Source organism: Cytobacillus firmus DS1 (assembly GCF_000565285.1).
Lineage (GTDB): Bacteria > Bacillota > Bacilli > Bacillales > Cytobacillaceae > Cytobacillus > Cytobacillus firmus_A.
Window position 1 is genome coordinate 401,793 of record NZ_APVL01000001.1, and the last position, 57,671, is coordinate 459,463.

Genomic DNA, 57,671 nt, shown 5'->3' on the forward strand with positions numbered 1-57,671 from the left:
CATAGCGCGGATCGTAATAGTGTTCTAATAAAAGCTTGATAAATAGCCCGTAGTTCTCAGCTTCAACTGATTCATCCAGCTGCTCGCGGATTTCAGTATCCTTCAGACGTTTTTTAATAAACATGAGACTTTCATCCACTTTCGGCTTGAACCATTCTTCTTTTTGATATGGTTCCACATAGTCCCTCAGAATACGCTGTACACGGGATTCTATGCTGGCAAACATATCAATGTGGATTGCGGTTTTCTTAGTATCAAGCAGCTCGTCCGGCTGAACCACCTTGCCTATTCGTTTGCTTTCGGCTTCCATAATAATATAAGGGGAACCTTTAACCTCAGAAAGGGCTTGATACAAAAGTGCATCAAATGTTTTCTGTGTGCTGCCATCCCCCATGCCAAATGAACCGAAAATCGAACCGCGATGGCCTGCCATTTCTTCCAGGTCAATAACAGGGTAGCCTTTTTCGCTTAACACCTTAAGCACATCCGTTTTCCCGACGCCGGTCATTCCATGCAGCACAACTGCTTTTTCAGGAATCAGGCTTGCTGTGTTTTCCAGAATATATTGACGGTACGCTCTATAGCCCCCAATTAAACGGGGGATTGAAACGCCCGCATATGTGATAAAAGTAGTAACCGCTTTGCTGCGCATTCCGCCCCGCCAGCAGTATATGACAGGCTGTAAGCCATCATTTTTCAGGTCTCTGATTTTCTGCATCATGGATGGAATTTTAGGTGAAACGATTTCCATCGCTCTCCACTTAGCCGCATCAGATCCTTCTTTCTTATATAGTGTTCCGATTTCCACACGTTCTTCATTAGTGAACAGCGGCACATTGACAGCACCGGGAATGCTGCACTCCTCAAATTCAATTGGAGACCTGACATCGACCGGAACTGCGTTTTCCATTTGGATATATTGTTCGACTGCTATTTCTCTCATTTTATTGCCTCCAAAAAATAAAAGTGAAACTCCAATCAGTGGGGGTTTTTCCGCTGATTGGTTAGTTGAACTAATCGGGCCTTACGGGCAGTTTCGGCCCCGGTTATTCAACTTTGAATTCTACTGCAGTTTTAAGTGGGGATCTTACTGCCCGTTAGACTGCGATATTGCTATATATCTCCCTATCAGGAACGGTAATTAATTTGACTCTCTCTATTATACAGGATTTTGAAATTATAGGTGTCTATCACAATCATACTCCTATTTTCAAAAGTTTGTTCTTATAATTTTTTCCAGACATTGTAATATCAGCATATCCATTGGTTTTGCTTTTTAAAAAGGAGGTTAAATAAAAGGCAAAGGTGGTGGAAACATGTCCTTGAATACAGAGGTTGCAATTGTGGGCGGAGGAATTGGCGGTTTGACGCTCGGGTTGAAGCTGGCTCAAGCCAATATTGAGGTCACCGTATTCGAGAAGCTGGATGCCCCCTCTTCCGTTTATAAGGGAGAGCTTCTGCAGCCGAAGAGCCTGAAAATTTTTAAACGGCTGGATGCTTTGGATGTAATCTGTGAGAATGGCTTTTCATTTTCCCGAATTGCGTTTGAGGAAGGGGAAAAAGAGTTTAGCATGGATTACAGCATCCTTCCGGGAGATTATAAATACGCGCTTATGATCGAGCATGAAAAGCTTAAAGGAATCCTTCTGAATCAGGCGCTTCAATATCCAAACTTCCATTATCTGTCAGGTTCCCTCGCGAAAGGTTATGACAATGGCGAATTAATGGTTGAGCGGAAGGATTTAAAGGAGCAGCTGACAGTGAAGGCTGACTTTTTTATAGGCGCTGAAGGAAGAAACTCCATTACCAGAAAAGAAATGAACAGCAAAATTAAAAAGATTGAGTACAATCATCAATTTTTAACTGTCACCTTCCCACGGCCACAATCATTGGAGGAAGGGAAAATCATCTCTAAGGATGAGCGGTTCCTCGGATTATTTCCGCTGCCGGATGCGAAAGTACGGTCTGTCTATTTAATTCCGGAGGGCACGTATAAGGAGCATCTCAAAAAAGGAATTCACTATTTCCATAAAAATTATTTAGAGCTTTTTCCTGAATTGGAAGGGTATGTGACCAGACTGAAAAACTGGAGGGATATTCAGCTGATGATTCCGACAGCCTTTTATGCAGATAAATATGTGGCTGGAAAGCTTGCTATCCTTGGCGATGCAGCCCATACGGTGCACCCGATGGCAGGGGAAGGCATGAATATGGCGATTCAGGATGCGGATGTGCTAGGGGAATTGCTTGCAGAGATGTATACGAGGGGAAGAATTTTGCCGGACAAGCTTAAATGGTATGAAAAAGTCAGGAAGCCACGCGCTGAAAATATGATCAGCCTAAGCCATTTATCCGCCATAGCCTATTCCTATTCCAATCGGGTTATTACAGGAATACGCCGCAAAGGGCTGAAGCAGATCGAAAGAGATAAAACCCTGCAATATAAGCAAATGCTTAATGTTTCAGGTCTTGGATATTGGTCAGAGAGCCTTTGGGACCGATTGATTCAGGCAGGAATGCTGCCGGCAAGAGAAACAGAACTATCAGCTGCCGATAAAAGCCATTATTTTTATACAGAAAAAGACGACTATCCCTGGAAGAAGGTTGAACAGCCATGATAAATGAATATGTGAGATTACTAAAAGCACGAAATTGGATGAAAAAGAACCAGCCGTTTTTATACAGCTGGCATGCATACGTGGGCTTTGAGCTGGACTTATTTTCACAATTCCGCAGCTGGAGAACGGTAAAAGAGGTGGCCTCAAGCAGAAATCTTCAGGAGGAGCTGCTTTTAAGGTGGGTGGAGGTGGGGCTTTCGATCCGCCATTTGAAAAAGAAGGGGAAGGATAAAATCAAGACAGCATCTAAATTCAGCCTTCCGTCCACGCCGAAAAACCCCCGTTCCACAGGAATCATCCTGAAGGAAATGATGGAATTGCATATCCCGACTTTACTCTCTTATCCAGAACTGCTCCGTTCCAATAAGAAGAACACTTTTGACCATGAAGAGCATGGACCGACTGTCGCGAGAACTTCATCACTGCTTGAATAGCTTGCACTTCCGCGGCTTATGAAAACCATTAAGAAAAACAAAATGGAAAGAATTATCGACATTGGCTGCGGGGAAGGCGGCTATTTAAGCAGAATCAGCCAGAAGTTCCCCCATGCAAAACTGGCGGGAATTGAAATTAATGAAGACGTCGCAGAATCAGCCCGAACCAATTGCAAAGACATTCCCAACATTAATATTGTGACAGCAGATGTTCATGAATACTCACCTGATCATCAGGCTGATTTAATTATGGTCAACAACCTGCTGCACTATATCCAGCCGGAGGATCGCAAGCAGCTCTTATCCCGATTGAAAAGCTGGCTTAGCCGGAAAGGATCCATTACCATTATCACACCCATTCTTCATTCAAAGAAAGGAGAGGAGTTTTCAAGTGTGTTTAACAGCTTCTTTTCTGCCTTTGAAAATCTATATCCAACGCCGACTGAGGAGGATATCCACCGTCTCGCTAAAGAGCTGAAGCTGAGAGTGAAAACCTTCAAGCCTGTCGTAACTGAAGGCGGCTGGTATTTTATCCAGCTGTCCAACCGATAATTCAAAGCAAGCCCGTTTAATGGTAGAATGGTGTTAACTTGACTGAAATGGTGATTGAAATGAGAAATAATAAATACTTAGTGATTTATGAGGAGCTTGCACAGCAAATACAGGAAGGTAAGTATCCCGCCAGATCCATTCTGCCATCTGAACATGAATTGACGGAGATGTATTCCACTTCCAGGGAAACCATCCGCAAGGCCTTGAATTTGCTTGCACAAAACGGCTTTATTCAGAAAATCCGCGGAAAAGGCTCGATGGTCCTTGATTTAAAAAAGCTGCAGTTTCCCATATCGGGTCTGGTCAGCTTTAAAGAGCTGGCCGGGAAGATGGGGCAGCGTGCTGAAACGATTGTGGACGAATTTTCGCTTATTCAGCCTGATGCAGAAAAGATGAAGCATCTCCATATTGATAAAGATGAAAAGGTCTGGAAAGTCTATCGGGTCCGGAAAATTGAAGATGAGCGGATTATTTTGGACAAGGACTTTTTAATTGAGAAATATGTCCCCGGCTTAACGAAGGACATATGCCAGAACTCTATTTTTGCCTACATTGAGGGCGATCTCGGCAAAAAAATAAGCTTTGCCAAAAAAGAATTTACAGTGGAAGAACCCACTGCTGAAGACCGCAGGCTTCTGGATATGGAAGGATTCCATGCCATTGTCGTGGTGAAAAATTATATTTATTTCGATGATGCCACCCTTTTTCAGTACACAGAATCCAGGCACAGGCCGGACAAGTTCAGGTTTGTTGATTTTGCGAGAAGAATGGACAGCGGAGTGTAACATGCTTTTTTACGTTTAAGATTGTTCATTCAGGGAAATCTCCTTATGTGAAGATTTTTAAAAGGAGATGGTATAGATGAGTAAAAAAATCGCATGCTTAATTACCGAGATGTTCGAGGATAGTGAATACACGGAACCTGCTAAAGGCTTCAAAGAAGCAGGACATGAAGTGGTTACAATTGAAAAGGAACAAGGCAAATCCGTTAAGGGCAAACAGGGTGAAGCCACTGTTCAAATAGATCAGAGCATTGATAACGTTAATCCACAGGACTTTGATGCACTGTTCCTGCCAGGAGGCTTCTCGCCGGATCAGCTACGTGCTGATGACCGATTCGTCCAATTTGCGAAATCATTCATGGACGAAAAGAAACCAGTCTTCGCGATTTGCCACGGACCGCAGCTGCTGCTGACAGCCAAGACTCTCGAAGGCCGCGACGCAACCGGCTACAAATCCATCCAGGTTGACATGGAATACGCAGGAGCCAAATTCCAGGACTCAGAAGTCGTCGTCTGCCAAAACCAGCTCGTCACAAGCCGCCAGCCGGACGATATTCCAGCATTCACACGTGAATCGCTTAAATTGTTAGGTTAATGAAATGGACAGCCCTCTGCCTGATTGGTAGAGGGCTTTTAATATTTGAATAATGGATTTTTGAAGGGAATATTATCCATTCGCGTTTTGATTTCCTAAATTCCTTATTAATACCGTGCTGATAGGAGCGGAAGGGCTCGACTCCTGCGGGAGCAGCGGGAAACGGGAGACCCCGCAGACGCAAAGCGTCGAGGAGGCTCCCGGGCCGCCCGCGGAAAGCGAGCCCCTGCAGCGGAAATCAGCACCCAAATCAACAGTTGCACATTAAGTTTATAAGGATACTCAAGTCCAATCAAAAAAGCAGCCCTCAAAAGGCTGCTTACATAATTACTTATTCTTCCTCAAATTCCCAAGCTCTTCAACCAAAGCCTGCATTTCATTCGGGCTGAACGAATCCTTTTTCATGACAAGATCATAAATATCCTTCAATTCCTCATACATTTCCTCATCAAAATGTGAAGGCTTAATAGCACCTAAATTCAAAACCTTCAGCTTCTCCTTAATAGCCTCAATCATGAACTCCACATTCTCAACCGATTTCTCCGATAAATTATTCATTACAGACACCCTCTCTTAGCTATGTATTAGGACGAACACACTTTTCTTATCATCTTTCCACGATATCAGCAAAATGTCAACTTAAATTAGGCTTGCATGTACCAAGGAAATTAGTAGAAAATAAAGGAGAAGTTTGTACAAATTACATATGATAATAAAGGAAAAGGACGAGTCAGGTTTCGTTAAACGGAAAAAAGGGAAAAATTGAATAAAATTTTCATATAATAATTTTACTAAAGGAGAATAAAATATGGGGAAATCATTGTTTTGGAAAGGTGTACTATATGGAGCACTTGCAGGCGGTGCACTGAGTCTTCTTGATAAATCCACAAGGGAAACCGTTTTTGACAATTGCCGGAAAACGTCCAGCAATGTCGGCTATTACTTAAAACACCCAAGTGAAGCGGTGAATCAGGTGAAGGATGTTTCCAACAAGGTCAAAACAGCGATTGACCAGGTTAGTGAAGACGTCGCTTTTATTACTGGAACAGTTGAAGAAATAAGAGAGATGGCACCGGAAGTAACACAGATTGTTCAGAATACAAAGCAGGCCTTTTCAGATATCAAGCTGAAGGGATCAGGTGAACTGCCGGAAAAACCGGCTGACGATTCGGTTCAGATTCCGCATTAATAACAAGTGAGGTGTTGGAATGGGACGAACTTTTTCGGCTCTGATTCCAAACTTATGGAGAAGAGTAGAAGAAGATGATGTTTTTGGACTTGCTGCCCAATTGGCGTATTTCTTTCTTCTCTCTCTTTTTCCGCTGCTGATTTTCCTGGTCACGCTTGTTCCTTATTTGCCGATCACACAGCAGGATATCTTAAATGTTGTCCGTGATTTTGCACCGGGAGAGACCATGAAGCTTATTGAAACCAATATCTATGAAATTACGCAGCGAAATGGAAAGTTGCTTTCCTTCGGGATCATCGCGACGCTCTGGTCCGCTTCAAATGGAATCAATGCCGTGGTGAAGGCCTTTAATAAGGCGTATGACGTAAAGGAAACCCGTCATTTTATTATTGCACGCGGGATGGCGATTCTGCTCACGTTTGCGATGATTTTTGTGTTTGTACTGGCCCTGCTTCTTCCTGTTTTCGGAAGACAGATCGGCTTGTTTATTTCTTCGGAATTTGGTTTGTCAGGCCAATTTCTGGCGATATGGAATATGATCCGCTGGTTAGTGAGTCCTTTCATCCTTTTTGTGGTGTTTACAGGGTTGTACTGGATTGCCCCCAATAAAAAATTAAAGTGTATTAGTGTTGTGCCTGGTGCCATTTTCGCAACTGTCGGCTGGGTGCTGTCCTCCCTTGCCTTTTCATACTATGTCAGCAGCTTCGGCAATTTCTCCGCGACATATGGAAGCATTGGAGCTATTATCGTCCTTATGATCTGGTTTTACATATCCGGTATTATCATCATTCTGGGCGGGGAAATCAATGCCATCAATTCGAAGATCAATAAAGAGGATTGCTGATAAAAGTTTCCTTCTTAAAAAGTCCCTCTCCGTTACACAATAGTAATGGGGGAAAATGAATTCATTGGAGGGAACCGATATGACAAAGCACACGAAAAAAGACGGCGGCACTAAGCAAAAAGGCAAAAACAAACCAAAACAAAAAACATCCGGTTCTGCTAACGGGCAGAACGGCTATCATTAAAAAGAAAAGCGGAAGCGCCTTCGGAACAAGCCAAAAACGCTTGTTCCTGCGAAGACATCCAAGGAAGCTTTCCCTTGGTGCTCACCCCCGACACCTCGAAGGGGTAGGTTGCTTGCGCCAGACATAAAAAAGCCTGGGAATCTGAATTCCCAGGCTTTCCTTATGATCTTAACAGCCTCAGGCTATTTAAAATAACCAAAATGGTTGAGCCCTCATGGCCGATTACTCCATAAGGCAGGTCAAGCAGCTGCAGGAAGTTGGAAGCAATCAAAAACATAATAACTGTGATGGAGAAGATGACATTTTGTTTGATGATGGTATTCATGCGCCGTGACAGTTCAATGGCTTCTGCGATTTTCGGCAAGTCATTTTTCATTAAAACCACATCAGCCGTTTCAAGCGCTACATCCGTTCCTCCACCCATGGCGATTCCGACATTGGCAGTGGCCAGGGCAGGGGCATCATTAATTCCGTCACCGACCATGGCGACATTGCTGTATGTTTCCTTCAGCTTTTTCAAATGCTCCACTTTGTTTTCAGGCAGGCATTCGGCAATATGCTCATTGACATGGCTTTCGCCTGCAATTGCTGCTGCTGTTGTCTGGCTGTCTCCCGTCAGCATGATCGTGTAGATTCCCTGTTTCTTTAAAAGGTCAATGGCCTGTTTGGTTTCCTCTCGGACAACATCCTTCAGGGAAATAAGGCCGATGATTTCATCGTTTTTCTGGACAAATACAACCGTCTTTCCTTCGCTTGCCATGCGGTCGGCAGCTCCGTCTGCAAATGCCATGGCCTCTGTTTTACCGACAAAAGAAGCTTTGCCGATTTTCCATTCATCATGATCAACCTTTGCTTTGACCCCAAATCCGGTAACATCTTCAATGCTCTCCGGATGGATGAGGGTCTCTGATAGTGTGCTCTTGGCATATTTGACAATGGCATTAGCCAGCGGGTGGTTCGAATGACTTTCGATGGATGCGACCTTTAGAAGCAGCTCCTCCCTGGAAATACTGTCCCCGGCTACTACATCGGTTACTTCTGGTTTTCCTTTTGTCAGTGTGCCGGTTTTGTCAAAGGCAATCGCCTTAAGATGACTCAGGTTTTCAAGGTGCACACCGCCTTTAAAAAGGATGCCGTGTCTCGCTCCATTCGAAATGGCTGACAAAGTCGCAGGCATGATGGATGCTACCAGGGCACAAGGTGATGCAACAACAAGAAGGATCATGGCCCGGTAAAAGGTTTCTGTCCAGCTCCATCCTAAAAGAAAGTGTGGAGCAAACATCATAAGAACAACAACAGCCAAAACAATTTTGACATAGGTCCCTTCAAACTTTTCAATGAAAAGCTGTGAAGGGGATTTCTCGCTTTGAGCTGATTGCACAAGCTCAATAATTTTTTGAAAAAGGGTTTCGTTATTCGGTTTTGTGATTTCAACTGTAATCGATCCGTTTAAATTCACCGTCCCGGCAAATACCTGGTCATCCGCCCCTTTGGAAACAGGCAGTGATTCACCCGTGATGGCAGCTTCGTCCAATGAGGAATGGCCTTTTACGATTGTTCCATCAGAAGGAACCCGCTCACCAGGCTTGACAAGGATTAAATCCCCGATTTCCAGCTCGGAAACATGGACACGCTTCTCGGAACCGTCTGTGATCCTCAGGGCTTCCTCAGGCTGCAGCTCCATAAGGGAAGAAATTTCTTTATGGCTTTTGTTCATGGTGTAGGTTTCCAAAGCACCGCTTACTGCGAAAATAAAGATCAGGATTGCACCTTCTGTCCAATAGCCGATAATCGCTGAGCCGATTGCAGCAAAAATCATCAGCATTTCAACATTCAATTCTTTATTCTCGATGGTTTCTTCGATGCCTTCTTTTGCTTTCGCAAAGCCGCCGATTATAAAAGCCAGCAGGTAAGCGGCAATCGATGCGGTTTCCATAGCGCTTCGGTCAAACAGCCAGCCTGCCAAAATCAATACACCGCTCAGAAGTGCGGCAATTAATTCAGCATGGGGTTTGATTTTTTCTAAAAGATTTTCTTCAGATCGCGTGCTATTTTTAAGCAGGGCCTTTGCCTCCATACTCATCATTTGTCCTCCTAAATTTGTTTTATTGTTCTTCAATTGTCTTATTGAGAAGAATAATCACATTCAATACCCCTAAAAAACAACGAAAGCTGCCACCAAATAGGTGACAGCGTTAAAATCAGTAATGCAGCTAGCATTATGCAATTATGGTATTCTATTACACTTATATTACTATATAGCCTATGAAAAGAAAAGCTAAACCGTTACGTAAAGTTAAAATGACTGGCTTTTCTCCAATACCTGCCCTTTGTGCCCAAAAAAGGTGACGGCACCAAAAATAATCAATAGCATCACACTGATAATGTTGAAGAAGCTGATCGTCTTGAATATTTCAATGAAAAGGCCGCCGAAGTAGGGGCCAATCAGGCTTCCGATGCTGAAGGCTACGCCGCACAGCAGGTTGCCTGTTGGAAGCAGGTTCTTTGGCATTAAGTCTGCCATATAGGTGATGCCGAGTGAAAAGGTTGATCCGACGGCCATGCCTGCAATGAATAGACAAATGGTCAGCGCAAGCACGATTTCCTCGAGCAGGCTTGCTGCGACAAAGCTGATAAACCCGATAAAAAGAACACTCATTAACACCTGGCGCCTTCCAAATTTATCACTCATGATGCCTAAAGGAAGCTGGAATAGGATGCCCCCGATCGCAAATGAAGTCAGCAGCAGGGAAACACTTGAAACTTCGAGCCCGATGCGCAGACCATAGATGGGAAAGCTGCCGTTCAATGAAGCTTCAAGAAACCCGTAGCCCATTGCCGGCAGGAAGGCAACCCAGCCATATTTTGTGGCTTTTGAAAAACGCTTCATTGTTTCTCTGAAAGAATTAATTTCTATGGACTGTTCAGGGAAGTCATTTTTCAATGTGAATAAAAACAGCCAGGCAATCAGACATAGAATAGAAGAAATGATAAACGGCATGGTTTCATTGATTTTGACAAGCGGTGCCATTAATGGACCCACTGCAAATCCAACTCCGAAGAAAAGTCCGTACAGGGAGATATTCCGGCCGCGTTTGTTTTCCGGAGAAAAGGATGTGATCCATGTTTGCGTTCCGAAATGCAGGGCATGGTCGCCGATTCCGATAAGAAGCCGCAGTATGAACCAGAACCAAAAAGATTTCCACAGCGGAAAAAGCATGAGAGATACAACAACTAATAATCCTCCAAGGATAATGACCGGCTTGTAGCCGTATTTTCGCAATGGATATTCCATAAAAGGCGAAATGAGAAGGATTCCGATATATAAACCTGTTGCATTTAAACCATTCAAGCTGGAGGAAATGCCGTCATTTTCAAAAATAATGGCAATTAACGGCAGCAGCATTCCCTGGCTGAAGCCTGAAATGGCCACAATGCTGATGAGTATCCAAAAGCGCATTGTTTCTTTATTCATAAAAAAACCTCTTTTTCTGACGTGAAATATAAATGTCTCCTAAATGATGGTATCGGGAATAAGTTATCTTGGCAAGAGTAAGTTTATGGTCATAATAGTTTTGTTTGAAAGCAAAATAGTGTAATCTCTACTAATAATAAGATAAAAAGGGGCGAATACCATGGAATTTAAAATGAAGGAAGAAGCAGGCTTCTATGCCGATTTGCCATTCGGACGCCTGGATGTGGCCGGGGATGAAGAGTATGGCTTCAGGCCGTACCAGCTGCTTGTCGCTTCACTGGCTGTTTGCAGCGGCGGTGTTCTGAGGAAAATCATGAAAAAAATGCGCATGGAATTTGAGGACATCCAAATAAAAACCAGTGTAGAAAGAAATCCTGATATTGCTGACCGTGTAGAGAAGGTACAAATTCATTTCATCATAAAAGGAACTGATTTGAATGAGGCGAAACTCCACAAAGCATTGGATTTGACCAGGAAGAATTGTTCAATGGTGCGCTCAGTGGAAGGAAGCATTGAAATAGAAGAGACATTTGAACTTATATAACACACAGACAGGGAAGGGGATGCCTCTTCCCTGTTTTTTAATACAGGCGTACTTTTGTGAAAGGCGGGAAAATAATAGTATAATAATTCCTATAAAAATAATAAGAATTTTACGTAGAAACGAGGTGCCCCAAATTGAAATTCCAGGACTTAAAAACCGCCGAAGAAAGAATCGGGCTTATGGAGGAACTTTCGCAAAAATTTTTAGCAAGAGCAGCTAAAAATGATGAAGAAGGCCTTTTTCCGTTTGAGAATATTAAAGAACTAAAAGAATCCGGCTACACTTCCCTGACCGTCCCTAAACAATACGGGGGAAAAGAAATCTCCCTTTCTGAATTTCTGCATCTCCAGGAAAAGATAGCTGAAGGAGATGGCTCCACCGCCCTGTCCATTGGCTGGCATATGGGGATTATCAAGAGCCTTGGCGAGAAAAACAACTGGGAAGAATATGTATTTAAAAACCTTTGTGAAGACGTAAAAAAGGGTGCCCTAATGAATAACTGTGCAACAGAACCGCAGACGGGCAGCCCGACAAGGGGAGGCAAGCCCGTTACCTCTGCACGAAAAGAGGGGAATTCCTGGATCATTAATGGCCGGAAAAGCTTCACAACCATGGCCCCCGTGCTGGATTACTTCAATGTGAGCGCAACGATTGAAGAAAGCGGGGAAATAGGAAACTTTTTAATTCCGGGAAAATCCGCAGGCCTGGAGATTGAGGAAACATGGGACAGCATAGCTATGAGAGGAACTGGAAGCCATGACCTTCTTTTAAATAATGTAAGGGTGAAGGAGGATGCGCTTGTTGAGATGTTTCAGCCCGGCAAAAAAGGCGCTGCCGGCTGGCTTCTCCACATTCCGGCCTGTTATTTGGGCATTGCACAGGCTGCACAGGATTATGCCATTACCTTTGCAAAAGATTACTCCCCAAACAGCATAAGCGGTGCCATCATTGATTTGCCCAATGTTCAGCAAAAAATTAGCGAAATGGAATTTGAACTGATGAGAGCACGCCATTTCCTTTATTCAGTTGCAAAAAAATGGGATGAAGCAAACGACGAAACGAGAAGCGGGATGCAGCCTGAATTGGGAGCGGTCAAGCTGGCTGTAACGAACGCGGCCATTACAGTAGTCGATTTGGCCATGCGGGTGGCAGGTGCCCGCAGTTTATCAGTAAAAAATCCGCTGCAGCGCTATTACAGGGATGTGCGTGCAGGCCTCCATAACCCGCCAATGGATGATATGACAATTCAGGCATTAGCAAAAAAGGTGATAAAGTAACGAGGAAAGGCTGCTGTTTTACACGGCAGCCTTTTTATATGCCATTCGCGGCAAGTTTGATTTTTTCCCAAAATGGCTAAAGAGTAAGTACGTTTTACATAAACTCTCTGCATATAATCACATAGGCAGGAATGTGCAGGCAATACTAAAAATATTAAAAACGTAAGGAGTTAAAGATATGACAAATAAAGTTTTCATGGTATTGGCGTTTGCAGGTGTGCCGCTGTCTGTCATCGGAACATTGATGCATTGGTCCAATATATTGCTGTTTGTGATATACTGCATCACAATTATCGCATTAGCCAGTTACATGGGAAGGGCGACAGAAAGCCTTGCCGTAGTAGCGGGTCCCCGAATTGGGGGATTACTGAATGCCACCTTTGGAAATGCGGTTGAACTTATCATTTCGATTTTCGCTTTAAAAGCTGGCCTGATCAGTGTTGTGCTTGCATCTCTTACAGGATCCGTATTGGGGAATTTACTTTTAGTGGCAGGACTGTCATTTTTCGTTGGAGGAGTAAAATACAAGACCCAGTCCTTTAATGTCTTTGATGCACGCCACAATTCAGGACTTCTGATGTTTGCGGTCATTGTGGCTTTTGTAATCCCTGAAGTTTTTTCGATGACCATGGATGAAGCTGAAACGATTACGTTCAGCATCGGCATTTCTGTCATTTTAATCGCTCTGTATTTAGCGGCTTTGTTCTTCAAATTGGTCACCCACCGGGGCGTCTATCAATCACAAGAGGAAGGCAGAAGTTCTCATGAGGAGGAAACCCCGGAATGGAGCAAAGGAAAAGCCATTGCGGTACTTGCCATTTCGACCATTGCGGTTGCCTATGTATCAGAGAATCTGGTGCATACCTTCGAAACTGTCGGAGAAGCGTTTGGCTGGACAGAGCTGTTTATTGGGGTAGTGATTGTGGCCATCGTCGGAAATGCGGCAGAGCATGCTTCTGCCATCATTATGGCTTATAAAAATAAAATGGACATTGCTGTTGAAATTGCCGTTGGTTCCACACTTCAGGTGGCGATGTTCGTAGCGCCAGTCCTTGTACTGCTGTCGCTGCTGTTCCCGACAGCCATGCCGCTTGTTTTTACGTTGCCTGAGCTGATTGCCATGGTGACGGCAGTTCTGCTGATGATTGTCATTGGCAATGACGGGGAAACCAACTGGTTTGAAGGAGCCACTCTGCTGGCAGCTTACGTGATCATGGGAATCGGATTTTATCTTTTATAGCAAATAGAAAACCGGCTCTGAAAATTCTCAGGGCCGGTTATTTATATGGGTATTTAAGTACTTTTCTTAAAGGATTATGTTTTTTCAGAGAATGGTTCTGTTCGCTTTCTGTCATTGATCACCAACCTTCATGCTGATTTTTGATCATTAACCTGACTTGCAGATGACTTAACAAAAAAACGATTCTCCTCCTTTTACATAGTAGTGGGGTTGATTTCCACTGCCCTCCTTTAATTTAGTAATTTCATTATAAACTTTTAATTGATATTTGTAAATATTCTGATTTTTACAATCTTGTTACAAAAAAATCGAAACAAAGCTTATTTCTCATGGGAGGGATAATATCCCCTATCTCCGAAAAAACTAATATCAACCTAAAGAGATTGTGACTTGAAAGGAGAAAGACATCATGAAAAAATACGTAAGCATTCTTTTTTTAGGTCTTATTCTATTGCTGTCATTCCACCCGGCTGCAGAAGCTCAGAAAGGGGCTGAGAAGCCGGCAAAACAGCCCCCGAAAGCTATCACTATCCCTAATTCGGTGCTGAATGTTACGAAGGAAAATACGTATCCGAACCCTGCGCAGGATATGCCGACACTGCAGCCGAGCGAATTAACTCAGCAGCTCATTGATTCATCCAAGGTTACGATCGAAAATCCGGATCTCATCCGGATGCTGAATGAAACCTCGGTCAGCAGCACTCCGTTCGCGCTTGGCTATAGAGCGATCGTCTATCTCGGTCAGTGGCCGTTAAATTATGAGTCTGCCGAAACCTCCCCAAATTGGGAATATCAAAGGATAAACACGAATTATTTCGATAACAGGGGCGGCAAGGCGCCTTACCAGATTCATTATGTGCAGGAATCCCAAAAGGTTGTCCGCGGGGGTCTGACTGCCAAGGTTCCTAATGCAGAGGATGTTAAAAAGATGATGCTCCTCAAAGCCATGGAGAAATCAGGTCTGCCGCTTGCTTTTGAAACGATTATAGGCGCGGGCACCAAAAAGGATCATATCTATAATATTCCGCCTAAAAGATTAGGCTATCTATACGGCTATGCTCCTGCCATCAACGAAAAGGGGAAAGTCACGTATGGAGAAGTGTATTTGATGCTGAAAGGCAGCAAAAAAATGATCGTCATTAAAAATGTCACTTCACAGGGAATAGGTGCCTGGATTCCGATTCAGGATCATGTGACATTCGGGTTTGTTGTTTCGGAAAGGCCAAGGTAAAAGGAAAAGCGGAAGCGCCTTCGGAACAAGCCAAAATCGCTTGTTCCTGTGAAGATCATCCAAGGAAGCTTTCCTTGGTGCCCACCCCCGACACCTCGAGGGGGCAGGCGTTCCTCCTAAAAGTTAACGCTTTTAGCCGTGCGATGATGATGCTGTCGAAGCGTTCCTTGTGGAGCTAGACAGTTATCGCCGTTTAAAATTGAGTTTTTTGTAATTAGTAAAGCCAGCCCGACATTCGGGCTGGCTGATTTTTTTAGATATTCGAGCGTCGCGTCTTAAAATTTGTTTCTTTATAGTAGCTGTTCTTCACAAGAACGTTAGGGCCCAGGCATTTAATACCGGCACAATGACAGTTCAGGGAATCGGCGAGTTCCGTTCTGCTCCACTTCTGATAAATATCCTCAAGCTGATCGGTCTGGATGTTCCCAAGCGGCGGGGTATCGCCAAAGTCAGTAACAATGACATCACCCGTGAAAATATTAACATTAAGACGTGATCTTCCGTCAGGATCATTACGGACCGTCACATTTTTGGATGAGTGCAGTCTTCTTAGAAGCTCCAGGTCTTCCTTCTCGCTGCTGCAGGCATAAAAGGGCAGGGTGCCAAACAGCATCCAGGTTTCCTCATTCCGGACATCGAGAAGATGGTGGATGGCTGATCTCATTTCTTCAAGAGTTAACGTTTCTAATGAAGAGGCGAAGTCTGAGGGGTACATAGGATGCACCTCATGGCGCTGACAGTTCATTTCTTCCGTAATCTGTTTATGGATTTTCTCAAGATAAGGCAATGTCCGTTTATTAAGCATAGTTTCAGCGGAAACCATTACCCCGGCTTTTACGAGCTCCCTGCTGTTTTCAATCATCCTGTAAAAAAGGCGCTGACGCTGCTCTATTGTCGGCTTTCGCTCCATCATCGCAAAGCCGCCTTCAATAAAGTCCTCCTCCGTTCCCCAGTTGTGAGAAATATGAAGGACATCCAGAAAAGGAATAATTTCTTCGTAACGGGCTAACTCCAGTGTCAGATTAGAATTAATCTGTGTTCTGACCCCTCTGTCGTGCGCATAGCGAAGCAGCGGCGCAACATAATTTTTAACCGATTTTTTGGAAAGCATCGGCTCCCCGCCTGTTATGCTCAGTGATCTTAAAAGGGGAATATCATCAAGCCTTTTCAGCAGCAGATCGATTGGCAGTGCATCAGGGTCTTTCGGCTGAAGGGTATAGCCGACAGCGCAGTGTTCGCAGCGCATATTGCATAATACCGTTGTGGTAAATTCAATATTTGAAAGCACCATTTTTCCGTGCTGATCAATGTCGGAATAAGCTTCCCATGGATCATATTCCGGTGTGATAGGTGATAGTTGTGTTTTCATATGTAGCTCCTTAAAAAATCTAAGTCCTTTGTCATTATTTAATCTTTGGAATCTCTTGTCAATCGATAGTTAGGACTAAAAATGACAATATAACGTTTAATTTCTCCTCCTGCGGGAATTAACTCAATATCAAACGTGAAACACTTTTAAAACAAAGAGGAGGATATTAACATGGAACAGAATAACACTTATAATACGACAAACACAACAACTGCTTTGAGGTCTGATTATGGTCAGAATATGGATATGAATTATGATAATGGACAAAACAGCAAGCTGATGAAAGGGATTGTGATTGGCGGTATTATTGGCGGAGCCTTAGCTATGCTTGATACCTCAACAAGAACGAAAGTGAAAACGAAAGCGATGGATCTTAAGGATTCTTCAGCAAATCTCATTTCAGAAGTAAGGGAAAATCCCGGTGATGTAAAGGAAAACATGATTAACCAATTCAAGAGTGCTTCCAATACCCTGAAAGATGCCATTAAAGACGCACAGAGTTTATATCAGCGCGTCAATGAAGATGTTTTCGGCAACATGGATATGGTAAAGGAAGTGTCAACCGACGCCATGTCAACAGCGAAGGATGCGAAAAGCGAGCTGGCTGATATCGGGTCAAAAGTGAAAGAGGCTGGCTCGGAGTTAATGGAAAGCCCTGTTGAAAACAGTGGAACTTCCACAGGCTCAAACTATCAAGGTACAGGCGCAGTGAGCAGTACAAATACTGCTTTTCCGGCAGAGCGCGGTGAAAGTGCAGTTACCTACAGCCCTGAGACTCAAAAAAACAGCAACAACCTGTAATAAATTTTAAAAATCCTCTGCTCTTATGAGTGGAGGTTTTTTATTGGTTTCTTTTCCTAATGATGGTTGTTTTATATTTTCAAGGAGGGGGTAACCCTTAATTATAGGTACAGGACAATTTTTGGAGGTTACATTATGGGTTATAGACGAGGGAAATCATTATCAAACGATATGGAAAAACAATCACACGAAAGAGAAACAGCTGTTGGTACTGCGGGGATGGTCGTCAGTCCTCATTCAGTTGCCACAGATATAGGTGAAAAAATATTGCGGGATGGCGGCAATGCAGTGGATGCTGCAGCAGCCATCCAATTTGCTTTAAATGTAGTAGAGCCGATGATGACAGGCATTGGCGGAAGCGGATTTTTGATGGTTTATGATAATAAGAAGAAAGATGTAAAAATATATGATGGCCATACTAGGGCGCCAAAAGGCGTGCATCCGGAGATGTTCCTCGATGACAAAGGGGAAGTAATTGATTTTCGCAGACGCTCTACACATGGAACAGCAGTGGGCATTCCGGGTATCTTAAAGGCTTTTGATACAGCTCTTGAGGAGCACGGATCCAAGCCGTTAGCCGATCTGATCCAGCCGGCAATCGAAGCTGCTGAGAGCGGTGTGGAAGTGAACTGGGTAATGGAGGAAGCTCTTCAGAACTTTCATTACAGACTTGGAGAAGAGGCTAAAGCTTTTTATTTCCCTGAAGGCAAAACCTTGAAGGAGGGCGACAGGGTAGTCAAGGATCATTTAGCCCAGACATTCCGGATCCTGCAAAAAGAGGGGATTTCATCTTTTTATGAAGGGGAAATTGCCGAAGCAATTGTAAAAAGTCTTGAAGAAGAAGGCGGCTTTATGACGCTTGAGGACCTGAAGAATTACCGTCTTACAATTGATGAACCGATATGGGGCGAATATAAAGGCTATAAGATTGCTTCGTCCGCTCCTCCGAGTGCAGGCGGTGTAACCGTGATTCAAATATTGAAGATCCTGGAGAAGTTTGACTTAAACCAATATGATCCAAAGTCCTGGGAGAAGTATTATCTGATTACGGAAGCCATGCGATTGGCGTTTGCTGACAAGGTTGCCTATTCAGGTGATCCGGAATTTTCAGATCTCCCGATTGAAGGGCTGCTGCATGATGATTATATTGCTGAAAGGGTCAAGGCCATTAATTTTAAAAGAAGAAATGATGCAATAGATTTTGGAAACCCTTGGAAATATCAAGAAGGCGAACCGAAGCAGATTATCCGCCAGCCGGATGATTTAGAGAAAAGTGAAACGACCCATTTCACAGTTGTCGACCAATGGGGCAATATTGCTGCATGTACATCAACCGTTGAGCACCCATTTGGGTCAGGTATTATGGTAAAGGGCTACGGATTTTTATTGAATAATGAGCTGACAGACTTTGATGCCAACCCTGGCGGCATCAATGAACCAAAACCGGATAAAAGGCCGGTCAGCTGCAAAAGCCCTACGATTCTGTTTAAAGATGATCAGCCTGTCCTGACACTCGGTTCTCCAGGCGGACCGACCATTATAGGCTCGGTTTTTCAGACGATCGTGAATGTTATTGACCATAATATGAATTTAAAGGAAGCGATTGAAGAGCCCCGGATTTTTGCCACAACAGGCCCGCTTATTGAGTGGGAGCCGGGCATCAGCATGGAATCCAAGGGAGAAATGGAGTCCATGGGATTTGAATTTGGAGATAAGCCAAGCCGGATCGGAAATGTGCAGGCCATCCAGATCGACCGGGAGAAAGGCCGTTTGTATGGAGCGGCTGACTCCAGCCGTGAAGGGAAGGCAGCCGGAATTACTGAGGAGCAAATAAAGAGCTGATGCCGTTTTGGCATCAGCTTTCCTTTTGGCCAATATCTGAAAGGGTGCTCACCGTGCTGTTTGAACTGCTCTTTTGAATGACTGACATACTGCCGTCCGTTTCAAACACAACCGCTTCAATTTCATCCATTGAGGAATGACCGCCGGAGCGCACTGCCTGCAGCACTTCTGATTGTAAAACCCTGTTCTCTTTTAAAGCCGATTCAACGAAATGGCCTTTATAATAGAGAAGTTCTGGACTGGCTTTTATGAGCTTATTGAATTTGGCTGAATGAAGAGATAGCCAGGAAACGATATACTGCAGGCTGATTAAAAGAACATAAGCAGTCAGTCCCTCGGCTAGTGATACCTGTTTATTAAGGAATATAGTGGCAAGGGTAGAGCCGATGGCAACTGTCACCACTAAATCAAATGCATTCATTTTGGTTAAGGTTCTTTTTCCTGCTATCCTTAGGAATATAACCAGGAATATATAACTCATTGCCCCAATCGAGAGAACTCTCCATATGTCCTGCCAGCTGGAAAAAAGCATGGTTTGCCTCCCTTCTATATAGTGTCTATTCCTTTTAAAGGAAGACAGTAAACGGACGATTTTTTATTCATTTTCATGTTGCAGGGTTGCATTGACGGGTATATTAAGTAAAAATACTTATTTGCTGAAATCACAGATTTCATGTAGGATGTAATCGAGACGAAAGGAGAGAACGTTTTTGGGCAGTCCGATTCAAGATAAAAATTCACAGGTTACTTTTCTAAAGCAGCGCTTAAATATGTTCCTGGACGTACTGGAAGCTATTGAGCCGGAAGACACTGAAATCGAAGACATCGACCGTCTGATTGAAATGATCGATGACCTCGAATCCAAATGCCGTGAATTTAATAACCGCGATTAACAACAGGAGCCTGAGGGCTCTTTTTTAGTTGCGGAAAATTCCTTTTCCATCCTGTAAACGATTGCAACCTTTGTCTTTAAATACAATCAAGATAGGAGTATAATGGTAGACGATTAATAATTATAATTTTCATAAAAGATATAGCGATATAGGGAGCAAAGGGAAGGGGACTAAAGCAATGAATATCGACAAATTTCAGGAAAGCATGTATCAGCTGATTGTTGAGACATCCACGAATCTTCCGCGTGACGTGCGCCGTGCGATTAAATCAGCGAAAGAAAGAGAAAATGCCGGCACGAGAGCGGCGATGAGCCTGGATACGATTACGAATAATATTAAAATGGCCGATGATAATGTGTCACCAATCTGCCAGGATACCGGCTTGCCGACATTCAAAATCAAAACGCCTGTCGGTGCGAACCAGCTGGTTATGAAAGAAGCGATCAAAAACGCAATTGCCCAGGCAACCAAGAACGGAAAGCTTCGCCCGAACTCTGTTGATTCCTTAACTGGCGCCAACAGCGGGGACAATCTTGGCTTTGGCACTCCCGTTATTAAATTTGAGCAATGGGAAAAAGACTATATTGACGCACGCCTGATTTTAAAAGGCGGCGGCTGTGAAAATAAAAATATCCAATACAGCCTTCCATGTGAACTAGACGGCCTTGGCCGTGCTGGACGCGACCTGGATGGAATCCGCAAGTGCATCATGCACTCTGTATACCAGGCCCAGGGACAGGGCTGCAGCGCCGGTTTCATCGGTGTGGGAATCGGGGGAGACCGCTCTTCAGGCTATGACCTTGCAAAAGAGCAGCTGTTCCGTTCTGTAGATGATGTGAATCCTAATGAAGATCTTCGCAAGCTTGAAGATTATGTGATGGAAAATGCCAATGAGCTTGGCATCGGCACAATGGGCTTCGGCGGGGAAACAACGCTTCTAGGCTGTAAAGTCGGTGTGATGAACCGCATTCCTGCCAGCTTCTTCGTATCTGTTGCCTATAATTGCTGGGCGTTCCGCCGTCTTGGCGTGGCAATCAGCATGGAAACAGGCGAAATTAATGAATGGATGTACCAGGAAGGCGAGCACATCGACTTTGGTGCAACTGAAGCAGAACTTGAGACAGCGGCAGCAGCAGAAACAGCTGAGCAAACAAACATCGTGACACTGCAGGCTCCGATCACGGAAGAACAGATCCGCGGTCTTAAGGTCGGTGATGTCGTCCAAATCAACGGCATGATGTACACTGGACGCGACGCCATCCACCACCACTTAATGGATCATGATGCACCAGTTGATCTTAATGGACAGGTTATTTACCACTGCGGCCCGGTCATGATGAAGGATGAAGACGGCAAGTGGCATGTAAAAGCAGCCGGTCCGACTACAAGTATTCGTGAGGAGCCTTATCAGGGCGATATCATGAAAAAGTTTGGCATCCGTGCTGTAATCGGAAAAGGCGGAATGGGGCCTAAGACATTAGCAGCGCTTCAGGAGCATGGCGGCGTTTACTTAAATGCAATCGGAGGGGCTGCACAATATTATGCAGACTGCATCAAGTCTGTTGAAGGTGTGGACCTAATGGAATTCGGGATTCCTGAAGCCATGTGGCACCTTAAGGTTGAAGGCTTTACCGCAGTCGTGACAATGGATTCCCACGGCAACAGCCTTCATCGTGATGTGGATAAATCTTCACTTGAGAAATTGGCTCAGTTTAAGGAGCGGGTATTTTAATATAGGAACGAGAGAGACTGTTAGCGGTCTCTCTTTTTTTGTGCATTTTTCCCAGCCGGCTCTGTGAATGTTTTTATTCCATTCACAAACACTAAGAAAAAATATTGGAGGAGCTCAGATGAAAAAATTAAGTATCTTCCTGAGTGTATTTATTTTGTTTTTTTCCGGAACAGCTTATGCAAACTACGGCAATTCGCCGGTTCATTGGGGATTTAAAAAGGCAAAAAATGAGGTGCCCGCCGAAGCAGGAAAGCCGCTTGATTCGCTGCTTGAACGGCATGGCTCTTATTATAAAGGCGATACAAGCAAGAAGGAGATCTATTTAACATTTGATAATGGATATGAAAACGGCTATACCGGACAGGTGCTGGACGTTTTGAAAAAGGAAAATGTCCCTGCTGCCTTTTTCGTGACAGGCCATTATTTAAAAAGCGCACCCGATCTCGTCAAGAGGATGGCAGCTGAAGGGCATATCGTTGGCAACCATTCCTGGCATCATCCTGATATGACAAGAGTGAGCGATGAGAAATTTATCAAAGAGCTCGAAATGGTCCGTGCTGAAACCGAAAAGCTGACTGGTGTTAAGCATATGGCTTATTTGCGGCCACCTCGCGGGATATTCAGTGAGCGTACATTGGCTCTTGCGAAAAAGGAAGGCTACACTCACGTATTCTGGTCACTCGCTTTTGTAGACTGGAACACTGATCGGCAGAAGGGCTGGCAGTATTCCTACGACAATATAATGCGCCAGATTCATCCGGGCTGCATTCTGCTTCTGCACACAGTCTCCAAGGACAATGCCGATGCTCTCGAAAAAGCCATTCAGGATCTGAAAAAACGCGGGTACACGTTTAAGAGCCTTGACGACTTGACATGGGAGCAGGCGATTGGGGAGCGGATGCTGTACTGATTAGGTTTGGCCGGTAAAACAGCTGAATATAAATATTTGCATAAAATAGACCCGTTCTTCAGGGTCTATTTTTACATAAGCGAACAATTTTAGAAAAATCACCGCAAAAAATGCTATAATCGGGGAAAATGATAAAGGACGGATTCTTCTTGGAAAAGATACAAGTAGAAGGACCTTATAATTTTGATCTCGTACTGGACAGGCTTTCGAACGATCCTCTTATTCAGGTTAATATAGAGGATAGGTCTGTGAAAGTGCCCATGATGCTTAAGCATCAGCCGGTTGTGGCAGAAGTAAAGGCTATCGGAACGACGGAGCAGCCGGAATTTTTAATTTCCGGAACGGATGGCCCCCTTAAAGAAAAAGCAGCCGAGCGTTTATCGGAAATATTTCAATGGCATCTGCCGCTTGAGACCATTCACAGGCATTTTCAAAACACTGAATTACAGCAGATATTTGAAGCGCATTATGGAACACCTATTGTGCTCGACTTTGATCCATACGGCTGTATCTTGAAATGCATTATACACCAGCAGCTGAACCTTGCTTTTGCTCACACATTAACAAAACGGTTTGTGAAAGCATTTGGCTTTGAAAAAGACGGAGTGTGGTTCTATCCGCTCCCTGAAAAAGTGGCAGAACTTAAGGTGGAGGACCTGAGGGAACTGCAGTTCAGCGGACGGAAGGCTGAATATGTGATTGGCATTGCCAAAGAAACAGCCGCGGGAAATATAAACTTTGATGAGCTTAAAAACCTTTCAGATGAAGAAATTTATGATAAACTGATCAAATTGCGCGGTGTCGGACCCTGGACAGTTCAGAACTTCTTAATGTTCGGGCTTGGCCGGCCAAATCTTTTTCCGGCTGCAGACATCGGCATCCAGAATGCATTGAAAAAATTATATAAATTAGAAGCGAAACCGACTCTGGAGGAGATGGAGACATTTTCAAAGAGCTGGAATCCTTATTTGAGCTATGCTTCGCTTTATTTGTGGAGAAGCATCGAGTAATTTGGAGTGATGAAGGATCATGAAACAAGAACAAACAGCTAAATTAAAACTAAAGCAGACGTTCCCGCTGACAATTAAAAGGCTTGGCATCAATGGCGAAGGCGTCGGTTATTTTAAAAGGCAGGTGGTATTTGTCCCTGGGGCACTGCCTGGCGAGGAAATTGTGGCAGAAGCTACAAAGGTAAATCCAAAGTTTTCCGAGGCCAAAATCAAGAAAATCCGCAAAAAATCAGAGTTCCGCGTCCAGCCGCCATGCCCGGTCTATCATGAGTGCGGCGGCTGCCAGCTGCAGCATCTCCGCTATGATCAGCAGCTGAAGGAGAAGCGGGATATCATTATTCAGGCTTTAGAACGACACACAAAGCTTAATCCTGAAAAGCTGGATATAAAAGAAACCATTGGAATGGAAGATCCATGGAGCTACAGAAATAAAAGCCAGTTCCAGGTTGGCCAAAAAGACGGGAAGGTGCTGGCCGGTTTATATGGCATGAATTCGCACCGCCTGATTAATATTGAGCACTGTGCGGTCCAGCATCCGCAGACAACAAAGGCAACAGAAGCAGTAAAGCGGATTCTTCAGGACCTGCGAATCCCTATTTATAATGAGAGAAACCGCAAAGGCATCGTGAGAACCATCGTTGCCAGGGTGGGAATACAGACAGGCGAGCTGCAGATCGTATTGATTACAGCTCAAAAAGAGCTTCCTAAAAAAGAGATTATTATCGAAAAAATAAAAAGTGAACTGCCTGAAGTAAAGTCCATCATTCAAAATGTGAACGGTGAAAAAACCTCCATTATTTTTGGACAGGAAACCACGAATCTGGATGGAAGCGACTTTATTCAGGAAACACTTGGAGATCTTCAGTTTGAGCTTTCGGCACGGACTTTCTTCCAGCTGAATCCTGAACAGACCGTCAAGCTTTATAATGAGGTCAAGAGAGCAGCGGCTTTAACCGGCAAGGAAAAAGTTGCTGATGCATACTGCGGCGTCGGAACGATCGGACTATGGGTAGCCGATCAGGCAGCCGAAATCCGCGGCATGGATATCATCAGGGAATCGGTTGAAGACGCAAAGAAAAATGCGGCCCGCCATGGAATTAAACATGCCCAATACGTTGTCGGAAAGGCAGAAGAATGGCTTCCGAAATGGACTAAAGAAGGATGGCGTCCGGATGTCATCATCGTCGACCCGCCAAGAACAGGACTGGACCAGCAGCTGTTAAAAACTATTTTAAAAGTCCAGCCGAAGAAGGTGGTTTATGTCTCGTGTAATCCATCCACATTGGCAAAGGATATCTCAGTTCTGAGCTCTAAATATAAGGTAAATGGCATACAGCCTGTGGATATGTTTCCGCAGACGGCGCACGTTGAGTGTGTCTCGCAACTCATTTTAAAAGAAGGCAAATGACCCTTAAGAATCAAGTTGTACATTAAAATGTGCTTCGTAATGGGGTTACCCACCGAGCAAAGAACCTAAAGCTGTGAAAGATGTATAGAAACCAGGCAAGCTACAGGCTGCTAATATGTAGGGATTGATTTTATATATTGACTCAAAAGTGAAAAAACACCTATTTTTTTAGGTGTTTTTTCACTTTTTTGAGAGAAGTCATAAAGTTTAAAGAAGAAGATGTTGACTATCTAATTTAGGTGTAAATTTAATAATCTATTATATACGTGGTATAATTTTACAGGGAGGTTGCGATAATGGCCTTCATTAATGTGAAAAATTTTAAAGACCAGGAGAAATAATAATGAAAAAGATTTAGTTTTAAATAATCTTAGCAAGTATGCTTCTATCTTAAGAGAGATCCATTATTTTAATAAAACAGCAAACGGGTGGAGCGATAATGATGTAAGACTTACTTCTTTTGCAAAACTAATAACTTGTATAGATAATGCTAGAATAAATTATGCATTAAGTAATCAGTACTTCTTTGATAAATTGTCTAAAAAGTCGTATGCCAACAAAGTTTTTTACACCGCTGGAATACCCAAGAATGGAAGAAATATTACGAGAGCCAATTATATTTATGATATAAAAAGAGTATTGCTGCTTTCATTATACCAATCCCTTGAAAGCTCCCTACGTGTAATTTCAAAGTCATCGGTTTTTAATTGTCATAACTATGGAAATTTCCATAGTACTTATACTGGTATATTTAATAATATAAATTTAGCGGTATATAATCCTATCAAGAAAGATGAATATATTTCATTAATGAACATTGTAAGAACAATGAGAAATTCTGTTCATACGAATGGAGTATATGATCCTAAACCTAACAGACATGGAACACAACACCCATTTAATGAAACTTACAGAAAATTATATAGATATAATGTTGGAGATAAAGTAATTTTTGGCTGGACAGATTTGGAGGAATTTATTAAAGGGAGCATTGAATTATTAGTAGAACTAATGAAAGACCCAAAAGTCATTTCAATACCTAATAATCAGATGATCGATCCTTCTGCGTAATATTTTTATAATTAAGAAAGAACCTATTTAAACAAAATGTTATTAATTTTTATACAATGGGGTGCCTTTTTACAATGAGTATGTTCCACGTAGGAATAATTAAGAATTTTCTTCAGAATGAGTTTAATGGTCTAATCGATCTTTCAGATTATAAAGATAAGTCTGTTCAAGAACAAGAAACTGTTTTTTTGACGAGAGCACTTGCAGCTTTTACTATCAACATGTTATGTGATATTAGTTCCGAAGAGGCTGGGAAATGTGTCACTGATGGCTATGGTGACAATGGAATAGATGCGCTTTATTACAATCAAAAAGAAAAGGTTCTTTATCTTGTGCAAACAAAGTGGAGACAAGATGGAACTGGAAGTGTGGATCGCGGAGATATACAAAAATATTTTTTAGGTATACGCGATCTGATTGTACCTAGGTATGAAAGGTTTAATGATAAAATACAAAAACGTAAAGAAGAAATTGATGCTGCATTAAGAGATGCAAATACAAAATTTATGGTTGTTCTTGCTTATACTGGCCAGGCTGAACTAGCAGCTAATATCAATGAAGACGTAAACTCTTTTCTAAGCGACCTTAACGATTCTTCAGAGTTTATTAGCTTTAAATCTCTAAAACAAGCAAACCTTTACAATATGATAGCAAAAGGTGCACAAGGTGAACCTATCAATGTTGAGGTAGCCTTGTCAAATTGGGGTGAAAATGAAGAACCGTATAAAGCATATTATGGTCAGGTAGCTGCAAGTGATATTGCGTTGTGGTGGGAAGAACATTATCCTAGTTTATTTTCACCAAATATCCGGATGTTCTTAGGGGATACAGATGTTAATGATAATATTGTAAAAACTCTAAAAGAAGAACCAGAGAAATTCTGGTATTTTAATAATGGTATTACTGCATTATGTTCTACTATAAAAAAGAAACCTATAGGCGGTAGTACAAGAGCATACGGGATATTTGAAATTGAAGATTTGAAGATTGTTAACGGCGCACAGACAGCAGGGTCAATAGCACAAGCTGCAAGGAACTACCCTGAACAAGTTGGGATGGCCAATGTTTCTATTAGGTTTATCCAATTGAAAGATAGCCCTGAAAACTTTGAAAGAGAAGTAACTAGAAATACAAATACCCAAAATAAAATTGAAAAAAGAGATTTCGTTTCGTTGGACCCTGAGCAAGAACGTATAAAAGATGAACTTAATTTACATGCTATTGCTTATATATTTAAGTCAGGTGAGAGTATAGTTGATACACAAAACAGTTTTGATATCGTGGAGGCAACTGTTGCGAGAGCATGTAACCTAGATGAAATAGATTTAGCAGTGCAAGCTAAAAGGGAAATCGGCAAACTATGGGATGATATTAATAGGGCTCCCTACAAAATTCTTTTTAATAAAGGTGTAGGTAGTTTAGAGCTTTGGAGACAAGTACAAATCTTGAGGGTAGTTGAGGGAGAATTATCTAAGAAAGTGAAGGAGTTAAGTGGTAGAGAAAGATTATACGCAATTCATGGCAACCGATTTATTACTCATTTAGTTTATCAGAAAACAAAGGAAATTGAAGGTACTACAGATATAATGTTAACTGAAAGTGAAAAAGAAACAATCAAAATGTATACATCAGAGGTACTCATTGATTTGATATCCATAGCAGAGGCTGAATACCCTGACTCAATGCTAGCAAGTTTATTTAAAAACTTTTCTAAATGTAAAGAACTAAGCTCAATATATTTTAGACGAACAAATGAATAGTAATATTCTGTTCGTTCATAGGTGTTAAAACTCACCAACACCCCTTGTATTGCCACATACACTCCGGCCATGTTGAAACAGTTACACTGCTGGAACTCAAATAACTCGTTTTTGTTTTCTATAAAATTGGCAGGGAGAGAATTTTGTATGGATGTAAATAAAAAATGGCTCTCCATTCCTAAAGAGTTTAGAAGCCAACTTAGAAAAAATGTCTTTTGTACAAAATGTAAAGATGCTGTCACTATTGAGAGTTTTACGATTGAAGACCATCAATTTGGGATAGTCCTACATGGCAAATGCCAGCAGTGCGGACATGAAGTGGCGAGAGTTGTTGAAGCTGAGTAGGGTTGAATATGGCTAGCTGCCTCAAATGGCGGATCAGCTGTTAATCGCAAATAGCAAAAAATAGTAAGCCTGTAGGCAGAAAATATGTTATAGGCTTGTTTCAGACCCCATCCTGAAACAAGCCTAAATGAGGAGTGGTATGTTGTTAACCGCTCTTTTTTTATGCTCGAACGATGAACCTGTCCCCCTGACCCGCCTAATGAGTTCAGTTTGACCCCTTTGAAGCATCCCCGCCTGAGCAAACCAATACCATAGAGTACTACAAAGAATACTTACAAAATGATATACATAATCTCTCTTTTTCAGTCAGCTGAAAGGTTCCATCCCTGATGTTTTAATCAGCCATATTAAAAATTTTCAATTTACCCTGTCCTTTTGGCTGTTTTCTTTGTATATAGAGGGTGAGGAGCTGAATCAATGGATAGTGTCAATGATGATCATTATGAGATTTGGCGAACTATTTCTGAAAATATTCTGGAGGGATTTAAATGAGTAAGTTTTTAGTGGGGGAACGGCCGATTATATTGATTCCATCGCTCGCGGTGAAGCTGGGAATGAAGGAGGCGATCGTGCTACAGCATGTCCATTATTGGCTTTCAGTCAGCAGGAATGAGAAGGATGGCCGAAAATGGGTTTACAACACGTATGAAGAATGGAAGAAACAGTTGCCGTTTTGGTCGCTTAGTACCATTAAACGGACTATTGCCATTCTCGAGGAAAAGGGATATCTCCTGTCGGATAACTTCAATGCACATAATTGGGATCAGACAAAATGGTATTCGATTGACTATGAAAAGCTGAGGGAGATTGAGGGAGATTTAAAGGGGCCCATTCAAATAAAGGGTGGGGAATATTCTCATCAGGATAACGAGGAAACGGAAATTCCGTATGCTGCCATCATCCAATATCTTAATGAGAAAACGGATTCGGGCTACCGGGAGAGCTCCAGGAAATCGAGGAGTCTGATCAGGGCTTGGTGGGAACAAGGCTTCACCCTGGAGGATTTTCAAAAGGTTATTGATTTGAAGGCTGCCGAATGGAAGAGAGACCCGCAATATTCCCGCTACCTGAGACCTCAAACACTGTTTGGCTCAAAATTTGAAGCGTATTTAAATCAAAAGCCGCAGGCAAAACAGCTGCGGGAGGAAGATTTTAACCTTGACTGACTAAACGGGTTTGCTAAAGAGCTGCTGATTAATAACTAAGGAAAAAATATCTAATGTGAAACCTCTGCAGGCAGTTTGATAAAAAGTGACCAACCATGGTATAAGTGTATAAGTAGCAGGAATATGCTGCTTTTTAATTTTGGGATATGGGTTAGTCTGGTATCCCTTAATGAGAGGATTGGAATGTAAAGATGAAAGAAAATTTCTGGCGTGAGTTACCGCGGCCATTTTTTATACTGGCACCCATGGAAGAGGTGACAGATGTTGTTTTCCGCCATGTGGTGAGTGAAGCAGCAAGACCTGATGTGTTTTTTACTGAGTTTACAAACTCAGATAGCTATTGTCACCCTGAGGGGGTCAATAGTGTGCGCGGGCGTTTGACTTTTACAGAGGATGAACAGCCGATTGTCGCCCATATATGGGGGGATAAACCTGAATATTTCCGGCAAATGAGTATTGGTATGGCGGAAATGGGCTTTAAGGGATTGGATATCAATATGGGCTGTCCGGTCCCGAATGTGACCCAGAATGGGAAGGGAAGCGGCCTGATCCGCCGTCCCGAACTGGCAGCAGAACTAATACAGGCAGCCAAAGCAGGAGGTTTGCCGGTAAGTGTAAAGACAAGGCTCGGTTTCACGGAGGTAGACGAATGGAAGACCTGGCTGAAGCATATTTTGGAGCAGGACATTGCGAATCTTTCCATCCATCTGCGAACACGGGACGAAATGAGCAAAGTGCCTGCGCATTGGGAGCTGATTCCGGAGATTAAGGAGCTTCGTGATCAGGTTGCACCGGATACTCTTTTGACAATCAATGGAGATATTCCTGATCGTCAAAAGGGCTTGGAGCTTGCCGAGAAATACGGGATTGATGGAGTCATGATTGGGCGAGGCATATTCCATAATCCATTTGCCTTTGAAAAGGAGAAGAAGGATCATACTAGTGAGGAATTGCTGGACCTTTTAAGATTGCATATGGATCTCCATGATCAATATTCACATTTAGAGCTGCGGCCGTTCACGGCTCTTCACCGCTTCTTCAAGATCTATGTCAAAGGATTCCCAGGGGCAAGTGCACTAAGAAATCAATTGATGAACACAAGGTCAACAAATGAAGTGCGTGAATTGCTTGATAACTTTTCGGTATAAGAATAACTTCGTCCAAGGTCATTTCACCCTTTAATGGAACAATATCCCATATGCTTAACTCTCTTAAAAAGGGGTATACACTCAGTAAACCAAAAGGAGGTGGCCAAGAATGGAAGTAGAAGTTTTGTGTAACGTGGAAAACTGTAAGTACTGGGCTGAAGGTGATAAATGTGTAGCTGACTCTATTTATGTGATTGGCCAGAATGGCCGGGAAGCGGATGAAATAGAGGAAACAGCCTGTAAAACGTTTGAGCCAGATGCATAAGCATGAGAAAGCCTGACCGCCGGAGGATGAAAAATCCCGGCTGTCAGGTTTTTTTACATACAAAAAGATGCCCGCTATGTTTTATCAAGAAAGGGTATAATAAAGGAAAATGACTATAAAACCATGAAGGCAAGGAAGGAGTTATGATGACAATTAGCAATGAAATCGGATGGAATTTTGATAATAGCTATGCGCGGCTCCCGGAGACATTCTTCTCAAAAATGAAGCCAAACCCTGTACAATCCCCTGAACTGGTGATCCTTAACGGGCAACTGGCGAAATCTCTGGGATTAAATATGGATGCATTGACAAGTGAAACAGGCATTGAGATCCTTTCAGGCTCTCAAGTTCCAGAAGATGCTGAACCTCTTGCTCAAGCTTATGCAGGACATCAGTTTGGACATTTTAATATGCTTGGGGATGGCCGGGCAATGCTGATTGGCGAGCAGATAACACCAGAGGATAAAAGGGTCGACATTCAGCTGAAAGGCTCCGGCAGAACGCCATTTTCGCGCGGCGGTGATGGGCGGGCGGCTCTGGGCCCGATGCTCCGGGAGTACATTATCAGTGAAGCCATGCATGCACTTGGAATACCCACTACCCGAAGTCTGGCGGTTGTAACAACAGGGGAAGCCATTATCCGGGAAACCATGCTTCCGGGTGCGATCCTGACAAGAGTGGCGGATAGCCACATACGGGTGGGGACTTTTCAATATGCGGCGAATTGGCGGCCTGTTGGGGAGCTTAGAACCCTGGCAGATTACACGATTGAGCGTCATTATCCTGAAATCAAAGAAGATGACAATCCTTACCTGGCTCTCCTAAAGAAAGTGATCCAGCGTCAGGCTGCGCTCATTGCGAAATGGCAGCATATAGGCTTCATCCATGGAGTCATGAACACCGACAACATGACAATCAGCGGAGAAACGATTGATTATGGTCCGTGCGCTTTTATGGATAAGTATGATCTGGCAACTGTCTTCAGTTCCATTGACAGGGAAGGCCGTTATGCTTATGGAAATCAGCCGTATATTGGCGGCTGGAATCTGGCGAGATTTGCGGAAACTCTTATACCTCTACTGCATGAAGAGGAAGAGGAAGCTGTGAAAATAGCTCAGGACGCCATTTCAGAATACAATAAAATGTATCAGGACTATTGGCTTGCCGGCATGAGGGCAAAGCTTGGGATCTTTAATGAAGAAGCAGAAGATGAAGCCCTTTTTACCGGACTTCTAAAGATTATGCAAAAGTCTGAAGCCGATTATACGAACACATTCCGTGCCTTAACGCTGGGCGACCTTGAGAACACTGTGTTAGGTAATAATCAGGAATTTGCCGGCTGGCATGGTCAATGGCAGGAAAGGCTGACCAGGCAGAAGGAAACGAAAGAAGAAGTAAATCAGTTAATGAGGGCCAGCAACCCGGCCGTCATCCCGCGAAACCACCGGGTGGAAGAAGCTCTGGAAGCCGCTGTTAACAATGGAGATTACACCGTGATGGAAAAGCTTCTTACGGCGCTCGAGAATCCTTTTGCATATACAAAGGATCAGGAAGTATACTGCAAGCTTCCGGACACATCAGGCGCGCCATATCGAACATTTTGCGGAACTTAATAACAATAAATAGGCAAAGCCTGGCCCCATTATCGGGTCAGGCATTTTTTATTAAGCAGGAATTTTCATTTTAGATAAGAATACTATTTATAATTAAAAAAGGAGGAAATTTCCATGTTGAATCAAATATGTGTAATCACGATCAAAGTAAGAGATTTGAAAAGTGCAGTGAATTTTTATACTGAGATTTTAGACTTCAAAGTATCGAAGCATTATGGAGATAAAATTGTCAGTCTTGTACATGATGATGTGCCGATTGTTCTGGAAGAAAGTGCAGATGGAAAAACAGGCTCAAATGTATTGCCTGGGATCCTTTCAAAGAATATTGAAAGTGACTTCAGCAGAATGAGAGAAGCTGGTGTGAAAATGCTTTTTGAAAATCCTCAAGTTTGTCCTCCAGGCCATTACTTCACTATTGAGGATCCTTCAGGAAATCAGATTGAAATAGTTGAGTTCTCTAATTTATAGAAGTCATAAGGGGCAGGAGAGATTAATTAAAATTCAATACCAACTGGCGACACAGGCATTCACTATTTTTAGAGACGAAAGATCTTCTAAGGCTTTTGGAAGGGCAGGATCATTTGCTGTAAAATGGTACGGATAGTTTTACATTTCCTAAGAGTGGCTTCAGTCCAGATGACTATAGCTGACTAATAAATTTATGAGGTATTTTTATGGATCTATTAAGTTCACAATACGTAAGAGGCATTAGGCTTAAAAGAGAAGATATTCCATCCTTCCATCAGTATCCTTTCAGCCTTCCGAGCTTGAAAACGCTGGATGAGATGGCTTTTCACCCGAAAGTTACCTTTCTGATCGGCGAGAATGGGATGGGTAAGTCGACCCTGCTGGAGGCAGTTGCGGTTGCACTGGGGTTCAATGCGGAAGGCGGATCATTCAATTTTAATTTTTCCACCTTCGATTCACATTCCATACTGGGCGAATATTTAAAGGTAATAAAAGGAGTGGATAGACCGTCTGATGGTTTTTTCTTAAGGGCAGAGAGCTTTTATAATGTAGCTTCCAATATTGAGGAAATGGACAGGGAAGGCGGCGCACCAAAAGTAATTGACTCCTTTGGAGGCCGTTCTTTACATGAGCAGTCGCATGGGGAAGCGTTTTTCTCCACCTTTCTTCATCGCTTTCGCGGCAGCGGAATCTACATTCTGGATGAGCCCGAAGCGGCACTTTCACCCTTGAGGCAAATGTCCATGCTGACAAGGATTCATGATTTGGTCAGCGAACATTCACAATTTATTATCGCCACACATTCTCCCATCATTATGGCCTATCCTGATGCAGCCATATATGAATTCACTGATGACGGCATCTCGGAAAAGCAGCTGGAAGAAACGAATCATTACCGTATAATGAAGCAATTCTTCGATGACAAGAATAGAATGCTCCATCATTTGCTGAATGAATAAAAAATGGAGGCCGCATGCCTCCATTTAGTCTATGTATACTATTCGCTTTCGTGGCTGAACATCCAGTTAACCCCGAATTTATCTGTTAACTGGCCAAAGCTCTTGCTCCAGAATGTTTCCTGCAGCTCCATGGTTACATTACCGCCATCTGCCAGGTTGTTAAAATACTTTCTGAGGTTATCCACATCATTAATGACAACTGCGAGATTAATGTTATTTCCTATTGTAAATGGCATACCTGGAAACGTATCTGAAAACATGACAGTACTGCCGCAAATGGTAAGGCTTGAATGCATAACCAGATTTTTGGCTTCCTCCGGCAGAGGATATTCAGGATTTTGCGGAGAATCACCAAAAGTTGTAATCTCAGGCATCTCCAGTTCGAAAGCCTTTGCATAAAATTCAATAGCTTCGCGTGTATTTCCATCAAAATTTAAATAGGCATTAACAGCCATACCGTCCACTCCTCCCATTAAATACAATTCCATTATAGACAAAATATTTTAAAATTAATATAGTCCAACGTCAAAATCAGAACAATCTTTATAATTCCTGAAGTGCTTGTTCTATACTGGTAAATCCTCTTTTATCAGCACCATCAGGTTCATCCGATTCAATGGTCCATTCATTTTTAGCAGGAGTTAATCCGCCGTTCCCATCCTTAAGGAATGGGCTGTGCACATGATACGTTTTCCCTGCTTTCTTCACCGTGTATCCTAAATAGCAGTGCTGGTCCTGGCCTTCTTCCTCGAAAACGCCAATATCATCGATTCCATATTTGTCCAGGTATGAATGAAATGGCTCCTGCAATGAACTTATTACTTGCTCTCTTGGTAAAAACTCCATTTTGATTGCTCCCTTCCATATTAGCTATCCTTAATATGGCTATTTTTGGAGGGATTAAACACGGAACTGTGAAAAGAGTACCCCGCATCAGCGAGGTACTCTGCTCCTTAGCTTCATTCTAAGGTTTCCGAGAAGCTTCATAAGTTCTTCATATTCTTCCAGTTCAATGCTGCAAGTCTGAATGGCCTCTCCGACATTTAGGGTGATAACCTCTTTTTCCTTGCGTGCTTTCTCCTCAAGGAAGATATATACCTTGCGTTCATCCGCTTTGGAGCGTTCTTTTCGAAGCCACCCGTTAGAAATCATCCTTGAGATCATCGGGGTGAGTGTACCGGTGCCAAGGTTCAGTCTTTCTCCAAGCTCTTTGGCTGTCATGCCATCCTTTTCCCAAAGGGCCAGAAGAACCAGATACTGCGGGTAGGTTAAGCCGAATGGCTGAAGGGCACTTGTATACAGTTTGGTAAATTCGCCTGCTGTTTCATAAACAGCAAAACAAAGCTGTTTATCCAGTGTAAAAAAATCTTTCACATCATCACCTGATCCCGGCATTACAATAACTTCGCCAAATCATCCTCAATTTTTCCAGGTTCTGTTGTTGGCGCATAGCGTTCTACAACCTGGCCGTTACGGTCCACGAGGAATTTGGTAAAGTTCCACTTAATGTTTTTGGACAGAATGCCTTTTTTCTGTTCTTTCAGGTAAGCAAATAATGGATCCGCATTGTCGCCATTTACATCAATTTTTGCGAAAATCGGGAAAGACACACCATAATTAAGCTGGCAAAACTCAGTGGTTTCCTCAATATTTTCGAACTCCTGGTTATTGAACTGATCACAGGGAAATCCAAGAATTTCAAGGCCCTTGTCTTTATACTTTTCATAGAGCTCCTGCAGCCCTTTAAATTGGGGCGTCAACCCGCATTTGCTTGCTGTGTTTACGATAATTAGAGGCTTTCCTTCGTATTCTTTCAGAGATTTCAATTCACCATTCGTTTTCTGGACTTCAAAATCATAAACCGTTGTCATTGGGATACCTCCTATTTTTAATCGTGTACGATTTAATCTTAAGCGATATAAGTTCTTTTTGCAAACAATCAGCTTTTTATGAAACTAGCAAGAAGGTTCATTCGTAGGAAAGATAGATTCCAATTCATATACAAAGGATGATCATAATGGTGGACGAATTGCGGGAAGCAATTGAGAAACTCCCGGAGCGTGGAGCGAAGAGTTATCTATTCCACATATTGCTTCGGGCCCATTTATTGAAAAACAGCGCTGATTCTCAGGAAGAGATCATGGAACTGCTCAATGATATTCAAAAAAAGATAATCTTTTATTCCCAGGAGAGGATATTGGAGCGGGAATATGAAACATACCACATTGTGTGCGGAGAATCACCGGCAGGATCTTTAAAGGTAGGACTGAGTAAAGAAAATAAGGTCATTGGCTTTCCTGATTTCTTTAGCAATGGACCGCTCTGGAGGATGGAAGAAGAGGAGGGAAGAAAACAGCGATTCGAATGGCTGATGGATCATATTAATATGCATGAAGATTATCTGGAAAAGGAATATGAAAGAAAAATAGCCTCAGCACTTGAGGAGATCGATGAAATTCCAGCGGGCAAACCGATCGTGATCTGGACAGCTGACAATGCGGATGAACAAACAGGTTTGCGGTATTTCCTTCACTTATTAAGAAACAAAGAAAATAATGTGCATGTTATTAATACTGCTCAGTCGTATAAGGAGCTTTTTCCTGCAAAAAAGAATCAATACATCTTAAGGCACTCAGGTGAAGCAGCTCCAGAAAAACTGAAGATCATATTAGAGAAAAACATGGGAAGCCCTTTAGCTGCCGAAGAAAGAACTGGTTTAGTATCGGATTGGCAGGCACTCTCCAAGACAAAGGAAGTGCTGCGCATATGGGAAGATAATGAAATACATAGTGTGCATGAGAGTTATTTTGATGACTATATCATCGAGTCAGCCAAAAAGCTTCATAAAAGCAACAAGGGTTTTATAAAATCGGCCAGATTAATCGGGGAAGTGATAGGGCACCTGGATGAGCCGATTGGTGATGGCTTTGCTGAGTATAGAGTAAGATCCCTGATTTATAACGGTGTATTTGCGATAAAAGGAATTCCGAAAAGTATGAGGTTTTATAGCATTAAACTGAAAGAGATTTAGATTTCAAAAATCCCTCGGCTGGAATTTCATGCAGCCTTCCTTTATTCTAAATAAAAGAAACGAATAGAAGAGGGATTCATTTTGAAAAAGATTTACAGTGATATAATTCAATTCCGCGGGACCCACTTTGATTTTGGCGTCATGCAGGGGGAACGTATAAAGGATTCTCTTTCAGTTAAAAATCGGGAGGATCAATGGAAGGTACGGAAGCCGCGCTTTTCAATAAATGAAGCAGAAGTAAAAAAAGCAATTACAAGGTTTGCGCCCGGAGTCTGGAATGAGCTGCTTGGGCTGCAGGAAGCATTACAATGGCCGATGGAGCGGGTGTTACAGGAGTTTGGCGGATATCGCCTTGATTATGTCCGTTCAGGCTGTTCCATCCTGACAGGGGCTGATTACCTGGTCCGCAATTATGATTACCATCCGAAAACCTATGAGGGGCGCTATACCTTTTATCAGCCAACCGATAAGGGCTATGCGATTATAGGTCCCAGCCAGAGGGTGACTGGCCGGATGGATGGCATGAATGAAAAAGGACTTGTCATCGGCTATAATTTCATGAACCGTAAAAAGCCTGCTGATGGCTTTATCTGCTGCATGATCGGCCGCCTGATTTTAGAGGCGTGTGCAAATGTCAAAGAAGCGGTTGAGATGCTGAAGGAAACACCGCACCGCCATTCCTTTACATACGTTGTGTATGACACAAGCGGAGAGACATATGCAGTGGAAACATCTCCGAGAGGTGTAGAGGTCCGTCAGACAACTGCCTGCACAAACCATTTTGAAATTATGAAGGATGAAAACCGCAACCATCTGGCTGACAGCATGCGCAGGCTGGATGTCATGAAAAGCCGTCAGGGTGAGCGCCTGGATGCACATGATGCATTCCGCCTTCTCAATGATAGCGATAAAGGCGTTTTTTCGGATCTTTACGGAAGCTGGGCCGGGACCATTCATACATCAGCCTATCTGCCGGGGGAGATGAAAGCCTGGTTTGCGCTCGGCGGCGACAGAGAGCCGGTTGTTTTTGACTTCAGAAGATGGCTTGAAGGCAAGGATATTTTAATGAATAAAATCACTGGTGAAGTGGATACGGATATTCCTTTTTTACATATGGATGAGCAAGCGAATTGGTTCAGGAAATGATGTAACGGAGAGTTGTGTTCTCCGTTTTTTCTATTTTGAAAGAATATATTCATCATTTGGACAAACCCTCACATTCTTTCATAGCTTTAGGTTGTGGTACACTTTAAATATGAATTGGATGTAAAACTGAGGTGCATACGAGTGAAAACAGTATTAGTCATAGGCGGCGGTGTAACAGGATTGTCCGCTATGTATGAACTGAACAAATGGAAAAAAGAAAATGATCAGGATATACGGCTTGTGCTGGCAGAATCAGCAGAACAGCTTGGCGGAAAAATCCGCACGGTAAGGGAAGGCGGCTTCACTATCGAGGCGGGAGCTGATTCGATTGTTGCCCGCAAAGCAAATGCGATGAATTTTATCCAGGAGCTGGGGCTGGAAGAGGATGTTGTATACAATGCGGCGGGACGGTCTTATATTTACAGTGAAGGCGAGCTGAAGCTGATCCCGGCAGATTCTGTATTTGGAATCCCGGCGAGCGTTGAATCTCTTGCCAAATCAACGCTTGTTTCAGCAGAAGGAAAGGTTGAAGCCTTAAAGGATTTTTATACAAAAAATGACCGCTTTACAAAGAACGATTCGATCGGCGATTTCCTGGAGCATTTCTTTGGTAAAGAACTGGTGGAAAAACAAATTGCGCCTGTTCTTTCAGGAGTATACTCAGGGAATCTCAGTGACTTAACCATTGCTTCGACTCTTCCGCAGGTGTTTGATTATAAAGAAAAATACGGCAGCATCATAAGAGGGTTCGAGGAAAATAAAAAGGTGTTCCAGAGCGGCGGGGGAAAGAAGTTCCTTTCCTTTAATAAGGGCCTGGATACTTTAATTGATGCTTATGAGGAAAGATTGGACGGAACAGAAATCTTAAAAAACACACAGGCAGTAAAAATAGAAAAAACGGATCGCGGATATAAGGTTGATTTCTCAAATGGCGAAAGCCTGGAGGCAGATCATATAGTGCTCGGCATTCCGCATAATGCAGCTGCAGCCCTGTTCGATGATCAGGAGCTGAAAGCGGAGTTCGAACCTTTGAAGAACAGTTCCCTAATTTCCATTTATCTTGCTTATGATATTTTAGACAGCGAGCTGCCTGAAGACGGGACAGGCTTCATCACGGCCAATACGGATGAATTAACCTGCAATGCCTGTACATGGACAAGCCGCAAATGGAAGCATACATCAAAAAGCGGTAATTTGCTTGTTAGATTATTTTATAAAAGCAGCCATCCGGCCTTTGCCTCTCTAAAGGAAATGAATGAAGAAGAATTGCTGCAGACGGCTCTGGCTGATATTGAAAAAAGCCTCGGCATAACAGCAGAGCCTTTGGCAAGTGAAGTGACAAATTGGACTGAAAAAATGCCAAACTATCTGATTTCCCATCCTCAGACAGTAGCAGCACTTGAAAGCAGGCTGGGCCGGGAATACCCTGGAATATGGCTTGCAGGCTGCTCTTATTACGGTGTCGGCATCCCTGACTGCATCGAAAATGGGGCAGAAACTGCCGGAAAAATTATTGAGAATATGTAAAACAAAAAATCCCCTTCTGTGCAAGATGGGGATTTTTTGCTTATATGATTTTGGAAAGATCCTTAGGACTTTCAATTCTCATTTGCTCCAGTTCGAGCTTCATTTTTTCTGTTTCAAGCAAAAAGTTTTCCTGCTTCAGCTTTTCCAGGGTGATTTCATCTTTTATCATATTATGTTTGATCTTTGCGAGTTTTTGAGTATGAACAGTCATGATGGCAATGATGGGAATAGAGAAAGTCATAACCACAGCAATAATACCTGTCAAATTTCCTGCACCTCACATTTGATTGAATTAGAAAAAATTGTATATTATGTTTATAATAATAGCAAATCACAAGGGATATACAAGGGGTGTCTTAAATTGACCGGCATTTTCATTAAAAGAATTTATGACCCATACGACGAAGAGGACGGCTATCGGGTGCTGATTGACCGGCTGTGGCCCCGCGGAATTAAAAAAGAAGATGCCCGTTTATCAGCATGGGAAAAAGAGGCTGCGCCAAGCAATGAGCTTAGAAAGGCGTTTAACCATAAGCCTGAGCTTTTTGAAGAATTTCGGGAAAAATATCTTGCAGAGCTTCGAACACAGGACGATAAAATCCGCAAATTAGATGAGCTGGCAAGAATGTCAAAAAAGCAGAGTGTTACTTTATTATATGCTGCCAAAGATCCCATTCATAACCATGCGAAAGTTCTGTGTGAGGAAATTATGAGAAGGGATGTTTAGGCTCTCTATTAAGGAGGGAAAGCAAGAGAGAAAGATTAGAATTAATCTTAAATACAGGAGGAAATGATATGAATACAGATATACAAAAAGAAGAAAACCGTTTTTTTATAAATGATGAAGAAGGGAATATGATAGCTGAAATTACGTATATTCCAAGCGGCGATTCTGTCATAACCATAGACCATACATATGTAAGCGACTCTCTGCGCGGACAGGGAATTGCAGGAAAGCTTCTGGAAAGCGTGGTTCAGGAGGCACGCAGCAAGGGATATAAGATAGTGCCTGCCTGCTCATATGCAAAAGCTGTCTTTGACCGGAAAAGCGAATATCAGGATTTGCTTGCAAACTAAAGGAGGTTTTCTGAATGGACGCAAAAAGAACAGATGTAAATGGAGCAGCCATTTCATACTATGATGAAGGCACAGGGGAGCCGCTTGTATTGCTGCATGGATTTTGCGGCAGCAAAGATTACTGGGGAAGGGTCATTCCTTTATTGGCAGAAGACTTTCGCGTCATTGCGGTGGATCTTCCGGGGCATGGAGAGTCAGGGCTGCCGGAGGGTGAACTCTCTATTGAAAAGATGGCAGAAGCAATCAAAGAAGCTATAGATGAACTGGAGCTGGATAAGGTATCTCTTTTTGGCCATTCATTGGGCGGTTATGTAACCCTTGCATTTGCTGAAGCGTATGGGGACAATCTGAAATCCTTTTCACTTATCCATTCAACAGCCAGCCCGGATTCCGAAGAAGGGAAAAAGGGAAGGGATGTCGCTGCCGGTAAAATTGATAAAGAGGGTATGGAATCCTTTATAAATGGACTGGTGCCGAAGCTTTTTGCACCTGGGGAGAAACATCCTGACGAAATTCAACTGGCAAAAGAAATTGGCTATCGTACAAGAGCTGAAGGTGCAAAGGCTGCACTGAAAGCGATGAAACAGCGTGAGGACCGCAGTCATGTTTTAAAAAGGACAGAGCTGCCAGTGTTAATTGTCGCTGGAGACCAAGACCAGATTGTTCCTCCAGAGAAATCATTTGCAGTTGAAGGATCTAACATCAAGCCGGTAACAATTAACGGTGCGGGGCACATGAGCATGTACGAAGCACCGGATGAACTTGCTGAGGCAATCCGCGGGTTTTTGAAAGTGTAAGCAGTCTTTGTTTTAGAGCGCATATAAATTTCTTTATCCGCACATAAAAATCTTATTCGCACAGAAATTGGCGTTATCCGCACAGAAAGGTTTTTGTGCTATCAAATTAATCAATTTTGCGAATGAAATATAGAAAAAAAGCTCCTTTTCACCAGAAAAGGAGCCTTATTTTACTTAAATATTACTGAAATAATCTCATCTGTCGTCATTCCGCTTTCTATTTCAAACGTCCCGGGACGCAAGTCATTCTCAAGACCGCGTTTTTCTACATCTTTATAGAATTGGACTCCGCTTTCAATAATATGGGCATTTTCAAGCGCGTTACCCACGTCAATGCTGGTCATTCCCATTGATACGGTTAAAATAGTCCGGTAAACAACTTTTTCACCGGTTTTGTCATCGGTTTTCTTTTCTGCTTTATCCTCTTTTTTCTCGCTGGACTTTGCTGCGGCAGCGAGCTGTTTGCTCCATTCATCTTCCGTGTTGATGACGTAGCCTTTAGATGCCAGCAGGTCAATCATTTCTTCATCAGACAGCTTTTCCGCTTTTTCTGTTTTATCAGATGGCTTTTCAGTGCTCTTGGCTTCAGAAGGTCCAAATAGATAGACACTTCCGGTCAAAATGGCAGCCGCTAAAAGGCCAGCTGCAAAACTGCGCAAGGAATTTGGTGTCATTGGGCAACCATGCTCCTTTCGCCCTTGTTTGCTGAATAAGGCAAGAGCATCAGATCAACCTCGTTAGGTGTAAGCTGTTTTTTTAATGCAATGCTTTCATTAGAATATCCGCGTTTATGCATATCCAGTACTTCGCGCAGTAAAAGTCTTTCCTCTGAAGGACCGCTCATGGCCCCTGATTGCTTCGCCGTAATCTCTGCGTCCAATTCAATATTCCTGATTTGCTGCTGGAGCTCATGAATTTCATTTTTCAGTGCAAAAGTGACCTGATCAATTTGCTGCTCAATATTTGATTTTGACTGCGCCGTTTTTAAAAACGATAAAATGAGCAGCACAACTGCTGAACCAAATAGTATGGCAATTACCCATCCCATCCTAAAATCCTCCCTTATGTAAACACATTTTTTCTCGGTATCTATTTTTTTACCAAACTAAATTATACCTTTATTGCCGGGGGATTTCGAATGATAACCTCAAAATAACACGATAGTCCTGTTTTTATGTAAGAATAAGGTGTGGATGGTAAATCTTATTTCTTATAAAAACCCGGACCATCCAGGACCGGGCTTCTATTTGTTCAGTTTTCTTTCTGCAGCTGTGCGCGTTTGGCGGCATGCAGAATGTCTTCGATGGGAGAGACTCTCCCGAATTTATCTTTATGGACAATATGTTTTCTTTCAAACTGGGTGGGATTATCAATTCCTGCAGCTGCCGCCAGATTGTATAACCCTTCTCTGAGCGAAATGACATAGTTGCAGACCCGGTAATGCTTTTCCTCAACAATCAATCCATCCTGAAGCTTTTTGTCGGTTGTCGCCACCCCTGCCGGGCAGTGATTGGTATGGCAGACACCGGCCATAATGCAGCCGACGCTGATCATAAAACCGCGGGCAATATTGACCAGATCCGCTCCCATCGCAAGAGCAATGGCAATTTTGTCAGGAGTGATTAATTTACCGGAAGCGATAATTTTTACACGGTCACGTACCCCATACTCCCTCAGCATTTCATCGACAACTGTCAGGGCAGATTGGATGGGGAGACCCACGCTGTCTGCAAGCTCCTGATAAGTAGCCCCTGTTCCGCCTTCACCGCCGTCCACTGTAATGAAATCAGGGCCTTTGCCGCTTTTCTTCATATAGGAAATCATGTTTTCAAGAGCATCCAGGTCACCTACTACAATCTTCATTCCGACAGGCTTTCCGCCAACACTTCTGAGCTCCTCTATAAAATCGAACATGGAAGGGACATTATCAAATTCATAGAAACGGTTCGGACTGTTAATGGTTTTCCCAACTTCAACAAGCCGGATACTGGCGATTTCTTCGGTTACTTTTTCGCCTTCTACATGGCCGCCGCGGGTTTTCGCACCCTGCGCAAGCTTTAGTTCAAAGGCCTTAACCTCAGGTAATTCACTTTTCTTTTTAAATTCTTCCCATGAAAATTCCCCGTTGGGCTTTCGCACACCGAACATATCAGGGCCGATTTGCATAATGATGTCCGGGCTGCCGGCCAAATGGTACTGAGACAGGCCGCCTTCACCAGTATTCATCCAGGTTCCTCCTGCAAGGCCAAGACCTTTGGAAAGCGCCGTGATGGCTTTTTCACCAAGAGATCCATAGCTCATGGCCGATTGTCCCACAAGCCCCTTAACCCGGAATGGCTGGCGGCAGCTTTCTTCTCCCAGCACAACCGCATCTTCATCCCGAAGATAGTAAGGATCAGCCAATTTTTCTTCGCTGTGCTCCTTTCTTGAAAAAAGATTATCCCCATCGACCTTATAAACACGTGTGTTAATTTTCCTTGTATTATCCACCTTCATTTCATCAACCAGTTTGGGGAACAAGGTATTTCGTATATAGAAGCCTTCTTCATCAAAATCTCTTATTGATCCGAAGCCTATTAATCTTTCTTTATATTTGCCGGCTTTGACAACATCCTGGTATTCCTTTCTGGAAAAAGGCTTTCCTTCTGTATCATTATTGAACAGGTACTGTCTTAGCTCTGGTCCCACATTTTCCGTGAAGTACCGAACCTTCCCGATTACCGGGAAGTTCCTCAGAATGGAGTGCTGTTTCTGCCTGTCATCTTTTATATACCAATAAATAAATAGAATGACTGGTATAAAAATAACCAATGAGATAAATACAAATAATGCAATGACAAGGTAATCTGTTAAACTCATTTTATCCTCCTTCTATTAGAACTGACTTAGGGCTTTGCTGATAGGGGTGTCTCCAGAAGCTGCTTCAATGGTTGAATGAAAGACTGCTTCTTTATCAAGGGATTCAACGAGAACTTCAGCTGCGTCCTCGCGCGAAATCTCAGCCTTTCGGTTATGGATTTTCTCCGACAGGGTAATGGTTCCGTTTCCGGGATTGTCCGTTAATTGGCCAATTCGGATCACTGTGTACACTAAATTGGCAGCTTTAAGCATATCCTCCGGCAGATCCTTTGCTGCAATTTTGCGGGAAGGGTCTGTTTCGCTTTCCTCCGCTTTGACTGCACTCATCATCACAAATCTCCTGACATTTGATTTTTGCGCCAATTGGATGATATCGGATATAGATTGGTGATCGACCATAACGGTTTTGCCTGTATGTTTTTTAGGATTGACGCCTGTTAAATAAATCACTGCGTCTGATGCCTGAAGATAGGGGATCAGCTTTTCCTCGTCATAAACAATAGCCTGTGCTGCTCCCAGTTTGACCAGGTCTTCAATTTGATTTTCATTTGCAGCAACGGCAAGAGCTTCATGCTTCCTGTCAGCGAGCTTCCTGATTACATGCTCACCGACATCTCCATTGGCTCCGATTACAATCACCTTCATGCTAACGCCTCCTTTTTTACCTTTTTTCCACAAGGGGTTTATTTAAAACCAAAATTAGGCAAACAAAAAAACGGCCCATTATGAGGACCGCGCTGGTTTTACTAAAATCGTTGGCTCACTGTAGATAAAATAAAGCTCCATCCTTTGCGGATGAAGCTTTGCCAATTATGCCAGCCGCTTAAAGTTCTGGCCAAGTATTTCATTCATCGTGTGAACAGTGATAAATGCCTTATTGTCAACTTGAGTAATATAGCTTTTCAGCTTTGTAAAATCTTTTCTGCACAGGATGGTTGTAATGACTTCTTTTTTATCTGAAGTGAAGGCACCGGTTGCCGTGTGAATGGTTGCACCCTTCCCCAGTTCATGAACAATATAGGTTTTAATTTCATCACTGTGGTGGCTGATAATCACAATTTCCTTGTTAGAATTGAATTGCTGAAGTGCATAATCAATCACAAATCCATTAATAATGACACCAAAAAATGCATACATGCCGACTTGCGGGCCGAAAAGAACGGCGGAAGACAGGGCAATGGCTAAATCAGCCAGAAGCACTCCTCTGCCAACCTCAATATTAAGATATTTATTAAAAATCATAGCGATGATGTCTGTACCGCCGGTGGATGCCTGCTGGTTAAACACAATGGCCATGCCGGTTGCGGCGATGCATTGCCCGATAATCAGCTGAATAAGCAAGTCATCGCTCAGCGGCTGAGACATGGGAGCGAACTTCTCAAGCGCCCACACATAAAAGGACAAGGCAAAGCTTGCATAAATGGTTTTTGCCCCAAAACCAGATCCAAGAAAAATAAACCCGACTGCAAACAAAATCAAATTGACAAGAATCATGAATGTACCAATCGAGAAATCGGGAATTAAATCATTCATGATAATCGACAATCCGCTGACCCCTCCAGTTGCTAAATTATTGGGGGACAAGAAAAAATGGACATTTATAGAAACCAGGAAAGCTCCCAGGTTGATCATCATAAAAGAAAACAGTTTTTGCCGCATCGCCGCAACCTCCTTTTTTATAGTGTTTTTTCGGATTCCGTAAAAAGTGGAACAACGGGATTATAAAGCCCATCAAGACCCTTTGTAAAGGGAATGAGAGGAAAAAAATAAGGTTTAATAATTATGAAAATTGCAAGGGATTTCACCAGGGGGGTACTAATATCTATTTTTGTATAATTCTTATATAATAGGTATGATTAGCACGAGCACGAAAGGATGTAAGAAGTCTTGAAAAATAGAAAGCTTATTGTCATTCCCATTATGATACTTGTAGCCGGGGCTGCAATGTGGATGCTGAACAAGGATTATCAGCAGATAGACCTGATGATCCGCTTGATGATAGCAGCCGGTGCAGCACTATTATCAGGTGTTATTTCCTATTTTTTATTCAAGCCGGAAAAAGAAGAACAATAAAGTGAAACTTCAATCAGTGGGGGTTTTCCTTATCCCCCACTGATTGTTAGTCGCGTTCTAGTGTCGCTAAGATCTCCGCTAGCGCTTCGATCAATCGACACTACGAACCCGATTGGTTCAACTAAGCCTCTGCCTGTGCGTCGGCAAGTTTCACTGTATCTCACCAATCGGGCCTTTACGGGCAGTTTGACCCCCGCTTATCCTCCTTTGATTCTTCTGAGTCTTGAAGTGGGGGTCTTACTGCCCGTTAGACTGCGATAAGATGCCTGCTCCCTGGATGGGGGACAGGCATTTCTTTTTTTGGGGAACTTTTACAATTCTGATGCGTATATAAGCTGAAGGGAGCTGATGAAGGTGAACCATGTTAAAGAATGCCCGAGATGCAAAGGGACAGAATTTGCAGAAGGCACTGACTATGTGGCAGTCAGGCCATTGAATAAAAAACTCTCAACTGGATCTCTGAAGATCTTTCGCTTTTGTTTAAGCTGCGGGGAGATTGTATCTATCAGAGTTGAAAATCCTGGCAAGTTTAGAAGCAAGTGACGGAAAAAGAGGCGGGATGAAGCCGAAAAAGAGGAACGGTCGCCATGACCGCTTCATGAAGCTAAAAATGAGGAAGCGCAGGAGAAAACGGTCGCCATAAACGCTCCATGACGCCTCACGTTTAGGCATTCCCCCGCCAGCCTCCTCGCATTCTTATTTCTTCCGCTTAAGCAGCTGTAAATCAATGTACAGCTGGCATCTTGTATTAAAGTCGTCAAAATCGATTGAAGTCAGGTCGGTAATTTGTTTCATTCGGTATTTTAATGTATTGGTATGGATGAAAAGCTGTTCCGCTGTCGGCTTGAGGCGGCAGTTGTTCAATAAATAGACTTCAAGCGTCTTCAAAAGACTGGTTTGGCTCTCCATGTCTTTTTTCTGCAGCTTCATAAGGTCTTCATTTACATAATTAGTCTTGCTGTTATGCTGGGCAATTGGTTCCAGGTAACGGAACACCCAGAGCTTTTTATACTCATAAGGCAGTTCTTCAGGCGAACCGATGAATTTGGCGGCATTGATGACTTCCAGGGCCTCTCTATAGCTTTTGCGCAGTTTGAGGATGGAGTAATATTCTCCTCCGATACCAGCATATACAGTCTGCTGCCTGAACTGGCTTAGAACGGTATTGGTTAATTCGTGTGCGTCTTCTGAAAGGCTGCCGGGTGCAGGAGAGCTGCTGCCGATCATAACGATGATCTCATGCTGATTCATAAAGATGTGAGCGGGATGGCTGAGAGCATTCGCGAACAGCCGGACGGTTTCATTTAATTCCGCAAACATCTCTTCATCTCCCTGAACGACCGTAAATACATTGATGATAAAGGCCTCCGGGAGAATGATTTTAACATTGGCTGCCTCCCACTTAATCTGATCTTCCGTCTGATACGTGCGATCAATGATTTTTTGATAAAATTGATGTTTTTCTTCTTCTTTGCGGAGTTTCTTCAGGTTTTTCTGATATAAAAGCTTTCCAATATGGAAGGAAACGTCATGCAGAAATTTCATTTCGCTTTCTGACAGGAAGCCGTCCAATTCCTGAACCCAAATAAATCCAAGTATCTGCTCTTTATATTTAGCGCTTACAACTACGCGCTGATTAAGTCCGATTTCTTCCATTTTCTTAATTCTGAAAGGCTCAGGGATTGTCTTTAATTGATCAACAATGCCTTCATCCATAAATTTCTCCAAAATGGGAATGGGCCATCTCTTCGAAAAAATAGTCTGCTGGTTCGCCAAATCAAAATGCTCAATATAATACGAGCTATAAGCCAGCAGCGAGAATTGCTCATCCTCGATGACAACAGGCTTCTTTAAAAAAGTGCTGACCATTTCTGTGATCTCATCAATATCAGTCAAAGTAAGGATTTTCTCCAGCGGCTGGCTCATTAAGCTCCCTCCTAAATATTGCTGTTCTTATTATAGTGAAAAACAGTGACAGGCACCACCCGAATTTTGTCGAAAGAAAAAGGACTGGGCATTTTCTTGGCCCAGTCCTAATGAGTTTAGGTTATTTTAAAGATTTTTCAAAGTCAGCAAATTGTTTTTCGATTTCTGCAGGTGGCTTTGCAGTTAGAAGGCTTACCACTATGATAGCGATTAAGCTGGCAGCAAAGCCTGGAATCATTTCATAGAGGAAGTCTGATAAGCCTGCTTGAGACCAAATGATGACAGTGCTTGCCCCAACAATCATTCCGGCTAATGCTCCCCATCTTGTCATGCGCTTCCAATATAGGCTGAGAATGATGAGCGGTCCGAAAGCAGATCCGAAACCAGCCCAGGCATAACCCACAAGATCCAGAATCGTTTCATTTTTCTCCCATGAGATAATCAATGCAATGACAGAAACCAGCAATACAGATAATCTTCCTATTGTAACTAACTCCTTATCTGTAGCTGAACGGCGGAAGAATGTTTTATATAAATCTTCCGTTAATGAGCTTGATGTGACAAGCAGCTGTGATGAGATGGTACTCATGATAGCTGCGAGAATTGCCGAGATTAAAAAGCCGGTGATGATCGGGTGGAATAAGACCTCACCAAGGAGGATGAAGATCGTTTCGGGATCTTCGATGCTAATCCCTGTATCAGCCACATAAGCAATACCCACAAATCCAGTCAGCATAGCTCCAATACTCGAGAAAATCATCCAGCCCATCCCAATGCGGGTGGCTTTCTTGATTTCTTTAACAGAACTGATAGCCATAAATCGGACGATAATATGAGGCTGTCCAAAATAGCCAAGACCCCATGCAAAAAGGGATACGATGCCTAATAGACTTGTCCCTTTAAAGATATCAAGGAAAGCTGGATTGATTGTTCTGGCAGAATCAATTGCCGGCCCAAACCCTCCTACATGGAAAAGGGTTACGATTGGTACAAGAATGAGGGCGAGAAACATAATCAAACCCTGAACAAAGTCTGTCCAGCTAACCGCAAGAAATCCTCCAAATAGTGTATACGCAACCACAACACCTGTAATGATCCATAAACCTGTGTGGTAATCCAGCCCGAAAGTGCTCTGGAATAAAACTCCCCCGGAAACCATGCCTGATGATACATAAAAGGTAAAGAAAATTAAGATAACTAATCCTGAAATCAGGCGGAGGATTTTGGAAGCATCCCCGAATCGGTTTTCTAAATAACCGGGAATCGTGATAGAATCATTGGCTACCTCAGTATACGTGCGAAGCCTTGGTGCAACATAGATCCAGTTTGCCCATGCTCCAAGAGTCAAGCCGATGACAATCCAGGAAGCGCTTAGGCCAGTGGCATACATGGCTCCAGGAAGGCCCATCAAAAGCCATCCGCTCATGTCGGAAGCACCCGCACTTAAAGCGGTTACCGCAGGACCCAGTGTTCTTCCTCCGAGCATGTAATCTGATAGATTGGAAGTCCGTTTATACGCATAATAGCCAATCCAAAGCATTCCAATCATATACACGGTAATAGATATAATTAATGCATAATCCATTTTGTTAGCCTCCTTTTTGTTAGTTTAACTAAATATTTAGATAAAATAAGCGATGAGAAAGCAGTGGTTTGCTTTCTCATTACCTAGAAATCAAGAATGGTTTCTTTTATTATAGTTATAAAATAATATTTTGGAAGAAAAATATTATTTTTTGAAAATGCCCTTAAAAGCAAATGCGATATTAGCCGGGCGTTCAGCGAGCCTTCTCATGAAATATCCATACCAATCCATGCCGTATGGTACATAGACCCGCATCTTATAGCCTTGCTTTGCCAGCTCCAGCTGTGTTTTATTCCTCATGCCATAAAGCATTTGAAACTCGAAACTATCGTTTGAAATGTTATGCTTCTTTGCTAATTTCTTTGTGTACTCGATGATCTGATCATCATGGGAAGCTATTGCTGTATAGTTTCCGTTTAAGAGGCTTTGTTCTATTAATTTCTTATAGTTTTCATCGACATCTGTCTTCTCAGGAAATGCGTGCTCAGGTGCTTCTTTATATGCGCCTTTTACCAGTCTTAAGAAGGGCTGGTATTTCCCCAAATCCTCGAGGTCCTTTTCGGTCCGGTACAGGTACGCCTGCAGAACGGTGCTAACACAGCTGTACTTCTCTTTAAACTGTTTAAACAAATCGATCGTTGCCTGGCAGCGCGGTACATCCTCCATATCAATTGTCACCATAATCTTATGCTTCTCCGCAGTATCAAGAATTCTGGTCATATTTTTCACAACAAGATCATGATCGATATCAAGACCAAGGGAAGTCATTTTTAGGGAAACCTGTGAATCCAGTCCTTCTTTGCTGATCATTTCAATGGTTGAAATGCATTCCTCTGTCCGTTCATTAGCCACTTCAACAGAATCAACAAATTCTCCCAAATGGTCCACTGTTACAGAAAGTCCCTGGTTATTCAGATCTCTGATAAAGCGGACGCTGCTTTTGAAATCAACTCCGCCAATTAATTTACCTGCGGCAAAACTTCCGCCTCTGTTCTGGGCAATTTTATTCAGTAAGCTATTTTTTGATAAATATAGAAAAAAGTCTCTTGTAATCGCTTCCATTTTAACTAGCACCTCCAATGGTTATACCTTTAGATTAATCTTACAATTCTGTGACAAGTTACGACAATGTTCATGAAAAACAAAGATTCTATAATTCTATTGTTGACAGAAGACAATGAAAGGCTGCATTTTCCAGACAATGAAACATCTGCTTCAGTACAAGGCAGCATCCATTTTCCGTTGTCAATTAATATGTAAGAAAAGTTTCCATATTATTGTTTACAATGACAAGCATTTGTATTTAAATAGTAATATAGTTTTGAATATTACCTTATTTCTGAAAACGGGGGTTAGAGAAAATGAGAAAGCAGTTAAAGAAATTTGCGCAATTTACAGCATTGTCAAGTTTGCTTGTCCTCTCTGCATGCGGCGGCAACCAGGCTGCAGGGGATGAGGATGGGGAGAGCAGCGGAGGAGCCGTTAAAGCGGATATTGGAGTTATTTCTTATATCAGCGGACCGGGTGCAGCTTATGGGGAAGCTATCACAAATGGCTTAAAGCTCGCACAGGAAGAAATCAATGGCAAGGGTGAAGTCGAGATTAACCTTGTTATAGAAGATTCCGCCGGCAAGCAGGATCAGGCCTTGACAGCAGCACAAAAGCTAATGAATTCAGAGAATGTGACAGCCATTATCGGACCTACATTAAGTACGGAAATGAATGTAGTTGGTCCGGAAGCCGATCTGAATGGAGTGCCGATTATGGGAACTTCAACAACGGCAGAGGGGATTCCGCAAATCGGGGACTACGTCTTCCGCAACTCGCTGCCTGAAGCATTGGCGATTCCGGCTGCACTAGATAAAGCCATTGAGAAATATGATGCTAAAAAAGTAGCAATTCTATATGGAAATGATGATGTTTTTACAAAATCGGGATTTGACACGATGAAAAAAGCAGCAGAAGAGAAGGGACTTGAAATCTTAACGATTGAAACGTTCCAAAAAGGACAATCAGACTATAATGCACAATTGACGAAAATTAAAGGTCTAAAGCCAGACCTTATTCTGGCGTCGGCTCTATACAATGAAGGTGCAGTCATCATGGATCAGGCAAGGAAAATGGGCATTGATGTCCCGTTTGTCGGAGGAAACGGCTTTAATTCTCCTGAGGTCATCAATATCGCAGGGGATGCAGCAAATGGCCTGATTGTGGCAACTCCCTGGTATGGTGAAAAAGAAGATGATAAGGTCAAGGAATTTGTCGGTAAGTTTGAGGAAGAATACGGCAAAAAGCCTGACCAATTTGCAGCCCAGGCTTACGATGCACTATACATTATGGCTGAAGCATTAAAAAATGCGGGTGAAGCTGACCGTGATGCACTTCGTGACGCTTTGGCCGAGGTCAAGGGCTTTAATGGAATTCTTGGAGAGTTCTCTTTTGATGAAGAAGGAGATGTCGTAATGGATCCGACCGTTCTGGTTATTGAAGGCGGAGCATTTAAGGAATTTAATTAAAAAGCTGTGAAAGTGAAGCTCTGGCGCCTTCAGTGCCAGAGCTTACTTTTAAGAAAATTACTAGTAAGCAGGTGAATGCCGTGTTAATCGAACAATTAATAAACGGAATTACCCTTGGCAGCATTTATGCCATCGTTGCACTTGGGTTTACATTGGTTTTCGGGGTGCTTGGGATTATCAATATGGCACACGGAGAAATTTTTATGTTCGGAGCCTTCATTGGTGTTGTTGTCACTTCCACATTTAAAGGGCCGCTTTGGCTGGCCTTTCTGGCAGCGATTACGGTAACTGCTGCAATGGGATATTTGCTTGAACGATTTGCCCTGAGACCGCTTCGGAATAAACAGGGGGTATCCCATCTGGCTCCATTGATCAGCACCATTGGTGTATCAATACTGCTGGAAAACCTGTCCCACCATATTTTTGGCCCGGGCAACCATCCTTTCCGTGCTTCTTTTGCGGAAATAAGCTTCCAGATCGGTTCAATAACTGTGTATCTTGTGCAGATTGTCATCTTTGTGATATCTGTCCTGCTCATGTACGCCCTTTCTTTTTGGTTGGGAAAAACAAAAGCAGGAAAAGCCTTAAGAGCAACTGCTGAAAATCTGGAAACGGCAAGCCTCCTTGGTGTTGATGTGAAAAGAACAATTACAATGACGGTTATTATCGCATCGGCGATGGGTGGAATTGCCGGGATTTTAGTCGGGATGGCATTTAACTCTGTAACGCCGCAGATGGGTTTATCTATTGGGCTAAAAGGACTTGCCATCATCATCCTTGGCGGCATGGGGAATGTCAAGGGAGCGATGGCCGGGGGCCTTATCCTTGGTCTGGCCGAAACCTTTGTTGTTGTTTACGGCGATTCAGGATACAAGGATGCAATCGCTTTTGCAGCCATTATCATCATACTTCTCATCAGGCCGCAGGGATTGTTTGGCCAAAAAATTTCAGCGTAAGAAGGTGAATTCATGCTTGCAGAATTAATAAATCCATATTATTTACAGGTAGCTTCTTTTATATTAATCAACATTATATTAGGGGTTAGTATTTATATTACTCTATCAACTGGACAGCTTTCCCTCGCTAATGCAGGATTTATGGGGATCGGTGCCTATACATCTGCACTATTGACGCTGAATTTTGACCTTCCCATTATTGTGGGGATACTGGCAGGAACTTTATTGGCGGGGGTATTTGGAATCCTGATCGGGATACCGACATTAAGGCTTCAGGGTGTTTATCTCGCCATTGTTACCCTCGGGTTTGGAGAGGTTATCCGCGTTATTTTTGTAAACTGGGAGTCTATGACAAAGGGAGCTGTCGGGTTATCAGGTATACCGCATATGGGCCGTGAGCTGCTGAATACTTTAAAAGACTTTGGCTTTGATCCGAAAATACTTGGACTTCAAAATAACCAGTTTGTATTTCTTGCTATCTTTCTCATTTTATTAGGGGTGACAATCAGCATCATCGCATTTTTCAGAAGGCAGAACCGCTCAAGAGTAGGACGGGCTTTCGCCGCGATTAAGCTGGATGAAAAAGCTGCAGAATCAATGGGCATCAATATCACATATTATAAGGTCCTGGCATTTGCACAGGGGGCCCTGGTAGCGGGATTTGCGGGTGCACTGTTTGCACATGTTCTTGCGTACATAAGCCCTGCCGATTTTGCCTATCACCGTGCTGTTGAGATTCTGATTTTCGCCGTTTTCGGGGGAAGCGAAGTAATCTGGGGACCGGTGTTTGGGGCCCTCTTTTTAACTGTAATGCCGGAAGTGCTCCGATTTATCAGCGAATACCGCTACATGATTTACGGTCTGATCATTATAATTATGATGGCAGTCAGGCCGCAGGGATTAATTGATGTAAATATTTTAAACTGGGTCAAGCTTAAAACACCAAAGAGGAGGCAAAAGCATGGTACTTCAAGTCAAAAAAGCATCTAAAAACTTTGGCGGGCTGAGTGCCCTGTCTGATGTCTCGTTCTCTATAAATCAGGGTGAAATCTTTGGACTGATTGGTCCGAATGGCGCCGGGAAGACAACGATGTTCAATCTGATTACATCAATGTTCACTCCTTCATCAGGCGAAATCATCTTTAATGAAGACAATATCAATGGCTTAAAGCCGCATCTGATCACGAAAAAAGGCATTTGCAGGACATTCCAGAATATTCGCCTGTTTCCGCAGATGACAGCAGAAGAAAACGTGATGGTCGGGGAGCACTGCCGAAGTAAATCAGGTGTATTCAGCAGTGTATTCAGGACAAAATCACAGAGGCAGGAAGAAGAGAGAATCCGCAGCAAAGCGAATGAACTATTAGAGTTTGTAGGGCTGGGCGGGTTTGCGGAAACTGTATCAGACAGCCTCGCATACGGCCAGCAAAGAAGGCTGGAGATTGCCCGTGCGCTGGCAAGCTCCCCCCAATTGCTGCTGCTCGATGAACCGGCAGCCGGGATGAACGAAACAGAAACAAGTGAATTATTTCACCTCATCAAAAAAATTCAGGAACAGGGCATCACAGTCCTGCTGATTGAGCATGATATGCCGCTTGTCATGAAATTATGCGACCGTATTGCCGTCCTTAATTTCGGCAAGAAGATTGCTGAAGGCACACCTGCCGAAATCCAGAATAATCCTGATGTCATCGAAGCCTATCTCGGCAGTGAGGAGGAGGATATGTATGCTTAAGGTAAATGGGATTAACGCTTTTTACGGGAAAATCCAGGTTCTTAAAAACATCAGCCTCGAAGTGGAAGAAGGCAGTATTGTTACGATCCTTGGTGCAAATGGTGCAGGGAAGACAACGACCATGAAGACCATATCCGGAATGCTTAAGCCTCAAGCCGGCAGCATTCAATTTCAGGGGCAGGATGTAACGGGACTCAGGCCGGACCAGCTGCTGCGCAAAGGGATTGCCCTTGTTCCGGAAGGCCGCCAGATTCTTTCCGGAATGACAGTGCTTGAAAACCTGGAAATGGGGGCATACCACCGTAAGGATAATGAAATTGACAGGGATATTAAGAACGTTATGGAGCGTTTCCCCATCCTTGAAGAACGGCAGAAACAGCTTGGCGGAACATTATCCGGCGGACAGCAGCAGATGCTGGCCATTGCGAGGGCAATCCTCAGCAAACCAAAGCTGCTTCTTCTTGATGAACCGTCAATGGGACTGGCCCCTTTGATCGTGGCTGACATCTTTAAAATTATTAAAGAAATTAATGAAGCGGGCACGACTGTTCTATTGGTAGAACAGAATGCAAGGCAGGCACTGAAAATATCACATTATGGGTATGTCCTCGAAACAGGAAAAATGGTTGCTGAGGGAAGCTCACAGAAGCTTCTGAATGATCCTCGTATCATGGAAGCCTATCTGGGGCGCAAATCAAGCTAATGATAAAAGGCCGAATCTTTTGATTTGGCCTTTTATCTTTTTACCTAATGCATTATGATAATAACGGAAATCAACGCGCAAAAACCGGAGGACAAATGAATAAGAGAAAGAATACCTTAAAACGGCTAATCATAACTTTATTAATTCTCGGTGTATTCATATTTTTAAACAACAGCTCACTGCTTACGAAAGAAAGAAACGATAAGCCGCTGCTGCTCGCCCATAGAGGAATGGCACAGACCTTTCATATGGAAGGGATCACAGGGGAGACGTGTACGGCTGAAAGAATTTACGAGCCGGAGCATTCCTTTCTTGAGAATACGATTCCTTCCATGGAAGCAGCTTTTGAGGAAGGTGCCGATGTAGTCGAACTGGATATCCAGCTTACAAAGGATGGACAATTTGCGGTGTTCCATGACTGGACGCTGGAATGCCGGACAAATGTAAAGGGAAATACCAGAGATTATACAATGGAGGAATTAAAAAAGCTGGACATTGGATACGGCTATACAGCCGATCATGGAAAAACCCATCCTTTTCGCGGTAAAGGGATCGGAATGATGCCAAGTCTGGATGAAGTCATGAAAGAGTTTCCGGAAGGAGATCTCTTAATCCATATTAAAAGCAATGACTCCGAGGAAGGAGTAAAGCTTGCTGAATACCTGTCCTTGTTTCCGGCAGGCAGATTGGAGAACATATCTGTATATGGAGGGGACAGACCAATTGCTGCACTGAAGGAAGAAATGCCCGGGATCCGGGTTATGTCTAAGGCCACACTGAAAGATTGCCTCCTGCCATATATAGGCGCGGGATGGACAGGTTATGTTCCCAATGCCTGCAAAAACACACAGGTTCATATTCCTGAATCGTATACAAAGCTGATGTGGGGCTGGCCAAATAAGTTCTTAAACCGAATGGATGAAGCAGGAACAAGAGTTATAGTAGTTGCAGGGGACGGGAGCTGGTCGGAAGGCTTTGACAGACCTAAAGACCTGGAACGGCTCCCTGATGGCTATTCAGGAGGCATCTGGACAAACAGGATTGAACTGATTGCCCCAAAATATAAGATGGAATAGACGCCTGATTCAGGCGTTTTTTAGGTTTTTTCAATGGAATTATTTAAAAATTTTGTAAAAAGGATTATGATATGGATAGGATTATTTAGTTTGTCGAAGGATTTTAGGAGTATGATTATACATATATTAACTGCAATTACAGCTTGGGGGACTATAAATGGCGAAAGTTTTATCATTTCTTAAGCCTTACCGGATAGCGGTGGCTATAGCTCTGTCATTAATGCTGACTGAGCTTGCTGTTGAGCTTATTCAGCCATTATTAATGGCAAAGATCATAGATGAAGGCATTCTGCAGAATGATCTTCAGGAAATCCTGAAGTGGGGAGGGATCATGCTGGCTGCTTCGTTTGCGGCTTTTGCGGCTGGAGTCATTAATTCCTTTTATGCTGCACATGTCAGCCAGAGCTTTGGTTTTGATGTAAGGAAAAGCTTATATGACAAGGTGCAATCCTTCTCCTTTGCCAACTTTAATCTATTTCCGACCTCTTCATTAATTACCCGTATGACGAATGATATTACGCAGCTTCAGAATACTGTTTTTATGAGCCTTCGAATCATGATGCGGGCGCCTCTCTTAATCATCGGCGGACTTATTATGGCTTTTGTGGTAGATGTGAAGCTTGCTCTTATTTTATCAGCTGTGGCTCCATTCCTTTTTCTATTTCTGTTTTGGGTCATGGGAAAAGGCGGCACGCTTTTTAAGGAAGTCCAGGAAAAGCTCGATTCTGTAAATAGCGTCATGCAGGAGAACCTGACGGGAATCCGGCTGATTAAAGCGTTTGTCCGCAGAAATCATGAAGTGAAACGCTTTACGCTCACAAATGAGGATCTCAGAGATGGAACTGTTAAAGCATTGCGTCTGATGGAAGTGACCATGCCTGTTCTGCTTTTCATTATGAATCTTAGTATTCTTGGAGTCCTTTGGTTTGGCAGCATTCA

Annotated in this window: 61 protein-coding genes (2 of these 61 cut by a window edge); 41 read left to right on the top strand and 20 right to left on the bottom strand. The window is 43.0% G+C overall.

Annotation, left to right across the window (positions count from 1 at the left end; all coding sequences use genetic code 11):
- A protein-coding gene (gene mnmH / locus PBF_RS02010) for a tRNA 2-selenouridine(34) synthase MnmH (RefSeq protein ID WP_035326426.1) crosses the window boundary here: on the bottom strand, positions 1–943 show its 5' portion. Its footprint begins 116 nt before the window's first position; only the first 943 of its 1,059 coding nucleotides appear in the window; it begins with the start codon at positions 941–943; its stop codon lies off the left edge, out of view.
- A 373-nt stretch (positions 944–1,316) separates the two neighbouring features.
- On the opposite strand from mnmH, the gene PBF_RS02015 reads away from it, so the two are divergent.
- The 5 genes from PBF_RS02015 to PBF_RS02030 all read left to right on the top strand — a co-directional run bounded on the left by PBF_RS02015 (position 1,317) and on the right by PBF_RS02030 (position 4,981).
- The gene (locus PBF_RS02015; RefSeq protein ID WP_035326428.1) at positions 1,317–2,618 is read left to right on the top strand and encodes an FAD-dependent oxidoreductase; all 1,302 of its coding nucleotides are present in this window, start codon (positions 1,317–1,319) and stop codon (positions 2,616–2,618) included.
- Entirely contained in the window at positions 2,615–3,052 is a 438-nt protein-coding gene (locus PBF_RS26685) for a hypothetical protein (RefSeq protein ID WP_235192183.1), read from the top strand. Before PBF_RS02015 ends, PBF_RS26685 begins: the two co-directional genes overlap by 4 nt.
- Positions 3,053–3,070: 18 nt before the next feature.
- Positions 3,071–3,604, top strand: coding sequence for a class I SAM-dependent methyltransferase (locus PBF_RS26690; protein ID WP_268745092.1), 534 nt, complete (start codon positions 3,071–3,073; stop codon positions 3,602–3,604).
- Positions 3,605–3,663: 59 nt separating this feature from the next.
- Complete coding sequence (gene treR / locus PBF_RS02025) at positions 3,664–4,389, top strand: trehalose operon repressor (RefSeq protein WP_200869992.1); 726 nt, start codon at positions 3,664–3,666, stop codon at positions 4,387–4,389.
- Positions 4,390–4,465: 76 nt separating this feature from the next.
- Positions 4,466–4,981, top strand: coding sequence for a type 1 glutamine amidotransferase domain-containing protein (locus PBF_RS02030; protein ID WP_035326432.1), 516 nt, complete (start codon positions 4,466–4,468; stop codon positions 4,979–4,981).
- 327 nt (positions 4,982–5,308) lie between these two features.
- On the opposite strand, the gene PBF_RS02035 is transcribed toward PBF_RS02030, so the two are convergent.
- Positions 5,309–5,539 carry a DUF1128 domain-containing protein gene (locus tag PBF_RS02035; RefSeq protein ID WP_035326433.1) on the bottom strand — a complete coding sequence of 77 codons (231 nt, stop codon included), beginning with the start codon at positions 5,537–5,539 and terminating at the stop codon, positions 5,309–5,311.
- Positions 5,540–5,789: 250 nt separating this feature from the next.
- Here PBF_RS02035 and PBF_RS02040 point away from each other — a divergent pair, with 250 nt between their 5' ends.
- A complete protein-coding gene (locus tag PBF_RS02040; RefSeq protein ID WP_035326440.1) occupies positions 5,790–6,170 on the top strand; it encodes a YtxH domain-containing protein in 381 nt (126 codons plus the stop codon).
- Between the two features lie 19 nt (positions 6,171–6,189).
- On the top strand, positions 6,190–7,014 hold the full coding sequence (locus PBF_RS02045; protein WP_035326443.1) for a YihY/virulence factor BrkB family protein: 825 nt from the start codon (positions 6,190–6,192) through the stop codon (positions 7,012–7,014).
- Positions 7,015–7,358: 344 nt separating this feature from the next.
- Here PBF_RS02045 and PBF_RS02050 read toward each other — a convergent pair whose 3' ends face one another.
- Both PBF_RS02050 and PBF_RS02055 read right to left on the bottom strand, forming a co-directional pair.
- Positions 7,359–9,281, bottom strand: a complete 1,923-nt coding sequence (locus PBF_RS02050; protein ID WP_035326446.1) for a heavy metal translocating P-type ATPase — start codon at positions 9,279–9,281, stop codon at positions 7,359–7,361.
- 213 nt (positions 9,282–9,494) lie between these two features.
- Entirely contained in the window at positions 9,495–10,673 is a 1,179-nt protein-coding gene (locus PBF_RS02055) for an MFS transporter (RefSeq protein ID WP_035326450.1), read from the bottom strand.
- Between the two features lie 160 nt (positions 10,674–10,833).
- Here PBF_RS02055 and PBF_RS02060 point away from each other — a divergent pair, with 160 nt between their 5' ends.
- From PBF_RS02060 to PBF_RS02075, 4 genes are all read left to right on the top strand, one after another.
- Positions 10,834–11,217, top strand: a complete 384-nt coding sequence (locus PBF_RS02060) for an OsmC family protein (protein WP_035326452.1) — start codon at positions 10,834–10,836, stop codon at positions 11,215–11,217.
- A gap of 134 nt (positions 11,218–11,351) precedes the next feature.
- Positions 11,352–12,494, top strand: a complete 1,143-nt coding sequence (locus PBF_RS02065) for an acyl-CoA dehydrogenase family protein (protein ID WP_035326455.1) — start codon at positions 11,352–11,354, stop codon at positions 12,492–12,494.
- Positions 12,495–12,672: 178 nt separating this feature from the next.
- Positions 12,673–13,734, top strand: a complete 1,062-nt coding sequence (cax, locus tag PBF_RS02070) for a calcium/proton exchanger (RefSeq protein WP_035326459.1) — start codon at positions 12,673–12,675, stop codon at positions 13,732–13,734.
- A 409-nt stretch (positions 13,735–14,143) separates the two neighbouring features.
- Positions 14,144–14,965: a YfkD famly protein gene (locus PBF_RS02075; RefSeq protein WP_035326461.1), complete on the top strand. Its 822-nt coding sequence runs from the start codon at positions 14,144–14,146 to the stop codon at positions 14,963–14,965.
- Positions 14,966–15,218: 253 nt separating this feature from the next.
- Here PBF_RS02075 and yfkAB read toward each other — a convergent pair whose 3' ends face one another.
- Positions 15,219–16,334: a radical SAM/CxCxxxxC motif protein YfkAB gene (gene yfkAB / locus PBF_RS02080; RefSeq protein ID WP_035326463.1), complete on the bottom strand. Its 1,116-nt coding sequence runs from the start codon at positions 16,332–16,334 to the stop codon at positions 15,219–15,221.
- A 171-nt stretch (positions 16,335–16,505) separates the two neighbouring features.
- On the opposite strand from yfkAB, the gene PBF_RS02085 reads away from it, so the two are divergent.
- Together PBF_RS02085 and ggt are read left to right on the top strand one after the other, a co-directional pair.
- Complete coding sequence (locus PBF_RS02085; RefSeq protein WP_035326465.1) at positions 16,506–17,135, top strand: hypothetical protein; 630 nt, start codon at positions 16,506–16,508, stop codon at positions 17,133–17,135.
- Positions 17,136–17,270: 135 nt separating this feature from the next.
- Positions 17,271–18,977 (top strand): gamma-glutamyltransferase, encoded by a 1,707-nt coding sequence (gene ggt / locus PBF_RS02090; protein ID WP_035326468.1) that lies wholly within the window; start codon positions 17,271–17,273, stop codon positions 18,975–18,977.
- Positions 18,978–18,990: 13 nt separating this feature from the next.
- Here ggt and PBF_RS02095 read toward each other — a convergent pair whose 3' ends face one another.
- Positions 18,991–19,509, bottom strand: a complete 519-nt coding sequence (locus PBF_RS02095) for a DUF421 domain-containing protein (protein ID WP_035326471.1) — start codon at positions 19,507–19,509, stop codon at positions 18,991–18,993.
- Positions 19,510–19,687: 178 nt separating this feature from the next.
- Between PBF_RS02095 and PBF_RS02100 the strand changes: the two genes are divergently transcribed.
- The 14 genes from PBF_RS02100 to PBF_RS02160 all read left to right on the top strand — a co-directional run bounded on the left by PBF_RS02100 (position 19,688) and on the right by PBF_RS02160 (position 33,725).
- Positions 19,688–19,870, top strand: a complete 183-nt coding sequence (locus tag PBF_RS02100; RefSeq protein WP_035326476.1) for an SE1561 family protein — start codon at positions 19,688–19,690, stop codon at positions 19,868–19,870.
- A gap of 178 nt (positions 19,871–20,048) precedes the next feature.
- Positions 20,049–21,602 (top strand): fumarate hydratase, encoded by a 1,554-nt coding sequence (locus tag PBF_RS02105; protein WP_035326482.1) that lies wholly within the window; start codon positions 20,049–20,051, stop codon positions 21,600–21,602.
- A gap of 118 nt (positions 21,603–21,720) precedes the next feature.
- Positions 21,721–22,512: a delta-lactam-biosynthetic de-N-acetylase gene (gene pdaA / locus PBF_RS02110; protein WP_035326485.1), complete on the top strand. Its 792-nt coding sequence runs from the start codon at positions 21,721–21,723 to the stop codon at positions 22,510–22,512.
- A gap of 128 nt (positions 22,513–22,640) precedes the next feature.
- On the top strand, positions 22,641–23,522 hold the full coding sequence (locus PBF_RS02115) for a DNA-3-methyladenine glycosylase family protein (protein WP_035326487.1): 882 nt from the start codon (positions 22,641–22,643) through the stop codon (positions 23,520–23,522).
- Between the two features lie 19 nt (positions 23,523–23,541).
- The gene (gene rlmD, locus PBF_RS02120; RefSeq protein ID WP_035326490.1) at positions 23,542–24,930 is read left to right on the top strand and encodes a 23S rRNA (uracil(1939)-C(5))-methyltransferase RlmD; all 1,389 of its coding nucleotides are present in this window, start codon (positions 23,542–23,544) and stop codon (positions 24,928–24,930) included.
- Between the two features lie 534 nt (positions 24,931–25,464).
- Complete coding sequence (locus PBF_RS02125) at positions 25,465–26,001, top strand: hypothetical protein (protein WP_152539657.1); 537 nt, start codon at positions 25,465–25,467, stop codon at positions 25,999–26,001.
- A 74-nt stretch (positions 26,002–26,075) separates the two neighbouring features.
- On the top strand, positions 26,076–27,761 hold the full coding sequence (locus PBF_RS02130; protein WP_035326495.1) for an AIPR family protein: 1,686 nt from the start codon (positions 26,076–26,078) through the stop codon (positions 27,759–27,761).
- 147 nt (positions 27,762–27,908) lie between these two features.
- Positions 27,909–28,106, top strand: a complete 198-nt coding sequence (locus tag PBF_RS02135) for a hypothetical protein (RefSeq protein WP_035326498.1) — start codon at positions 27,909–27,911, stop codon at positions 28,104–28,106.
- Positions 28,107–28,594: 488 nt separating this feature from the next.
- A complete protein-coding gene (locus tag PBF_RS02140; protein ID WP_035326502.1) occupies positions 28,595–29,272 on the top strand; it encodes a conserved phage C-terminal domain-containing protein in 678 nt (225 codons plus the stop codon).
- 191 nt (positions 29,273–29,463) lie between these two features.
- Complete coding sequence (locus PBF_RS02145; protein ID WP_035326506.1) at positions 29,464–30,420, top strand: tRNA dihydrouridine synthase; 957 nt, start codon at positions 29,464–29,466, stop codon at positions 30,418–30,420.
- Positions 30,421–30,529: 109 nt separating this feature from the next.
- Complete coding sequence (locus tag PBF_RS25110) at positions 30,530–30,685, top strand: DUF1540 domain-containing protein (RefSeq protein ID WP_064503396.1); 156 nt, start codon at positions 30,530–30,532, stop codon at positions 30,683–30,685.
- A 146-nt stretch (positions 30,686–30,831) separates the two neighbouring features.
- Positions 30,832–32,298: a protein adenylyltransferase SelO gene (locus PBF_RS02150; protein ID WP_035326509.1), complete on the top strand. Its 1,467-nt coding sequence runs from the start codon at positions 30,832–30,834 to the stop codon at positions 32,296–32,298.
- 114 nt (positions 32,299–32,412) lie between these two features.
- Entirely contained in the window at positions 32,413–32,766 is a 354-nt protein-coding gene (locus PBF_RS02155) for a VOC family protein (protein ID WP_051488784.1), read from the top strand.
- 206 nt (positions 32,767–32,972) lie between these two features.
- Positions 32,973–33,725, top strand: coding sequence for an AAA family ATPase (locus PBF_RS02160; RefSeq protein ID WP_035326511.1), 753 nt, complete (start codon positions 32,973–32,975; stop codon positions 33,723–33,725).
- A gap of 38 nt (positions 33,726–33,763) precedes the next feature.
- Here the strand turns inward: PBF_RS02160 and PBF_RS02165 are convergent, their stop codons facing one another.
- The 4 genes from PBF_RS02165 to PBF_RS02180 all read right to left on the bottom strand — a co-directional run bounded on the left by PBF_RS02165 (position 33,764) and on the right by PBF_RS02180 (position 35,596).
- Positions 33,764–34,180 carry a VOC family protein gene (locus PBF_RS02165; RefSeq protein ID WP_035326514.1) on the bottom strand — a complete coding sequence of 139 codons (417 nt, stop codon included), beginning with the start codon at positions 34,178–34,180 and terminating at the stop codon, positions 33,764–33,766.
- Positions 34,181–34,268: 88 nt separating this feature from the next.
- Positions 34,269–34,571 carry a DUF5634 family protein gene (locus PBF_RS02170; protein ID WP_035326516.1) on the bottom strand — a complete coding sequence of 101 codons (303 nt, stop codon included), beginning with the start codon at positions 34,569–34,571 and terminating at the stop codon, positions 34,269–34,271.
- A gap of 87 nt (positions 34,572–34,658) precedes the next feature.
- Positions 34,659–35,120: a MarR family winged helix-turn-helix transcriptional regulator gene (locus PBF_RS02175; RefSeq protein ID WP_235192185.1), complete on the bottom strand. Its 462-nt coding sequence runs from the start codon at positions 35,118–35,120 to the stop codon at positions 34,659–34,661.
- Positions 35,120–35,596, bottom strand: a complete 477-nt coding sequence (locus PBF_RS02180; protein ID WP_035326517.1) for a glutathione peroxidase — start codon at positions 35,594–35,596, stop codon at positions 35,120–35,122. The genes PBF_RS02175 and PBF_RS02180 overlap by 1 nt, the downstream gene beginning before the upstream one ends.
- A 146-nt stretch (positions 35,597–35,742) precedes the next feature.
- On the opposite strand from PBF_RS02180, the gene PBF_RS02185 reads away from it, so the two are divergent.
- The 3 genes from PBF_RS02185 to hemG all read left to right on the top strand — a co-directional run bounded on the left by PBF_RS02185 (position 35,743) and on the right by hemG (position 39,429).
- Entirely contained in the window at positions 35,743–36,756 is a 1,014-nt protein-coding gene (locus PBF_RS02185) for a DUF1835 domain-containing protein (protein WP_035326518.1), read from the top strand.
- An 81-nt stretch (positions 36,757–36,837) separates the two neighbouring features.
- Positions 36,838–37,902: a C45 family autoproteolytic acyltransferase/hydolase gene (locus tag PBF_RS02190; protein WP_035326521.1), complete on the top strand. Its 1,065-nt coding sequence runs from the start codon at positions 36,838–36,840 to the stop codon at positions 37,900–37,902.
- 141 nt (positions 37,903–38,043) lie between these two features.
- Complete coding sequence (gene hemG, locus PBF_RS02195) at positions 38,044–39,429, top strand: protoporphyrinogen oxidase (protein WP_035326523.1); 1,386 nt, start codon at positions 38,044–38,046, stop codon at positions 39,427–39,429.
- A gap of 40 nt (positions 39,430–39,469) precedes the next feature.
- Here the strand turns inward: hemG and PBF_RS02200 are convergent, their stop codons facing one another.
- A complete protein-coding gene (locus PBF_RS02200; protein ID WP_035326525.1) occupies positions 39,470–39,694 on the bottom strand; it encodes a hypothetical protein in 225 nt (74 codons plus the stop codon).
- A 96-nt stretch (positions 39,695–39,790) separates the two neighbouring features.
- Between PBF_RS02200 and PBF_RS02205 the strand changes: the two genes are divergently transcribed.
- The 3 genes from PBF_RS02205 to PBF_RS02215 all read left to right on the top strand — a co-directional run bounded on the left by PBF_RS02205 (position 39,791) and on the right by PBF_RS02215 (position 41,303).
- The gene (locus PBF_RS02205; protein WP_035326527.1) at positions 39,791–40,156 is read left to right on the top strand and encodes a DUF488 domain-containing protein; all 366 of its coding nucleotides are present in this window, start codon (positions 39,791–39,793) and stop codon (positions 40,154–40,156) included.
- A 68-nt stretch (positions 40,157–40,224) separates the two neighbouring features.
- Positions 40,225–40,506 (top strand): GNAT family N-acetyltransferase, encoded by a 282-nt coding sequence (locus PBF_RS02210; protein ID WP_035326530.1) that lies wholly within the window; start codon positions 40,225–40,227, stop codon positions 40,504–40,506.
- A 14-nt stretch (positions 40,507–40,520) separates the two neighbouring features.
- On the top strand, positions 40,521–41,303 hold the full coding sequence (locus PBF_RS02215) for an alpha/beta fold hydrolase (protein WP_035326533.1): 783 nt from the start codon (positions 40,521–40,523) through the stop codon (positions 41,301–41,303).
- Between the two features lie 170 nt (positions 41,304–41,473).
- Here PBF_RS02215 and PBF_RS02220 read toward each other — a convergent pair whose 3' ends face one another.
- The 5 genes from PBF_RS02220 to PBF_RS02240 form a co-directional block, all read right to left on the bottom strand.
- A complete protein-coding gene (locus PBF_RS02220) occupies positions 41,474–41,977 on the bottom strand; it encodes a hypothetical protein (protein WP_035326535.1) in 504 nt (167 codons plus the stop codon).
- On the bottom strand, positions 41,974–42,351 hold the full coding sequence (locus tag PBF_RS02225) for a hypothetical protein (RefSeq protein ID WP_035326537.1): 378 nt from the start codon (positions 42,349–42,351) through the stop codon (positions 41,974–41,976). The genes PBF_RS02220 and PBF_RS02225 overlap by 4 nt, the downstream gene beginning before the upstream one ends.
- Positions 42,352–42,554: 203 nt before the next feature.
- Entirely contained in the window at positions 42,555–44,162 is a 1,608-nt protein-coding gene (locus PBF_RS02230) for an FMN-binding glutamate synthase family protein (protein ID WP_035326538.1), read from the bottom strand.
- Positions 44,163–44,177: 15 nt separating this feature from the next.
- Positions 44,178–44,807: an NAD(P)H-binding protein gene (locus tag PBF_RS02235; protein ID WP_035326539.1), complete on the bottom strand. Its 630-nt coding sequence runs from the start codon at positions 44,805–44,807 to the stop codon at positions 44,178–44,180.
- 165 nt (positions 44,808–44,972) lie between these two features.
- Positions 44,973–45,821 carry a YitT family protein gene (locus PBF_RS02240; RefSeq protein ID WP_035326540.1) on the bottom strand — a complete coding sequence of 283 codons (849 nt, stop codon included), beginning with the start codon at positions 45,819–45,821 and terminating at the stop codon, positions 44,973–44,975.
- Between the two features lie 228 nt (positions 45,822–46,049).
- Between PBF_RS02240 and PBF_RS02245 the strand changes: the two genes are divergently transcribed.
- Entirely contained in the window at positions 46,050–46,235 is a 186-nt protein-coding gene (locus PBF_RS02245; RefSeq protein ID WP_035326541.1) for a hypothetical protein, read from the top strand.
- 480 nt (positions 46,236–46,715) lie between these two features.
- Here the strand turns inward: PBF_RS02245 and PBF_RS26040 are convergent, their stop codons facing one another.
- The 4 genes from PBF_RS26040 to PBF_RS02265 all read right to left on the bottom strand — a co-directional run bounded on the left by PBF_RS26040 (position 46,716) and on the right by PBF_RS02265 (position 50,808).
- Entirely contained in the window at positions 46,716–46,907 is a 192-nt protein-coding gene (locus PBF_RS26040) for a hypothetical protein (protein ID WP_160169236.1), read from the bottom strand.
- A 24-nt stretch (positions 46,908–46,931) separates the two neighbouring features.
- Positions 46,932–48,161, bottom strand: coding sequence for a PucR family transcriptional regulator (locus PBF_RS02255; protein ID WP_035326544.1), 1,230 nt, complete (start codon positions 48,159–48,161; stop codon positions 46,932–46,934).
- A gap of 121 nt (positions 48,162–48,282) precedes the next feature.
- A complete protein-coding gene (gene putP, locus PBF_RS02260; protein ID WP_035326545.1) occupies positions 48,283–49,746 on the bottom strand; it encodes a sodium/proline symporter PutP in 1,464 nt (487 codons plus the stop codon).
- 144 nt (positions 49,747–49,890) lie between these two features.
- Positions 49,891–50,808 (bottom strand): proline dehydrogenase family protein, encoded by a 918-nt coding sequence (locus tag PBF_RS02265; protein WP_035326546.1) that lies wholly within the window; start codon positions 50,806–50,808, stop codon positions 49,891–49,893.
- A gap of 299 nt (positions 50,809–51,107) precedes the next feature.
- On the opposite strand from PBF_RS02265, the gene PBF_RS02270 reads away from it, so the two are divergent.
- From PBF_RS02270 to PBF_RS02300, 7 genes are all read left to right on the top strand, one after another.
- Positions 51,108–52,262, top strand: a complete 1,155-nt coding sequence (locus tag PBF_RS02270; RefSeq protein ID WP_035326547.1) for an ABC transporter substrate-binding protein — start codon at positions 51,108–51,110, stop codon at positions 52,260–52,262.
- Positions 52,263–52,342: 80 nt separating this feature from the next.
- Positions 52,343–53,218 carry a branched-chain amino acid ABC transporter permease gene (locus tag PBF_RS02275; RefSeq protein ID WP_035326548.1) on the top strand — a complete coding sequence of 292 codons (876 nt, stop codon included), beginning with the start codon at positions 52,343–52,345 and terminating at the stop codon, positions 53,216–53,218.
- 12 nt (positions 53,219–53,230) lie between these two features.
- Positions 53,231–54,208 carry a branched-chain amino acid ABC transporter permease gene (locus PBF_RS02280; RefSeq protein ID WP_035326549.1) on the top strand — a complete coding sequence of 326 codons (978 nt, stop codon included), beginning with the start codon at positions 53,231–53,233 and terminating at the stop codon, positions 54,206–54,208.
- Positions 54,180–54,953, top strand: a complete 774-nt coding sequence (locus PBF_RS02285; protein WP_035326550.1) for an ABC transporter ATP-binding protein — start codon at positions 54,180–54,182, stop codon at positions 54,951–54,953. Before PBF_RS02280 ends, PBF_RS02285 begins: the two co-directional genes overlap by 29 nt.
- Entirely contained in the window at positions 54,946–55,656 is a 711-nt protein-coding gene (locus tag PBF_RS02290; protein ID WP_035326552.1) for an ABC transporter ATP-binding protein, read from the top strand. Before PBF_RS02285 ends, PBF_RS02290 begins: the two co-directional genes overlap by 8 nt.
- A 95-nt stretch (positions 55,657–55,751) precedes the next feature.
- Positions 55,752–56,732, top strand: coding sequence for a glycerophosphodiester phosphodiesterase family protein (locus PBF_RS02295; protein ID WP_035326553.1), 981 nt, complete (start codon positions 55,752–55,754; stop codon positions 56,730–56,732).
- 157 nt (positions 56,733–56,889) lie between these two features.
- Positions 56,890–57,671, top strand: the start of a protein-coding gene (locus PBF_RS02300) for an ABC transporter ATP-binding protein (RefSeq protein ID WP_035326554.1). It continues 955 nt past the right edge of the window; 782 of the gene's 1,737 nt are visible here — the first part of the coding sequence; its start codon is at positions 56,890–56,892; its stop codon lies beyond the right edge, outside the window.

Bases quoted from the DNA above. Each gene is read 5' to 3' on its own strand.
- PBF_RS02015 (WP_035326428.1), top strand. From the start codon at position 1,317: ATGTCCTTGAATACAGAGGTTGCAATTGTGGGCGGAGGAATTGGCGGT.
- PBF_RS26685 (WP_235192183.1), top strand. From the start codon at position 2,615: ATGATAAATGAATATGTGAGATTACTAAAAGCACGAAATTGGATGAAA.
- PBF_RS26690 (WP_268745092.1), top strand. From the start codon at position 3,071: ATGAAAACCATTAAGAAAAACAAAATGGAAAGAATTATCGACATTGGC.
- treR (WP_200869992.1), top strand. From the start codon at position 3,664: ATGAGAAATAATAAATACTTAGTGATTTATGAGGAGCTTGCACAGCAA.
- PBF_RS02030 (WP_035326432.1), top strand. From the start codon at position 4,466: ATGAGTAAAAAAATCGCATGCTTAATTACCGAGATGTTCGAGGATAGT.
- PBF_RS02035 (WP_035326433.1), bottom strand. From the start codon at position 5,539: ATGAATAATTTATCGGAGAAATCGGTTGAGAATGTGGAGTTCATGATT.
- PBF_RS02040 (WP_035326440.1), top strand. From the start codon at position 5,790: ATGGGGAAATCATTGTTTTGGAAAGGTGTACTATATGGAGCACTTGCA.
- PBF_RS02045 (WP_035326443.1), top strand. From the start codon at position 6,190: ATGGGACGAACTTTTTCGGCTCTGATTCCAAACTTATGGAGAAGAGTA.
- PBF_RS02050 (WP_035326446.1), bottom strand. From the start codon at position 9,281: ATGAGTATGGAGGCAAAGGCCCTGCTTAAAAATAGCACGCGATCTGAA.
- PBF_RS02055 (WP_035326450.1), bottom strand. From the start codon at position 10,673: ATGAATAAAGAAACAATGCGCTTTTGGATACTCATCAGCATTGTGGCC.
- PBF_RS02060 (WP_035326452.1), top strand. From the start codon at position 10,834: ATGGAATTTAAAATGAAGGAAGAAGCAGGCTTCTATGCCGATTTGCCA.
- cax (WP_035326459.1), top strand. From the start codon at position 12,673: ATGACAAATAAAGTTTTCATGGTATTGGCGTTTGCAGGTGTGCCGCTG.
- PBF_RS02075 (WP_035326461.1), top strand. From the start codon at position 14,144: ATGAAAAAATACGTAAGCATTCTTTTTTTAGGTCTTATTCTATTGCTG.
- yfkAB (WP_035326463.1), bottom strand. From the start codon at position 16,334: ATGAAAACACAACTATCACCTATCACACCGGAATATGATCCATGGGAA.
- PBF_RS02085 (WP_035326465.1), top strand. From the start codon at position 16,506: ATGGAACAGAATAACACTTATAATACGACAAACACAACAACTGCTTTG.
- ggt (WP_035326468.1), top strand. From the start codon at position 17,271: ATGGGTTATAGACGAGGGAAATCATTATCAAACGATATGGAAAAACAA.
- PBF_RS02095 (WP_035326471.1), bottom strand. From the start codon at position 19,509: ATGCTTTTTTCCAGCTGGCAGGACATATGGAGAGTTCTCTCGATTGGG.
- PBF_RS02105 (WP_035326482.1), top strand. From the start codon at position 20,049: ATGAATATCGACAAATTTCAGGAAAGCATGTATCAGCTGATTGTTGAG.
- pdaA (WP_035326485.1), top strand. From the start codon at position 21,721: ATGAAAAAATTAAGTATCTTCCTGAGTGTATTTATTTTGTTTTTTTCC.
- PBF_RS02115 (WP_035326487.1), top strand. From the start codon at position 22,641: ATGATAAAGGACGGATTCTTCTTGGAAAAGATACAAGTAGAAGGACCT.
- rlmD (WP_035326490.1), top strand. From the start codon at position 23,542: ATGAAACAAGAACAAACAGCTAAATTAAAACTAAAGCAGACGTTCCCG.
- PBF_RS02130 (WP_035326495.1), top strand. From the start codon at position 26,076: ATGAGTATGTTCCACGTAGGAATAATTAAGAATTTTCTTCAGAATGAG.
- PBF_RS02135 (WP_035326498.1), top strand. From the start codon at position 27,909: ATGGATGTAAATAAAAAATGGCTCTCCATTCCTAAAGAGTTTAGAAGC.
- PBF_RS02140 (WP_035326502.1), top strand. From the start codon at position 28,595: ATGAGTAAGTTTTTAGTGGGGGAACGGCCGATTATATTGATTCCATCG.
- PBF_RS02145 (WP_035326506.1), top strand. From the start codon at position 29,464: ATGAAAGAAAATTTCTGGCGTGAGTTACCGCGGCCATTTTTTATACTG.
- PBF_RS25110 (WP_064503396.1), top strand. From the start codon at position 30,530: ATGGAAGTAGAAGTTTTGTGTAACGTGGAAAACTGTAAGTACTGGGCT.
- PBF_RS02150 (WP_035326509.1), top strand. From the start codon at position 30,832: ATGACAATTAGCAATGAAATCGGATGGAATTTTGATAATAGCTATGCG.
- PBF_RS02155 (WP_051488784.1), top strand. From the start codon at position 32,413: ATGTTGAATCAAATATGTGTAATCACGATCAAAGTAAGAGATTTGAAA.
- PBF_RS02160 (WP_035326511.1), top strand. From the start codon at position 32,973: ATGGATCTATTAAGTTCACAATACGTAAGAGGCATTAGGCTTAAAAGA.
- PBF_RS02165 (WP_035326514.1), bottom strand. From the start codon at position 34,180: ATGGCTGTTAATGCCTATTTAAATTTTGATGGAAATACACGCGAAGCT.
- PBF_RS02170 (WP_035326516.1), bottom strand. From the start codon at position 34,571: ATGGAGTTTTTACCAAGAGAGCAAGTAATAAGTTCATTGCAGGAGCCA.
- PBF_RS02175 (WP_235192185.1), bottom strand. From the start codon at position 35,120: ATGCCGGGATCAGGTGATGATGTGAAAGATTTTTTTACACTGGATAAA.
- PBF_RS02180 (WP_035326517.1), bottom strand. From the start codon at position 35,596: ATGACAACGGTTTATGATTTTGAAGTCCAGAAAACGAATGGTGAATTG.
- PBF_RS02185 (WP_035326518.1), top strand. From the start codon at position 35,743: ATGGTGGACGAATTGCGGGAAGCAATTGAGAAACTCCCGGAGCGTGGA.
- PBF_RS02210 (WP_035326530.1), top strand. From the start codon at position 40,225: ATGAATACAGATATACAAAAAGAAGAAAACCGTTTTTTTATAAATGAT.
- PBF_RS02215 (WP_035326533.1), top strand. From the start codon at position 40,521: ATGGACGCAAAAAGAACAGATGTAAATGGAGCAGCCATTTCATACTAT.
- PBF_RS02220 (WP_035326535.1), bottom strand. From the start codon at position 41,977: ATGACACCAAATTCCTTGCGCAGTTTTGCAGCTGGCCTTTTAGCGGCT.
- PBF_RS02225 (WP_035326537.1), bottom strand. From the start codon at position 42,351: ATGGGATGGGTAATTGCCATACTATTTGGTTCAGCAGTTGTGCTGCTC.
- PBF_RS02230 (WP_035326538.1), bottom strand. From the start codon at position 44,162: ATGAGTTTAACAGATTACCTTGTCATTGCATTATTTGTATTTATCTCA.
- PBF_RS02235 (WP_035326539.1), bottom strand. From the start codon at position 44,807: ATGAAGGTGATTGTAATCGGAGCCAATGGAGATGTCGGTGAGCATGTA.
- PBF_RS02240 (WP_035326540.1), bottom strand. From the start codon at position 45,821: ATGCGGCAAAAACTGTTTTCTTTTATGATGATCAACCTGGGAGCTTTC.
- PBF_RS26040 (WP_160169236.1), bottom strand. From the start codon at position 46,907: ATGCCTAAACGTGAGGCGTCATGGAGCGTTTATGGCGACCGTTTTCTC.
- PBF_RS02255 (WP_035326544.1), bottom strand. From the start codon at position 48,161: ATGAGCCAGCCGCTGGAGAAAATCCTTACTTTGACTGATATTGATGAG.
- putP (WP_035326545.1), bottom strand. From the start codon at position 49,746: ATGGATTATGCATTAATTATATCTATTACCGTGTATATGATTGGAATG.
- PBF_RS02265 (WP_035326546.1), bottom strand. From the start codon at position 50,808: ATGGAAGCGATTACAAGAGACTTTTTTCTATATTTATCAAAAAATAGC.
- PBF_RS02270 (WP_035326547.1), top strand. From the start codon at position 51,108: ATGAGAAAGCAGTTAAAGAAATTTGCGCAATTTACAGCATTGTCAAGT.
- PBF_RS02280 (WP_035326549.1), top strand. From the start codon at position 53,231: ATGCTTGCAGAATTAATAAATCCATATTATTTACAGGTAGCTTCTTTT.
- PBF_RS02285 (WP_035326550.1), top strand. From the start codon at position 54,180: ATGGTACTTCAAGTCAAAAAAGCATCTAAAAACTTTGGCGGGCTGAGT.
- PBF_RS02290 (WP_035326552.1), top strand. From the start codon at position 54,946: ATGCTTAAGGTAAATGGGATTAACGCTTTTTACGGGAAAATCCAGGTT.
- PBF_RS02295 (WP_035326553.1), top strand. From the start codon at position 55,752: ATGAATAAGAGAAAGAATACCTTAAAACGGCTAATCATAACTTTATTA.